Origin of the sequence: Gluconacetobacter takamatsuzukensis, from assembly GCF_014174275.1 — a bacterium.
Classification (GTDB): Bacteria; Pseudomonadota; Alphaproteobacteria; order Acetobacterales; family Acetobacteraceae; genus Gluconacetobacter; species Gluconacetobacter takamatsuzukensis.
This window is the reverse complement of sequence record NZ_JABEQK010000008.1, coordinates 1-56,768: the sequence shown is the minus strand read 5'-3', so window position 1 is coordinate 56,768 and position 56,768 is coordinate 1. Positions and strand designations below refer to the sequence as shown.

General features: G+C 68.1%; 51 protein-coding genes and 1 tRNA gene (1 of these 52 running past the window's edge). 23 read left to right on the top strand and 29 right to left on the bottom strand.

Going from position 1 to position 56,768, the window contains the following annotated elements:
- From HLH27_RS11315 to HLH27_RS11295, 5 genes are all read right to left on the bottom strand, one after another.
- Window positions 1-36 carry the 5' portion of a co-chaperone GroES gene (locus HLH27_RS11315; RefSeq protein WP_246375806.1) on the bottom strand. It extends 1,902 nt beyond the left edge of the window, so 36 of the gene's 1,938 nt are visible here — the first part of the coding sequence; the start codon lies at window positions 34-36; its stop codon lies beyond the left edge, outside the window.
- 2 nt (window positions 37-38) lie between these two features.
- Window positions 39-284, bottom strand: a complete 246-nt coding sequence (locus HLH27_RS11310) for a hypothetical protein (protein WP_182950145.1) — start codon at window positions 282-284, stop codon at window positions 39-41.
- Window position 285: 1 nt separating this feature from the next.
- A complete protein-coding gene (locus tag HLH27_RS11305; RefSeq protein ID WP_338029890.1) occupies window positions 286-1,755 on the bottom strand; it encodes a hypothetical protein in 1,470 nt (489 codons plus the stop codon).
- A 15-nt stretch (window positions 1,756-1,770) separates the two neighbouring features.
- Window positions 1,771-1,995: a hypothetical protein gene (locus HLH27_RS11300; protein ID WP_182950144.1), complete on the bottom strand. Its 225-nt coding sequence runs from the start codon at window positions 1,993-1,995 to the stop codon at window positions 1,771-1,773.
- Window positions 1,996-2,134: 139 nt separating this feature from the next.
- Window positions 2,135-2,659 carry a terminase small subunit gene (locus HLH27_RS11295; protein ID WP_182950143.1) on the bottom strand — a complete coding sequence of 175 codons (525 nt, stop codon included), beginning with the start codon at window positions 2,657-2,659 and terminating at the stop codon, window positions 2,135-2,137.
- A 268-nt stretch (window positions 2,660-2,927) separates the two neighbouring features.
- Between HLH27_RS11295 and HLH27_RS11290 the strand changes: the two genes are divergently transcribed.
- Both HLH27_RS11290 and HLH27_RS11285 read left to right on the top strand, forming a co-directional pair.
- Window positions 2,928-3,284, top strand: coding sequence for a GGDEF domain-containing protein (locus tag HLH27_RS11290; RefSeq protein WP_182950142.1), 357 nt, complete (start codon window positions 2,928-2,930; stop codon window positions 3,282-3,284).
- Window positions 3,285-3,720: 436 nt separating this feature from the next.
- The gene (locus tag HLH27_RS11285; RefSeq protein WP_182950141.1) at window positions 3,721-3,927 is read left to right on the top strand and encodes a cold-shock protein; all 207 of its coding nucleotides are present in this window, start codon (window positions 3,721-3,723) and stop codon (window positions 3,925-3,927) included.
- Window positions 3,928-4,054: 127 nt separating this feature from the next.
- Here HLH27_RS11285 and HLH27_RS11280 read toward each other — a convergent pair whose 3' ends face one another.
- Window positions 4,055-4,801, bottom strand: a complete 747-nt coding sequence (locus HLH27_RS11280; RefSeq protein WP_182950140.1) for a glucose 1-dehydrogenase — start codon at window positions 4,799-4,801, stop codon at window positions 4,055-4,057.
- A 142-nt stretch (window positions 4,802-4,943) separates the two neighbouring features.
- Here HLH27_RS11280 and HLH27_RS11275 point away from each other — a divergent pair, with 142 nt between their 5' ends.
- Together HLH27_RS11275 and HLH27_RS11270 are read left to right on the top strand one after the other, a co-directional pair.
- A complete protein-coding gene (locus HLH27_RS11275; RefSeq protein WP_246375805.1) occupies window positions 4,944-5,612 on the top strand; it encodes a TetR/AcrR family transcriptional regulator in 669 nt (222 codons plus the stop codon).
- A gap of 102 nt (window positions 5,613-5,714) precedes the next feature.
- Entirely contained in the window at window positions 5,715-6,350 is a 636-nt protein-coding gene (locus tag HLH27_RS11270; RefSeq protein WP_182950139.1) for a hypothetical protein, read from the top strand.
- A gap of 163 nt (window positions 6,351-6,513) precedes the next feature.
- Here HLH27_RS11270 and HLH27_RS11265 read toward each other — a convergent pair whose 3' ends face one another.
- The 6 genes from HLH27_RS11265 to HLH27_RS11240 form a co-directional block, all read right to left on the bottom strand.
- Complete coding sequence (locus HLH27_RS11265) at window positions 6,514-7,326, bottom strand: alpha/beta hydrolase (RefSeq protein WP_246375804.1); 813 nt, start codon at window positions 7,324-7,326, stop codon at window positions 6,514-6,516.
- Window positions 7,327-7,497: 171 nt separating this feature from the next.
- Window positions 7,498-8,052 carry a cupin domain-containing protein gene (locus tag HLH27_RS11260; RefSeq protein ID WP_246375803.1) on the bottom strand — a complete coding sequence of 185 codons (555 nt, stop codon included), beginning with the start codon at window positions 8,050-8,052 and terminating at the stop codon, window positions 7,498-7,500.
- Window positions 8,053-8,088: 36 nt separating this feature from the next.
- Window positions 8,089-8,529: a hypothetical protein gene (locus HLH27_RS11255; RefSeq protein WP_182950138.1), complete on the bottom strand. Its 441-nt coding sequence runs from the start codon at window positions 8,527-8,529 to the stop codon at window positions 8,089-8,091.
- A gap of 216 nt (window positions 8,530-8,745) precedes the next feature.
- A complete protein-coding gene (locus HLH27_RS11250; RefSeq protein WP_182950137.1) occupies window positions 8,746-11,271 on the bottom strand; it encodes a topoisomerase in 2,526 nt (841 codons plus the stop codon).
- Window positions 11,272-11,399: 128 nt separating this feature from the next.
- Window positions 11,400-11,672 carry a hypothetical protein gene (locus HLH27_RS11245; protein WP_182950136.1) on the bottom strand — a complete coding sequence of 91 codons (273 nt, stop codon included), beginning with the start codon at window positions 11,670-11,672 and terminating at the stop codon, window positions 11,400-11,402.
- Window positions 11,653-11,931 carry a hypothetical protein gene (locus HLH27_RS11240; protein ID WP_182950135.1) on the bottom strand — a complete coding sequence of 93 codons (279 nt, stop codon included), beginning with the start codon at window positions 11,929-11,931 and terminating at the stop codon, window positions 11,653-11,655. Before HLH27_RS11240 ends, HLH27_RS11245 begins: the two co-directional genes overlap by 20 nt.
- 86 nt (window positions 11,932-12,017) lie before the next feature.
- Here HLH27_RS11240 and HLH27_RS11235 point away from each other — a divergent pair, with 86 nt between their 5' ends.
- Window positions 12,018-12,800: a S24 family peptidase gene (locus HLH27_RS11235; RefSeq protein WP_246375802.1), complete on the top strand. Its 783-nt coding sequence runs from the start codon at window positions 12,018-12,020 to the stop codon at window positions 12,798-12,800.
- 136 nt (window positions 12,801-12,936) lie between these two features.
- The gene (locus tag HLH27_RS11230; protein ID WP_182950133.1) at window positions 12,937-13,110 is read left to right on the top strand and encodes a hypothetical protein; all 174 of its coding nucleotides are present in this window, start codon (window positions 12,937-12,939) and stop codon (window positions 13,108-13,110) included.
- A 108-nt stretch (window positions 13,111-13,218) separates the two neighbouring features.
- Here the strand turns inward: HLH27_RS11230 and xylB are convergent, their stop codons facing one another.
- From xylB to HLH27_RS11210, 4 genes are all read right to left on the bottom strand, one after another.
- Complete coding sequence (xylB, locus tag HLH27_RS11225; protein WP_182950132.1) at window positions 13,219-14,682, bottom strand: xylulokinase; 1,464 nt, start codon at window positions 14,680-14,682, stop codon at window positions 13,219-13,221.
- Window positions 14,683-14,760: 78 nt separating this feature from the next.
- On the bottom strand, window positions 14,761-14,898 hold the full coding sequence (locus HLH27_RS11220) for a hypothetical protein (RefSeq protein WP_182950131.1): 138 nt from the start codon (window positions 14,896-14,898) through the stop codon (window positions 14,761-14,763).
- A complete protein-coding gene (locus HLH27_RS11215; RefSeq protein ID WP_182950130.1) occupies window positions 14,898-15,449 on the bottom strand; it encodes a cytochrome b in 552 nt (183 codons plus the stop codon). The genes HLH27_RS11220 and HLH27_RS11215 overlap by 1 nt, the downstream gene beginning before the upstream one ends.
- 85 nt (window positions 15,450-15,534) lie before the next feature.
- The gene (locus HLH27_RS11210) at window positions 15,535-16,233 is read right to left on the bottom strand and encodes a GntR family transcriptional regulator (RefSeq protein ID WP_182950129.1); all 699 of its coding nucleotides are present in this window, start codon (window positions 16,231-16,233) and stop codon (window positions 15,535-15,537) included.
- 112 nt (window positions 16,234-16,345) lie between these two features.
- Here HLH27_RS11210 and putA point away from each other — a divergent pair, with 112 nt between their 5' ends.
- From putA to HLH27_RS11180, 6 genes are all read left to right on the top strand, one after another.
- The gene (putA, locus tag HLH27_RS11205; RefSeq protein ID WP_182950128.1) at window positions 16,346-20,089 is read left to right on the top strand and encodes a bifunctional proline dehydrogenase/L-glutamate gamma-semialdehyde dehydrogenase PutA; all 3,744 of its coding nucleotides are present in this window, start codon (window positions 16,346-16,348) and stop codon (window positions 20,087-20,089) included.
- 238 nt (window positions 20,090-20,327) lie between these two features.
- The gene (locus tag HLH27_RS11200) at window positions 20,328-20,546 is read left to right on the top strand and encodes a hypothetical protein (RefSeq protein ID WP_182950127.1); all 219 of its coding nucleotides are present in this window, start codon (window positions 20,328-20,330) and stop codon (window positions 20,544-20,546) included.
- A gap of 119 nt (window positions 20,547-20,665) precedes the next feature.
- Window positions 20,666-21,391, top strand: coding sequence for a response regulator (locus HLH27_RS11195; protein WP_220790391.1), 726 nt, complete (start codon window positions 20,666-20,668; stop codon window positions 21,389-21,391).
- Window positions 21,388-22,830, top strand: a complete 1,443-nt coding sequence (locus HLH27_RS11190; RefSeq protein ID WP_182950125.1) for a sensor histidine kinase — start codon at window positions 21,388-21,390, stop codon at window positions 22,828-22,830. Before HLH27_RS11195 ends, HLH27_RS11190 begins: the two co-directional genes overlap by 4 nt.
- Window positions 22,831-22,922: 92 nt before the next feature.
- Window positions 22,923-23,672 (top strand): DUF3313 family protein, encoded by a 750-nt coding sequence (locus HLH27_RS11185; RefSeq protein ID WP_246375801.1) that lies wholly within the window; start codon window positions 22,923-22,925, stop codon window positions 23,670-23,672.
- A gap of 279 nt (window positions 23,673-23,951) precedes the next feature.
- Window positions 23,952-25,553 (top strand): B12-binding domain-containing radical SAM protein, encoded by a 1,602-nt coding sequence (locus HLH27_RS11180; RefSeq protein WP_182950124.1) that lies wholly within the window; start codon window positions 23,952-23,954, stop codon window positions 25,551-25,553.
- A gap of 77 nt (window positions 25,554-25,630) precedes the next feature.
- Here the strand turns inward: HLH27_RS11180 and HLH27_RS11175 are convergent, their stop codons facing one another.
- Window positions 25,631-28,096 carry a TonB-dependent receptor gene (locus HLH27_RS11175; RefSeq protein ID WP_182950123.1) on the bottom strand — a complete coding sequence of 822 codons (2,466 nt, stop codon included), beginning with the start codon at window positions 28,094-28,096 and terminating at the stop codon, window positions 25,631-25,633.
- Window positions 28,097-28,222: 126 nt separating this feature from the next.
- Between HLH27_RS11175 and HLH27_RS11170 the strand changes: the two genes are divergently transcribed.
- Window positions 28,223-29,401 carry a sensor histidine kinase gene (locus HLH27_RS11170; protein WP_182950122.1) on the top strand — a complete coding sequence of 393 codons (1,179 nt, stop codon included), beginning with the start codon at window positions 28,223-28,225 and terminating at the stop codon, window positions 29,399-29,401.
- Entirely contained in the window at window positions 29,398-30,054 is a 657-nt protein-coding gene (locus tag HLH27_RS11165) for a response regulator transcription factor (protein WP_182950121.1), read from the top strand. The genes HLH27_RS11170 and HLH27_RS11165 overlap by 4 nt, the downstream gene beginning before the upstream one ends.
- On the opposite strand, the gene HLH27_RS11160 is transcribed toward HLH27_RS11165, so the two are convergent.
- The 3 genes from HLH27_RS11160 to HLH27_RS11150 form a co-directional block, all read right to left on the bottom strand.
- Complete coding sequence (locus HLH27_RS11160) at window positions 30,029-31,618, bottom strand: globin-coupled sensor protein (RefSeq protein WP_275943908.1); 1,590 nt, start codon at window positions 31,616-31,618, stop codon at window positions 30,029-30,031. The genes HLH27_RS11165 and HLH27_RS11160 overlap by 26 nt on opposite strands.
- Window positions 31,615-33,258, bottom strand: coding sequence for a putative bifunctional diguanylate cyclase/phosphodiesterase (locus HLH27_RS11155; RefSeq protein WP_246375800.1), 1,644 nt, complete (start codon window positions 33,256-33,258; stop codon window positions 31,615-31,617). The genes HLH27_RS11160 and HLH27_RS11155 overlap by 4 nt, the downstream gene beginning before the upstream one ends.
- A gap of 794 nt (window positions 33,259-34,052) precedes the next feature.
- A complete protein-coding gene (locus HLH27_RS11150) occupies window positions 34,053-35,129 on the bottom strand; it encodes a hypothetical protein (RefSeq protein WP_220790390.1) in 1,077 nt (358 codons plus the stop codon).
- Window positions 35,130-35,354: 225 nt separating this feature from the next.
- Between HLH27_RS11150 and HLH27_RS11145 the strand changes: the two genes are divergently transcribed.
- Window positions 35,355-37,862, top strand: a complete 2,508-nt coding sequence (locus tag HLH27_RS11145) for a phosphocholine-specific phospholipase C (RefSeq protein ID WP_182950118.1) — start codon at window positions 35,355-35,357, stop codon at window positions 37,860-37,862.
- A 100-nt stretch (window positions 37,863-37,962) separates the two neighbouring features.
- On the opposite strand, the gene wrbA is transcribed toward HLH27_RS11145, so the two are convergent.
- Window positions 37,963-38,559, bottom strand: coding sequence for an NAD(P)H:quinone oxidoreductase (gene wrbA, locus HLH27_RS11140; RefSeq protein ID WP_182950250.1), 597 nt, complete (start codon window positions 38,557-38,559; stop codon window positions 37,963-37,965).
- 116 nt (window positions 38,560-38,675) lie between these two features.
- A complete protein-coding gene (locus HLH27_RS11135) occupies window positions 38,676-40,079 on the bottom strand; it encodes an NRAMP family divalent metal transporter (protein ID WP_246375798.1) in 1,404 nt (467 codons plus the stop codon).
- Window positions 40,080-40,424: 345 nt separating this feature from the next.
- Here HLH27_RS11135 and HLH27_RS11130 point away from each other — a divergent pair, with 345 nt between their 5' ends.
- Window positions 40,425-41,765, top strand: coding sequence for a PQQ-dependent sugar dehydrogenase (locus HLH27_RS11130; RefSeq protein ID WP_182950117.1), 1,341 nt, complete (start codon window positions 40,425-40,427; stop codon window positions 41,763-41,765).
- 83 nt (window positions 41,766-41,848) lie between these two features.
- Here the strand turns inward: HLH27_RS11130 and HLH27_RS11125 are convergent, their stop codons facing one another.
- Window positions 41,849-42,460, bottom strand: a complete 612-nt coding sequence (locus HLH27_RS11125) for an NTP transferase domain-containing protein (protein ID WP_182950116.1) — start codon at window positions 42,458-42,460, stop codon at window positions 41,849-41,851.
- Window positions 42,461-42,552: 92 nt separating this feature from the next.
- On the opposite strand from HLH27_RS11125, the gene mobB reads away from it, so the two are divergent.
- Both mobB and cysG read left to right on the top strand, forming a co-directional pair.
- Window positions 42,553-43,128 (top strand): molybdopterin-guanine dinucleotide biosynthesis protein B, encoded by a 576-nt coding sequence (mobB, locus tag HLH27_RS11120; RefSeq protein ID WP_246375796.1) that lies wholly within the window; start codon window positions 42,553-42,555, stop codon window positions 43,126-43,128.
- Window positions 43,125-44,570 (top strand): siroheme synthase CysG, encoded by a 1,446-nt coding sequence (gene cysG, locus HLH27_RS11115; protein ID WP_182950115.1) that lies wholly within the window; start codon window positions 43,125-43,127, stop codon window positions 44,568-44,570. Before mobB ends, cysG begins: the two co-directional genes overlap by 4 nt.
- Window positions 44,571-44,839: 269 nt before the next feature.
- Here cysG and hpxZ read toward each other — a convergent pair whose 3' ends face one another.
- Window positions 44,840-45,226, bottom strand: a complete 387-nt coding sequence (gene hpxZ / locus HLH27_RS11110) for an oxalurate catabolism protein HpxZ (RefSeq protein ID WP_182950114.1) — start codon at window positions 45,224-45,226, stop codon at window positions 44,840-44,842.
- Window positions 45,227-45,370: 144 nt separating this feature from the next.
- On the opposite strand from hpxZ, the gene HLH27_RS11105 reads away from it, so the two are divergent.
- The gene (locus HLH27_RS11105; protein ID WP_182950113.1) at window positions 45,371-45,586 is read left to right on the top strand and encodes a hypothetical protein; all 216 of its coding nucleotides are present in this window, start codon (window positions 45,371-45,373) and stop codon (window positions 45,584-45,586) included.
- The gene (locus tag HLH27_RS11100; RefSeq protein ID WP_182950112.1) at window positions 45,583-46,236 is read left to right on the top strand and encodes a helix-turn-helix transcriptional regulator; all 654 of its coding nucleotides are present in this window, start codon (window positions 45,583-45,585) and stop codon (window positions 46,234-46,236) included. Before HLH27_RS11105 ends, HLH27_RS11100 begins: the two co-directional genes overlap by 4 nt.
- On the opposite strand, the gene HLH27_RS11095 is transcribed toward HLH27_RS11100, so the two are convergent.
- From HLH27_RS11095 to HLH27_RS11075, 5 genes are all read right to left on the bottom strand, one after another.
- Window positions 46,217-47,611: a sensor histidine kinase gene (locus HLH27_RS11095; protein WP_182950111.1), complete on the bottom strand. Its 1,395-nt coding sequence runs from the start codon at window positions 47,609-47,611 to the stop codon at window positions 46,217-46,219. The two genes, HLH27_RS11100 and HLH27_RS11095, sit on opposite strands and share 20 nt — an antisense overlap.
- On the bottom strand, window positions 47,608-48,276 hold the full coding sequence (locus tag HLH27_RS11090) for a response regulator (RefSeq protein WP_182950110.1): 669 nt from the start codon (window positions 48,274-48,276) through the stop codon (window positions 47,608-47,610). Before HLH27_RS11090 ends, HLH27_RS11095 begins: the two co-directional genes overlap by 4 nt.
- Before the next feature lie 98 nt (window positions 48,277-48,374).
- Window positions 48,375-51,443: an efflux RND transporter permease subunit gene (locus HLH27_RS11085; protein ID WP_182950109.1), complete on the bottom strand. Its 3,069-nt coding sequence runs from the start codon at window positions 51,441-51,443 to the stop codon at window positions 48,375-48,377.
- 1 nt (window position 51,444) lies between these two features.
- Complete coding sequence (locus HLH27_RS11080; protein WP_182950108.1) at window positions 51,445-52,611, bottom strand: efflux RND transporter periplasmic adaptor subunit; 1,167 nt, start codon at window positions 52,609-52,611, stop codon at window positions 51,445-51,447.
- Window positions 52,608-53,825 carry a TolC family protein gene (locus HLH27_RS11075; RefSeq protein WP_408870839.1) on the bottom strand — a complete coding sequence of 406 codons (1,218 nt, stop codon included), beginning with the start codon at window positions 53,823-53,825 and terminating at the stop codon, window positions 52,608-52,610. Before HLH27_RS11075 ends, HLH27_RS11080 begins: the two co-directional genes overlap by 4 nt.
- Window positions 53,826-54,044: 219 nt before the next feature.
- Between HLH27_RS11075 and lepA the strand changes: the two genes are divergently transcribed.
- The 3 genes from lepA to HLH27_RS11060 all read left to right on the top strand — a co-directional run bounded on the left by lepA (window position 54,045) and on the right by HLH27_RS11060 (window position 56,752).
- Complete coding sequence (gene lepA, locus HLH27_RS11070; RefSeq protein WP_182950106.1) at window positions 54,045-55,850, top strand: translation elongation factor 4; 1,806 nt, start codon at window positions 54,045-54,047, stop codon at window positions 55,848-55,850.
- A gap of 129 nt (window positions 55,851-55,979) precedes the next feature.
- Window positions 55,980-56,070, top strand: a tRNA-Ser gene (locus HLH27_RS11065).
- Window positions 56,071-56,161: 91 nt separating this feature from the next.
- Complete coding sequence (locus HLH27_RS11060; RefSeq protein WP_182950105.1) at window positions 56,162-56,752, top strand: DUF6538 domain-containing protein; 591 nt, start codon at window positions 56,162-56,164, stop codon at window positions 56,750-56,752.
- The last annotated feature ends 16 nt before the right edge of the window (window positions 56,753-56,768 follow it).

Below are 56,768 nucleotides of genomic sequence, written 5' to 3'. Positions count from 1 at the left end.
GTCCACAACCGGCCCGTCCATCTCCTCCCCATCCATGCTCAGCGTCCCTCCCCACCGGGCGAGAACTCGCCGCACACATGCTCGGGCACCACCGGCGGAAAGGTGGCAAAGGGCTGCGGCGCCAGTTGCCCCACGCGCGGCGCCCCCTGCGGCACCAGCACCACCGTCACCTGCGGCGGATAGCGCCGGCAGACCACATCGCTCCCCTCGACGCCATGGTGGCGGCACTGGCGGCAATCCCGCCGCCCCAGCCCCAGATGCGCCGGTATCACCAGTCCAGCCATGTCAGTACCCCGTAATGCTCGATCGCGTCCGCCCGTCATCGGGCAGGTCCCGCCAGATATCGTCCGCCTCCGCCCCGCCGGCCCCGCGCAGTTCCGGGCCGAACAGCCGCGTCGCCACGTATTGCAGCGCGTCCATCACATGCGACCACCGGTTCTTCTCCGGCCGGTCGGTATAGCGTTCGCCACTCACCTGCATGCGCCGATACTGGTATCCGCCCATCAGCGCCCGCCGCGTGGTGGTGCAGCGCGGATGCAGCACAAAGCCCGGCGCCGCCCCGTCCAGCAGCGTGCGCAACGGCCGCCGCACGCTCTCCAGGCGGATCGCCAGCGTCTGCATGCCCGGCTCGATGGCAATCCCCCGCGCATGCAGGATCTCGAAACAGGTCCGCTCGTCGGTCTGCGCCTTCTGCATCCCCGCCGGATCGCCGATATCGACAAACCGCGTATCGGGAAAATGCTGCGCCGCATGCCGCGCCACGATCTCGGCAAACCGCTCGATCCCCATGGCGTCCGACACCAGCTCGTCCACCACGATCCACTGGCCCGAGGGCAGCATCTGGGTAAAGACGCAGGCCGGCGTCAGCCCGAAATCCCACCCCCGATACACCGGCAGCGCCGGCACCGTCCGGCACTCCCGGCAATGGAACCCATCGTTATATTCGCCGAAGACCGGCCGCCCTTCCATGACGAACCCGTAATCCCCGTCGATATAAACCTTGTTCCACTCGTCGCTTTTCCCGACCGCCAGCCGCTGGTAGTAACCGGGCGGCAGATTGTCCAGGTTCTCGGCCTCCACCGCCCGCCCGCTGGGCTGGCGAAAGATCCGCGCGAATCCCTCCACGCTCATCCCCGGAATCACCTGCGCCAGCGCCGCCACCGCCTCCCGATGGTCCTTTTCCTCGAAGAACCGGTACCAGTCCGATTCCGCATCCGGCGGGTTGGTATCCATGATCACGCCCGACCACGTCGCCCCGCCGTCGCGCCGCGCCGGATACCGCCCCACGCGCCCCTGCACCGCCTCGATGATCGCCCACGGCACCTCGCGGGCCTCGTTCACCCACGCCCCGGTCAGCTCCAGCGACAGCAGGTTCCCCACCTGGTCCGGCCGGTCGAGCGCACGAAACAGCAGCTCGATCTCGGCCGGCTTCTCGTCCCCCTCCGCCACCATGCGGTTGATCACATAGGAATGCTCGGTCGGCTTCCACCGCCCGAACCGCGTCGGCGGAAACCACTGGTGCACGGTGCGGATGGTGGTGTCCTCAAGCTGGCGATACGAATTGCGGATCACCGCCCAGCGCGACCGCCGCACCCCATCCGCCCCCGGCGCCTGCCGCAACCCCCGCAGCACGATCTCCCAGACACAGCCGGAACTTTTCCCGGACCCGAACGGCCCCATCAATCCCCTGATGAAGGCATCCGATTCCATGAAGCGCCGGATGGTGGGCACCGACTCCCGATTATACCCCAGCACGCCGCACCGGCGCCCTCAGCGCCCCTTCCCCACGCGATGCGGGCCGTGGTCGGGCAGCGGCGCCACCCCCATTCGCCCGCCACGCGGGCGCGGCGCGGGGGCGGCCGCGCGCTCATGGTCCTTCAGGATACCGCCATCGGTTTTCCGGTTCTGGATACCGGCCAGCTTTTCCACGCCGAAATCCTGGGTCTCGCCGGGAATCGTCTCGCCCTCGGCCAGTTCCTTGTGCTGTCGCATCATCGTCTTTCCCCGATCTGTTCGCAGGGCCCTGCCCCGCACCCGGAAGGGGACACTCGTCCCCTTCACCCCTGTTGGAGCCTGACCGTAAATGCGCGCCGGCGGCACTCTCGCTCACCAGCCCACATGTCCGGTCAGGCGCCTAGCGGACGACGACCGTGTACAGGCCCGGTGGGTCCACCGGCTTGCCGTCTCGGCCCAGATGCTGCTTCACATCCTTCAGCAGGCCGAAATGCTTCGCCAGCAGGTCCAGGCTGGGCGTGCGCGGCGCCAGCCGCACCGTAAAATTCCCCGCCTTGTCCCACGACCAGCCCGTCACGGCCGCGCGCACCTCCTCCGGCAACGTCGCAATATCCTCCGGCCCGTTCAGCGGATGCGCGGCAATGGTGCCGACATCGTAGAACGCCAGCCGCGTCAGTTCCGCAATCACCCGGTCCTGGCTGAACTTCGTCCGCGCCTCCCGCGCCGCCTCCGCCTGCCGGATCGCCTCCATCACCCGCGCCGACCGCAGCAATTTCCACGCGTGCCGGCGCGCATACCCCACGCCATACCCCGCCCGCACCGCCGACTGCGTCGCGTTCAGGTCCACCAGATATTCCGCGACGAACCGCGCCTGCCGCACAGTCAACCCGCGCGTCGTCAGCGTCCCGTCCGCGCCCGCCGCCATCGCGCTCCTCCCCCTCACATGGCGCCAAGCATATCGCCCGATCCGGGGGCCCGGATATCCTTATTCCTGGCCGCCATCCGCCGTAGGGTTTGGTTTGTTTTTTGCGGAAACACGAAAAAACAGGATTTCCATCCCCTGCCCGCACTCCGTGCCCCGCTCCGCCCCCACGCAGGCGGCAAGGGTGCTTCCCGCCATGTCATCTTCCAGCCGGCGCGGCACCGGGCTAGCGTGAAGGCCACCACACACCACGCCCAGCACGGATCGCCCCATGCCGCCCGCGCCCCACACTCCGCACGATGCCCAACGCCTCGCCGCCGTCCAACGGGTCCGGCTGCTGGGCACCCCGGCCGAGGAACGGTTCGACCGCATCACCCGCCTGGCCCGCCGGATGTTCGACGTCCCGATGGCCGAGGCCCTGTCCGTCAGCGAACGCATCCGCCGGCATGTGGCCGACGCCCCCATCGGCTTCGACCAGCACCAGTTCCCGGTCACATGCAGCATCGGCCTCGCCCTGTCGACGCAATCCGACGACGTGGACACCCTCACCCGCCGCGCCGACCAGGCCCTGTACCGCGCCAAGCAGTCGGGCCGGAACCGCGTCGACCTCTCCCCCCGCCCCCACTAGCCTGACCGAAAATGCGGTCAGGCTCCGGGAGAACGCATCCAGCCGGTGGTTAGGTGGGAAAGTCGGGTCCCCGACCACCGGCCGCCTGTGATTGGCCCTGCCAGTTCCCACCCCATGACGGCCACAACCTCACCATTCCCACCCAACCCACCAGCTCCCGGATGGAGAATTTTTATCGCGAACGATTACGGTTTTTCACAATTTTTTCGGATAACGGCGCATATAATCAACGATATAGAAAATATTTCCATGTAATTACCCCCGCCGGGGCAACCATTTTTTAACTTGCTTCTTGAATTTATTCATGTGTAGATAGCGACGGTGGATGCTTTTATGAGGATCTCCGATGCGCGTTGCGTCGGCGCTGTCCCGTGACAAGTTACGATTGCGTACACGTTTTGTATGCACCACCGCACTAAAGTAAAGGAGCCTCGTTATGACAACAGGCACCGTAAAATGGTTCAACTCCACCAAAGGCTTCGGCTTCATCCAGCCTGAAGACGGCACTGCGGACGTGTTCGTCCACATCACCGCTCTCGAGCGCGCTGGCATGGCCACCCTCAACGAGGGCCAGAAGATTTCGTATGAAATCGAGGCTGGCCGCAACGGCAAGAAGTCCGCGGTCAATCTCAAGGCTGCGTGAAGGTTCCGCCAGCGGCACCCTCGGAAAACCGCCCTTCGGGGCGGTTTTTTTATGCCCGCCACCCGGCGGCACACCCCAGGCCGGCGGGGTCTTGGCCCGGCGCCACCGGCACCGGGCCGGCCTCGCGTCAGCGCAGCCCGCCGGAGGCGATCAGCGTTTCCCCGGTCAGCCACCCGGCATCGTCCGACGCCAGAAACACCGCCAGCGGCGCGATATCGCCGACCTGGCCCGCACGGCCCAGTGGCGTCTGCGCCACGATGGCCTGCTCCATCTCCGACCCGACGACATTCGCGGCCCGCGCGCCTTCGGTCTCGATCAGGCCCGGATTGATGGCATTCACCCGGATCTGCTTCGGCCCCAGCTCGCGCGCCAGCGACCCGGTAATGGCATCGACCGCCCCCTTGGTGCCGGTATAGACCGCCGAATTGGGCGGCGTCACGCGTGAGACGACGGAGCTGATATTGATGATGCTCCCCCCGGCCCCCAGATGCGCGACGGCCGCCTGCGTCGTCAGCAGCAGCCCCAGCACGTTGACGTTGAACTGCCGGTGGAAATGCTCCTCGGTGATCTCCTCGATCGGCGCGAATTCGTAGACGCCGGAATTGTTGACCAGAATATCCAGCCGGCCGAACTGCCCGATCGCGGCCGCGACCAGGGCCTGCGCGTCGTCCCTGCGCGAGACATCGCCATGCACGGCCACCGCCTTCCCTCCGGCCTCGGCAATGGCCGAGACCACCGCATCGGCCCCCGCCTTGCTCGACGCATAATTGACGATCACGGCCGCCCCTTCCGCCGCCAGCGCCCTGGCGATCCCGGCACCGATCCCCTTGGAGGCACCGGTAACGATCGCGACTTTTCCTGAAAGCTTGCTCATGGGTCCATGCCTCTGCTGGGCCGGGAAGCGCCTCTGCCCCTCATGCCCGGTTTGCGAAAACGGATGGTTAAAATGTGGAGCGACCACTCCAACATGAGGCATATTGAGAGACGCATCCCGGCATTCAAGGATTTATGGAGCGATGACTACAAAAATAATCGCCGCTTCCCCCTCGCCCGCCCCCACCCGGCGCGGCCGGGGCCGCCCGCAATCCTTCGACCGGGCGCAGGCCCTGTGCACGGCGATGCGCCTGTTCTGGGACCGCGGCTATGACGGCACCAGCTTCGACGACCTGACCGCCGCGATGGGCATCAGCGCGTCCAGCTTCTACAACGCCTTCGGCAGCAAGGAATCCCTGTATCAGGAGGCCATCGCCGCCTACCTCAAGCTGGTCGGCACCTGGTTCTCCACCATCCTCGACCAGCCGACCGACACCCGCACCGCCTTCGCGCACTTGCTGGCGACGGCCGCCACCGAATTCACCCGCACCGACCTGCCCACCGGCTGCATGATCGCCGCCGCCGCCACCCAATGCCCCCCCACCCAGGCCCGCCTGCGCGACCTGCTCGCCACCCAGCGCACCCAGTCCGAAACCGCCCTCGTCACCCGCCTCCGCCAAGGCCAGCAAGCCGGCGACCTCCCCCCCGAAACCGACATCGACTCCCTCGCCGCCTACTACAGCGCCCTCCTCCGCGGCATGGCCCTCCAGGCCCGCGACGGCGCCCCCCGCGAAAGACTGCAAGCCATCGCCCACATCGCCATGCACGCCTGGCCCACCCCGCCCCAGACCACGGCCCCAGCCACGCCCTGAAACGCACTCCCTCGCTCCGGAAAGGCCCGGCCCACAGGCGCACCATGCCGGCACCCGCCGGATGACGGCCAGTCGCAGACACGGCCAGACGCTCCGACATAAATGGAGGCCGCACGGCTTCCTATACACCGGCCTCGAAAGCCGGATCTCCACCGTAGCGGCCCGCTACGGCACGGGTTTTTATTCGGACACGACTATGGCCACGGAACAGCCGCCGCCCTCATCGCGGCCGCCGGCTTCGTCCTGGGCAACGGCCTCATCAGCCTCCCCCTGAGCCGGATCGGCTACAAACGCGCCGTAAAAAGCCGACGATACGGCTGGGCCCTGTTCGCCTATTGGTGCACGGTCGCCAGCATCGGCAACTTCCTCGACTACGTGCCGATCCGCACCTTCACACGCGATGGCGACATGGGCTCGATGCAGCGGGGCCTCGGCTGGTCACCCTGGATGATTCTCCTTGTGCTTGGCATTCCCACCGCCCTCGTACTGATCTGGCTCCTCGCACGAATCATGCCCGCCACCCTGCGGCAACTCTTCCCGAACAGCCTTCCACAACGCACCACAATCACAATTCTCACCCCGTGCGCAACCTTCGGCTTCTACGGCGCCGCCGGCCTGCTGGAAGGCGGCCCCATATCCCACCACCCGTCGGCAATCTCGGTTCTGATCATTCTCCCCCTGACGATCCTCGCCGAGACCGTACATCTCCATCGCTCCCACCGCCGGGGCCTATCCTGAATGTCAGTTGGGCCCAACCCCGCGCCGACAGAGCATCTTTGCAATCAGATCCCCAATTCTCGACCCATCCCGTAAATAGCCAGAGGGGCCGCTATCGCCTCAGTCCAGACATAGGGCGCTCCGACCCACATCCCGATAGCGGACATGACTGGTTCAAAGCCGATCAGCCGCCGTGCTCGCGGAGCCAACTCGCGATCGCGCCGACGACCTCGCTTTCGATGCCATAATAGCCATGTGGCGAGAGCGAGCCGCAGGCTTTCGCTGACCGTTCGAAGCCTCCCTTGACTGTGATCACGCGCGCGTCTGGCGAGCGCGTCATGGCTGCGACGATGCGAGGCGCGATCTCAGGAGGAGCCACGTCGCAAGCGTCATCGCGGTTGGCCACCACCAAAGCAGGAACCCGCACGGCCGACGGGTTGGCGTCGAAGACAGTCTCGGTGCTCAGCCGACCCGGCATGGAGACGGATTCGGTAAGCACTACGCCCGAGATCGCGTCCGGCCGGGCTCGGGCGGCGCCATTCATCGCCGCGATGGTTCCCTGACTCGTGCCGATCAGGAACACGGGCGCTTGGACGTGCCTATGGGCATATGCGACCAGATCTTCGACCAACTTGCCATAGGCCGGGGAACTGCGCGCGCCTCTCAAATTTGCCTGGGCGATGGTGTCACGGATCAGCACGGCATAGCCCCTCGCGACCCAATCCTCTCGTGTGCGCACGACGAAATTATCATCGTGGCGAAGGTCGCCGTCACGTTGCACACCGACCTTGCCGGTGCCGCCTGGCAGCATGATCAATGTCGCCCGCGGACGGGGCGGGGCGAGGTAAAGCATGCGCTGGCTCAGCCCTTTTTCAAGTGGAAGATCGAACACCCACTCGTTGCCCCCAGATCCCCGCCACGAAGACTGCTCAGCCGACGCGGGGGTGGTGAGTGCGATCATAGTTGTTACGGCGGCAAGGATAGCGGTTTTCAGCATGGTCGGAGATCTTCCAAAGACAGGAACGCTAATATGATCGGCGAGTCCTGAACGCTCACGATCTCCTCCGCTCACGCCTACAACCGGGCCATTCAACCCTTACGTTTGCAAGTTCCCAAAACGGACATTCAACTTTCCCCCGCAAGCCAGCCGTATCGCCACCCTCCCCCCTCACCCAAACCGACAAGGCCGATCCACAGTCGGCACCTCATCCGTCTGGACAACCATCAACTCCACCGGCCCATCCCCCACATTCCCCGCATCGTGCCCGATATGCCCCTGCGGGTCCTTCCGGCTCAACTGATCCTCCCCCAACGAGACCTCACCCGGCCCCATCACCACCTTGTGCCCGTCCATGGCGGTCACATACCAAGTCCCCCGCAACGGAATGATCCACTGCACCTTCGGGTCCGGATGCCAGGCGCCGTTCCAATGCGCCGGCTGCACGGTAAAGATCACCTGTGCAGGCCCACTCTTCAGCCGATCCTGCCATTGCGGTCCGGCGGGCGCCGACATGGTCTTCAGGTCGAAATCCCGCACCGGACATTTCGTCATGTGGCTGATGCCATCATGATCGGTCCAGTTATGCCAGTACCACATCGTGGGGCGCGGCGGAGGCGCATCCGCGGCACGCCCGCTCGCCACCGGCACAGCAACGCAGACAATAACGGCCGCCGCCAGCCCGGCGACCCGACTCCCCCAGCCGATCCGAAGGTCCCGTCCCATGCGCTTCACCCCCTCGTGCAATCGCCCGAGCGCGCCTCAATTCGTCCCGGTCGGCATCCCCGCCCGGACAGTCAGGACATTGGGCGTATCGTAATATCCCGGAATGCCCCGGCTTCCCTGCATGACGGCACGCTTCTGGTCGAAATAATCCTGTACCTTCCGGTCGAAGACGGCAAGCGCCCGCTCCCGGTCCATCTGCCCGCCATCCACCTCATACGCCAGATATTCTCGCGTATTGTTGATGTAGATGACATCATTGCTCTCGATATCGAGCTGCCGGGAAAGTTTCAGCAGAGCATTATTCGCGCAGATCACATTGGAATGATAATTCCCCACCCGCTCGGGATACAGCGCGTTGCATGCCTTCACATCGTCCAGATACGCCGCCACACGCGCCTGCCGGTCCCGTTCCGACACCCGATAGCTGTAGCAGCCGCCCAGTATCACGCACAGGAACAGCGCAGGCAGAATCTTCATCTTTCCGAAGCAAACGCTGCGCCTTATCTCCATACCCCGCCTCGTTACGCCGACCCGCCGATTGCGTCAGGGAAACGATATCCCTTCCCGCCCAGCGTCACCCTTTTCCCTTCCCCCGGCAAGATGCCGCAAACGACCGGCAGCCATCGCCCACAGGAACACCCCCCTCTGCCGGCAACAGCCCCAAACCAACGACACCGCGGGCACAAGCCCGCTTCAAACACGCTCCACCGCCCAGCGCTTCACCCCGCCATGCGCCATCCCGCATTCCACGATCCTCAGCCCGTCGATCACCCGCCCCCGCCGGGCGAGAAACCAGCGCCCCAACCGGCGGGAATTGACACGCCCCGCCGGCGTACCGGCAATCCGCAGCAACGCGTCACGCAACTCCGGATGCCGCATGCCGTCGCGATATCCGGCGGAATCCTGCCGCTCCAGCGCGGACAGATCCTCGATCTCCCGCACCGTCCGGCCGCAATGCCGCCCTACCCCCGCCGCGTCGGCCAGCAGGCCCAGCATCTCGCGCAACTCGCCCCGCTCGGGGTCGTCCTCGCGCGCCGCCTGCATGCTCAGGCACGGATCGGCCCGCCCCAGCCACACCAGCGCCGCTCGCACGGTCCGGCTCCACCCCTCGAACGAGGCCAGGGGCGGCAACTCCACCACCTCCCCACTGCCCATCCACGCCCGCAGAATCGTCAGGCACGCACTCACATAGGCACCGCGATCGGCCATGATGTCGGCCACCGGATCGCGGGCAAAGCGCCGCAGCTCCGGCTGCTCGATCCCGGCATCCAGCGTCGCCAGCAACGCCCGCCGCGTCATGTCCCCCCGCACGCGCAGCGCGTTGCCGGTGGCAAAGATCACCGCCCGGTTCTCGATCTCGACGCTGGAAGACGCCCCCAACTCGCGCAACCGCAGGATCGGCCGCTCGGTCGCCTGGCACAGCAGATCCCCGCCCAGCTCCTCGTTCACATTATCCAGCGACATGATCGGATAGCCCGCCAGCAACAGCCCGGTCAGGCGCTTCTCCATCTCCGCCACATCCTCGCCCGCACTGGTCACCGGGCAGACCCGCCCGGTCGCGATCACGCTGGCCAGATCGACCAGAAAACTCTTCCCCGACCCCGGCGCATTGGCCCGAAAGGCAAACAGCGGGCTCACCGGCATCATCCCCCGCACCACCGTGGTCAGGATCGCCGACAGCGCCACCGACCGGTCGGCCTCGGCGGCAAAGGGAAACTCCGCCAGCAACCCCTCCAGCAACGCCAGCGCCGCCTCGGCCGCCGCCCGCGTCGGCTCCGGCAGCGCCAGTTCCAGCGTCGGATCGTCGACATGATACAGCCGCGTCGCCGCGTCATAGCCCGGTGCCATCAGCACCGACCCGTCGGGCCGCAACGTCGGCGTGGTAATCACCCCCGCCAGCACGGGAAACGGCCACGTCCCCGCACGGCTCAGGATCACCTGCGCCGCCGCCGCCGGCGGATCGATCGCCTTCCACCCCTGGCTGCGCCGGTCGAAGCGCCGCCATTCCACCACCTGGCACAACAGGTCGGTCAGCGCCGGCACGCCGACATCCATCAGGCAGGCCGCCTGCGTCAGCCGCCCGTCGGCCGCCGCGACCTCCCGCCGCCCCGGCCGGGCCAGACGCGTACCGCGCTGATAGACCGGTGCATTGGCCGCCACCAGCGCCCGCTCGCCCGCACTGGCCACCAGGTCGATCTCCCCGCCACGCACCGCGATCGGCTCCAGCCCGGCCACCCGCCGCTCCACCACCGGCCCGCCGCGCATGCCCGCACGCTTCACGCTGGTGCCGCACAGCACCGGCCCCACCCGCTCGCACAGCCACGCCCGCGCGTCTGGCACGCGCAAATCCGCCGCATCGTCCCCCGGCTCCAGGTCGCCGACATCCACCAGCCGCACGGTCGCGGCAATCCCGCCCAGAATCGCGGCAATTTCCGCCGCCGCCTTGGCCCCCGGCGCATCATGGTCGGGCCAGAGAATCACATGCCGCCCCGCCAGCACGCTCCAGTCGGACCGCGCCACATGCCCGCTGCCCGCCGTCCAGGTCACGCACGCCATGCGCGGAAACAGGCACTGCGCGGCATCGGCCGCCTTCTCGCCCTCGCATACCAGCACGGTGCGCGCCCGCATCACCCGCTCCAGCCCATAGAGCGACCGGGGCAGGCCGGCATGGCGCGGATGCCACCCCGTCCGCTCGCCGCCCCCGGCGCGCAGCGTGCCCCAGGTCAGCGGCATGATCCGCTTGCGCGCATGCGCGGTGGCATCGCGCCGCACCACATAGCGCATCACCCGCCCGGCGGCATCGCGATAGGCATAGACATGGTCCCAGCCGTCCAGATCCGGCATCGGCGCACCCGGCGGCGGCACGCCGGGGCGCCAATCCTCCTCCTCGTCCGCCACGGCAATGCGGGCAGGCGCCCCCTCCGCCATCCCCAGCAACGCCCCCAGCTCCCGCGCCGCCCGCACCCGGTCGTCGCGCGCATGCAGCGCGGCATACAGGCTGATCGGGTCGCCCCCGCGCGGCCCATCGGCAAAATCGGCCCAGCGCCCGGTGCGCAGATTGATCGACAGCGACCGCCCCGGCGCATTGTCCAGCCCGCCCACCACCCATTCGTCGCCCCGCCGCCGGCCCGCCGGCAGCCAGCCCGCCACCAACGCCGGCCAGTTCGCCAGCGCGGCGGCATTGATGGCATCGAACGGAATTCCCGCAGGCTCGTTCATGATCTTTCCTTGTCTCGGCAGCAGGGTTCCCCCGCCATCGGCTGCCCGGCCACCGTCCCCACCGACCAAACCATGGCGAACGTCCCCCTGCACCCGGAAGGGAACGCTCGCCCCCGGCGGCCGGGGCATCAGCACTCCGCCCGGCAGGTGGGGCACAGGCGCAGGAACGGCGAGTCGACGCGAAACGCCGCGCGGCAGTTCAGGCACGACCGGTCGATCAGCGCCGGCGCCTCCCGCTTCATCCCCGCCCTCGGCGCCCGCCGGCGATAACTCAGCCGGTCGCGAATGGTCTGCACCCGCATCTCCAGCGCCTGCGCCACCTGTGTCACCCGCAACCCCTGCCCCAGCAGGGCATCCACCCGCGGGTCCAGCCGCGCCCAGTCATATTTCGATGGCCTCATCACGCCCCCCAGCCTCGGTCGGGCAGACCGGCCGGTTTCCCCCCGCCCGCGCACGGGCCGCGCGAATGCACGCCGCAACCCGCAACCGCGTGGCCCGCCGCACCTCCCGCCCCGCCCGCATCTCGTGGACGAAGCGCGGATCCTTCATCGCCAGCACCCCGAAAGCCGTGGCCGACAGGCCGCTCTCGACCAGGAACCGTTCGATGACCCCCAGCAGGGGATCGCGCCGATAGGAAAGGGAAACAGGATCAGTCCGCATGGATAGGCACAATAATAGGCACAATCCTGCCGTCAAGAGGGTATATCCTATTGGGAATTCCCTATTCCGCTCGGCATAATAGGTGCATGTCGGTCCTGACCCCCTCCCGTTACGCCCTGCTCAGGCTGATCGCCGACGCCGGCAGCAATCTGAAGGCGGAATCGCTCGCGCTGGGGCGCAACCACGCCTATCTCCAGCAATATATCCACAAGGGCACCCCCCAGCGCCTGCCCGAGGATGTGCGCGAGGCCCTGGCCCGCCGCTTCGCCGTCAGCGCCAACGTGTTCCGCGACGATACCGACCCGAACTGGGAACCGCTGGCCCCCGGCACCCTCCACGGCACCGACGCCGCCCCGCCGCGCCGGCCGCATCTCGCCGCCCCGCGCGCGCCCTTCGGCGCCGCACCGGTCGAGCGCGACCCGCCGCCGGCCGAAGGCCTGTTCCGCATTCCCGAATATAACGTGGCCCCGCAGGCCGGCCCCGGCGCCCTGCCCACCCACCTGGCGGTGGAAGACGGCCCCCAGCCGGTCGACCACTGGTTCCTGCCCCGCCGCTTCCTGGGCGCCTTCACCGACAGTCCCGAGGCCCTGGTGGTCCTGCGCGTCGCGGGCGACAGCATGGAACCCGACTACCAGGCCGGCGAACGGGTGCTGGTCGACACCGCGCACCGCACCCCGTCGCCGCCGGGCGTCTACGTGCTGTGGGACGGGTTCGGCCTGGTGCTGAAACGGCTGGAAATCGTCTACGGCACCACCGACCCGGCGATGGTCCAGATCATGAGCATCAACCCCGGCTACCCGACCTACACCCGCGCGATGGACGAGGTGCATATCAACGGCCGGGTGGTCGGAAAATGGGTCTGGAAATGATCCACCCGCCCGCCCCGGCGTTTCCGCCCCGGACCCGCCACGATTCCCTGCCAGATAGCAGGAGAGGCAGGGCTCGTTTCAAACGCTCCGACAGCAGGCGCCCGAAACGACCTCCCGGAAGCAAGGAGACCACACCATGACCACCATCCTCCGTTCCACCTGCGCGCTGCTCGCGGTCCTGACGCTGGCGGCCTGCGCCTACGAACGTCCCCCCTATCGCGGCTGGCATCGCGGCCACCATGACGGCCATGACGGCTGGTACGACGAACGCGGCGGCTGGCGCGGCGATTACTACCATCACGGCTACTGACCATACGTCTCCGGGCGGCCCCGCAAGGCCGCCCGAATCCCCCGCGTCACCCCGATCCGCAAGGCGGACCCGCCCGCCGTCCCGTCAGGCCTCCCGCGATACCCGTATTCAGGGCACCGCATTCAGGGCGGACAGGGCCGGATACAGCGCCCGATAGCGCGGCAGCAGCGCCGCATAGGCCGCCTGCAACCCGGCATCGGGCTCCACCGTCCCCACACGCTCCGGCGGCAGGCACACGCGGGCCACCTCTTCCCCGGTCACGGCCAGCCGCGCCAGCCGCGCGGCCCCGAACGCACCGCCCTGCTCGCCATGGGCCAGACGATGCAGGCGAATGCCCATCACGGCGGCCAGGATCTCCAGCCACGCCACACTGCGCGACCCGCCGCCGATCACATCGGCCTGCTCCAGCACCGACCCGGCCCCCGCCAGCCCGTCCAGCGCATCGCGCAGCGAAAAGGCGACCCCTTCCAGCACCGCCTGGGTCATCTGCGCGCGCGTCGTCCCGCGCTCCAGCCCGATAAACGCCCCCCGGATGGCGGCATCGTTATGCGGCGTCCGCTCGCCCGACAGATACGGCAGGAACAGCAGCCCCGACGGCCGCCCGATCGTCTCCGGCAGCTCCGCCAGCAACGCCGCCTCGCTCCGCCCGGCGACCGAGGCCCACCAGGCCAGCGAGGACGCCGCCGACAGCGTCACCCCCATCTGGTGCCACATCCCCGGCACGGCATGGCAGAACGCATGGATCGCCGCCCCCGGCCCGGGCCGGAACCGATCCGTCGTCGCCCACACCACGCCCGACGTACCCAGCGAGACAAAAGCGTCTCCCGGCCGCACCGCCCCCAGCCCGACCGCCCCGGCGGCATTGTCGCCCGCCCCGCCGGCCAGCACCGGCGGCACATCCATCCCCCACCGTTCCGCCAGCTCCCGGCGCAGCACCCCGGCCCGGTCCGTCCCCTCGCACAACGCCGGCATTGCCTCCAGCGACAGGCCGCACGCCGCCAGCGCCGCCTCCGACCAGCACCGCCGCCCCACATCCAGCCACAGTGTGCCGGAGGCGTCGGACATCTCCTCGATCATCTCGCCGGTCAGCCGATAGCGCAGCCACGCCTTGGGCAGCAGCACATGCCGCGTGGCGCGAAAGATCTCCGGCTCATGCCGCGCCACCCACAGCAGCTTGGGCGCGGTAAAACCGGGCATGGCCACATTGCCGGTCACGGCCCGGCTATCGGGAAAACGCTGCTCGAACACCGCGCATTCGGCACTGGCCCGCACATCGTTCCACAGGATGCAGGGCCGCAGCACCCGCCCGCCGCCATCCAGCAGCACGGCCCCATGCTGCTGCCCCGACAGGCCGATCCCCCGCACGGCGGCCACGGCACGCGGATGGCTGTCGCGCAGCGCATCGATGGCGGCCAGCAGCGCCGTCCACCACGCCTCCGGGTCCTGCTCGCTCCAGCCCGCATGGGGCGACTGGCTGGTCAGGGCTTCGGTCCGGGTCGCCAGCACGGCCTGCGCCTCATCGACCAGCACCGCCTTGATCCCCGACGTTCCCGCGTCAATGCCGATATACATCGCCCACTCCCTCAGAGCCCGCCTGCACATGCGCGCCGGCGGCGTGTCCTCCGCACATTTGCAGGCTGGCTCCCACTGTCACGGCATGCCATAGCCCGCGCCACCATCCAGATACGGGCCCGCCGCACGATGCCCATGTCCCCTGCCGTCCCGCACCCCGCAGGCCGCCAGCACCACCAGCAGGGCCAGAACCAGAGCCCGAGATCCCGTCCGCATCACCCAGCCCCCCACATCCGGCCGAACACCCCGTCCCGCACGATCCGCACGTGATACAGCACCGCCGCCACATGCAGGGCCACCAGGATCACGATCGCCCAGGCCAGCCAGCCATGCACGCTGCCGAACAGATGGTGCGTCGCCTGCGACATCGGCGGAAAGGGGGACGCGATCACGGCCCCGAACGCCGTCACCGGCCGCCCGCCAGACCAGCGGGCCAGATAACCCAGCCCGATCTCCGCCCCCAGCATCAGGTACAGCAGCACATGCACCGCCCCCGCCGCACGCCCGCTCGCCACATCGCGCGCGGGGAAGCGGATCGCCCGCCCACCGGTCACGCGCCAGGCAACACGCATCACGAACAGCGCCGCCAGCAGCACCCCCAGCGACAGATGCGCCGACACGACGGGCCCATGCAGCGCCTGCGGCACCCGGTGCATCAGCTCGCCCAGCCCGAACTGCGCCAGAACCAGCCACGCGCAGGCCCAGTGCAGCCACCGCGTCTCGACACTGTAGCGGACCGGCGCCACGACGCCGCCCATTCCGTCCATGCCCGACCCCTTCCCCGCAAGGCGCGTCCCATCGGGACGACGAGAAAATCCTTTTTGCGTCCTTTTCGTCAGAAAAAGAAGAACCTCATCCCTCGTCCCGATTCTTCCTCAGCACATCAAGGGAAATCCGCGCCGCATCCAGGATGTGCTGGCGCGTCAGCCCCCCGATCGCCGCCTCGTCGCGGTTGCGGCAGGCCTCCAGCAGCGCCAGATGCTCGGCATCCGTCACCGCCTTGCGGCCCGCGATTTCCAGATGCGCGCGGATATAGCGGTCGACGCGCCGATGCACGCCCTCGATCATCTCCAGCAGCCGGGGCCGCCCCGCCGCCTGGTAGATCGCACCGTGAAACGCCCAGTTCAGCGCCCCCGACCGCGCCATCCCCTCCGGCGCCTCGCTGGTCCCGGCCACGAAGGCCTCGTACGCATCCTCGATCCGCGCCATGTCGGTACGCGTCATCCGCCGCACCGCCTGCACCGCCGCCACTTCCTCCAGCGCCGCGCGGATCTCGGAAAAATCGATGATGTCCTCTTCCGACAGGCCGATCACCGTGGCACCGCGATTCTGCTGGAACAGCACCAGCCCCTCGACCTCAAGCTGCTTCAGCGCCTCGCGCACCGGAATGGTGCTGACGCCGAACCCGCTGGCCAGCTCCGATTGCGGCAGCGACTGCCCGTCGGCCAGCACCCCGTCCAGGATCGCCTCGCGCAGCGCATTGCCCACGCGCTCCGACGCCAGGCCCCGCGTTTCCTGCGACGCGCCCATGAAGATGCTCTCCGGCAGCATGGCTGTCCTCCCCGTTTCGCGACCCGACGGATCATATATTATCTTGCGTATCATATACGATATGATACGGGAACCATCTTCCACTCCTTCCCCCTCCGTCGGCAAGCGGCCCATGACATCCCAGCCCGTCCTCCCCTCCGCCTCCCTCCCGCCGACCGCCGCCCTGCGCGACGGGCTGCCGCCGCGCGACGCGGCCCGCGCGCGCATCGCGGCCACCCTGCGCAGGCCAGAGGCCGCGTGCATCGGCGCGCTGATCGACGCCGCCACCCTGCCGCCCGATCTGGCGGCCCAGGCCGACGCCACCGCCCGCCGCCTGGCCCGCGCCCTGCGCGACGGCCGCCGCCCCGGCGGGGTGGAGGCATTGGTGCAGGAATTCTCGCTGTCCTCGCGTGAGGGCGTGGCCCTGATGTGCCTGGCCGAGGCCCTGCTGCGCATCCCCGATACCGCGACCCGCGACGCGCTGATCCGCGACCGGATCGGCACCGGCGACTGGATGGCGCATGTCGGGCTGGGCCGCTCGCTGTTCGTCAACGCCGCCGCATGGGGCCTGGTCGTCACCGGCCGGCTGGTGACGCCGGAGCGCCAGCACGGGCTGGCCGGCGCCCTCACCCGCCTGGTCGCGCGCGGCGGCGAACCGCTGATCCGCCGCGCGGTCGACGTCGCGATGCGCATGATGGGCGAGCAGTTCGTCTGCGGCGAGACCATCGAATCCGCCCTGCGCGCCAGCCAGGCCCGCCACGATCGCGGCTTCCGCTATTCCTTCGACATGCTGGGCGAAGCCGCGCTGACCGAGGCCGACGCCGCCCGCTACTGCCGCGACTACGAAACCGCGATCCACGCCATCGGCCGCGCCGCCCAGGCCCAGGGCGGGCGCGACATCAACGACCATAACGGCCTGTCGATCAAGCTCTCGGCCATCCACCCGCGCTACGCCCGCGCCCAGCGCGCGCGCGTGATGGCCGAACTGCTGCCGGTGCTGGTCCGCCTGGCCCGGCTGGCCCGCAGCTACGATATCGGCCTGAACATCGACGCCGAGGAAAGCGAGCGGCTGGACCTGTCGCTGGACCTGCTGGAGGGCATGTGCCGCCACCCCGACCTGGCGGGCTGGAACGGCATCGGCTTCGTGGTGCAGGCCTACGGCAAGCGCGCGCCGGCAGTTCTGGACTGGATCGTCACCCTGGCCCGCGACACCGGGCGCCGCATCATGGTCCGGCTGGTCAAGGGCGCCTATTGGGACAGCGAGATCAAGAAGGCCCAGCTCGAAGGCCAGAGCGATTTCCCCGTCTACACCCGCAAATCCCATACCGATATCAGCTACATCGCCTGCGCGCGGCTGCTGCTGGGCGCGCCCGACGCGGTGTTCCCGCAATTCGCCACCCACAATGCCCGCACGGTCGCCACCATCCACGCCCTGGCCGGCCCCGATTTCCGCCACGGCCAGTACGAATTCCAGTGCCTGCACGGCATGGGCGAGGGCCTGTACGACCATGTCGTCGGCGCCACCAACCTCGACCGCCCATGCCGCATCTACGCCCCCGTGGGCTCGCACGAGACACTGCTGGCCTACTTGGTGCGCCGCCTGCTGGAAAACGGCGCCAATTCCTCCTTCGTCAACCAGATCGGCGACAGCACCATCCCGCTCGACGCGCTGGTGGCCGACCCGGTGCAGACGGCGCGCGACCTGGCGGCGCGCAGCGGGCTGCCGGTGGGCGCCCCCCACCCGGCCATCGCCCTGCCCTCCGCCCTGTTCGGCTCCGGCCGCCGCAATTCCGCCGGGCTGGACCTGGCCGACGAGCCGACGCTGGCCGCACTGGCCGACGCCATGGCAGCCGGCCCCCGCCAATGGACCGCCGCCCCCCTCCTGGCCGACGGCACCGCCGCCACCACCCCGGCGCGCCCGGTCCCCAACCCCGCCCGCCCCGACGACACACCCGGCACGGCACAGTTCGCCGACCCCGCCCAGGTCCCCCACGCCGTCGGGCTGGCCACGGCGGCGATGGCGGACTGGTCCGCCCGCCCCCCCGCCGCCCGCGCGGCGTGCCTGGAAGCCGCCGCCGACCTGCTGGAGGCCAACCAGGCCGAACTGATCGGCCTGGTGGTGCGCGAAGCCGGCAAATCCTACCCCAACGCGGTGGGCGAAATCCGCGAGGCCGTGGATTTCCTGCGCTATTACGCCATCACCATCCGGCGGGAATTCAACAACGCCACCCACACGCCGCTGGGCCCTGTCGTCTGCATCAGCCCGTGGAACTTCCCGCTGGCGATCTTCCTCGGCCAGGTCTCGGCGGCGCTGGCGGCCGGCAACACGGTGCTGGCCAAGCCGGCCGAGGAAACGCCGCTGGTCGCCGCCCGCGCGGTCGGGCTGCTGCATCGGGCCGGCATCCCGGCCGGCGCGCTGCAATTGCTGCCCGGCGGCGGCGATATCGGCGCGGCACTGGTCGCGGATGCGCGGATCGGCGCGGTCATGTTCACCGGCTCGACCGAGGTCGCGCGCCTCATCGCCCGCCAGCTCGCCGGCCGCGTGGGCACCAACGGCCAGCCGGTGCCGCTGATCGCGGAAACCGGCGGCCAGAACGCGATGATCGTCGATTCCTCGGCCCTGGCCGAACAGGTGGTCACCGACGTCATCGCCTCGGCCTTCGACAGCGCGGGCCAGCGCTGCTCCGCCCTGCGCGTGCTGTGCGTGCAGGACGATTGCGCCGAGCCCATGCTGGCGATGCTGCGCGGCGCGATGCAGGAACTGCGCGTGGGCGACCCGTCCCTGCTGGCCACCGATATCGGCCCGGTCATCACCGAGGACGCCCGCGCCGGCATTGCCGCGCATGTCGCGCGCATGCGCGCCACCGGCTGCCGCGTCTGGTCCCCCGCCACCCCGCATGCGGTACCGGGCGGCCACTTCCTGCCACCGACCCTGATCGAAATCGACGACATCGCCGCCATCGGGCGCGAAGTGTTCGGCCCCGTCCTGCACGTCCTGCGCTGGCGGCGCGAGGCTCTGGAACCCCTGCTCGACGCGATCAACGCCACCGGCTACGGCCTCACCTTCGGCCTGCACACCCGCATTGCCGAGGTCGTGGACCACGTCACCAGCCGCATCGCGGCAGGCAATCTCTACGTCAACCGCAACACGATCGGCGCGGTGGTCGGCGTCCAGCCCTTCGGCGGGCGCGGCCTGTCGGGCACCGGCCCCAAGGCCGGCGGCCCGCTGATCCTGCGCCGCCTGCTGGCCACCTGCCCCGCCTTCACCCCTCTGGCCCCCGCTGCGGCGGCGACCGACCGGCAGGATGCCCGCCCCGGCCACCTGCCCCAGGCCGCGCGCGACTGGCAGGCCTTCTCGGCGGGCGCCGGCCACCCGGACGGCGTGATCGGCCAGCCCCTGCACGGCCTGCGCGTGCCCATGCCCGGCCCGGTGGGCGAAACCAATCTCTGGTCGCTGGAAGCACGCGGCACCGTGCTGTGCCTGGCAGGGTCCGAGGCCGCGGCCCGCCGCGCCACCGGCATGGCCCTGGCCACCGGCAACCGCGTGGTCCTGCTGGACGGCGAGGCCACGGCCTGGACCGCCGACCTCCCCCCCGCCCTGCGCGCACACATCCACACGGTGCCCGACCCCGCCTCCCTGATCGGCCTGGCCGACCCGGCCCCGGCCACCATCCTGACCGAACCCGGCGCCCCCGGCCTGGCCGCCGCCTTGTGCGCGCTGGACGACCGTGCCGGCCGCCACGGCCCGGTGGTGACGGTCCATACCCTGACGGCAGAGGGCCCCCTGCCGGAATGGCTGCTGGAAGAACGGCTGGTCAGCACCAACACCACCGCCGCCGGCGGCAACGCGTCGCTGATGACGCTGGACGCGTCGTAAAGGGCCATCTGGCCGCCTCCACCGTGGCGGGAACGCCCCCCGCGTTCCCGTCCCGGCCCCGGCCCCGGCCGCCGCCGGAAACCGCCTCGCCGATCGGGCACCGATTCGAAAACCATGTTTCAGACACGACACATTCAGGACATATCGCAGAAAAGAAAACGGATTACACACGGCCCGGACCCCAAGGCACAGGATACGGGAAACCTGCCGAAAAGGGGGACAGGAAGGAGCAAGGACAATGGCCTCTCACCCCATCGGCATGACGCATATCCCGCCGTCGATCGACAGCGCACCGCGCAGCAAACCCTCGGCACCGAAGGCGCGGAAAGCCATGCAGGCTGTCATCCGATACCTTGTCGCCTTCGCCTTTTCCATTTTCCCGTGGATGTTCATCGCATCCTACATGGTCATCTCCATCTCGATCTCGCTGCTGTACGTCAACGCAGCGCACAGATAGGAAAGGCCCTTCCCGTGGAAGACGACCGCATGCAGCGGCAAGCCTTTTTGTGTCCGGCCAGACATAACGTTTCCTGCCCCGGACATCATCGGGCAAACCGCCCGTGATATACGGGACCGATGACCACCATGCCCAATCTTCTCGTTGTCGATGACGACAGGGATATCCTCGACCTTCTGACCGGGTTCCTGCAAAGGCACGGCTACCGGGTCTCGGTCGCCGAAGGCGGGCAGGACATGTTCGCCGCCCTCGAGGCCGAAGCCATCGACCTCGTCATCCTCGACATCATGCTCCGCAAGGAAGACGGGTTCAGCCTCTGCCGGAAACTGCGCAGCACCTCGAACATCCCCGTCATCATGCTCTCCGCCATGGCCGACCATACGGACCGGGTCGTCGGGCTGGAGATCGGGGCCGACGATTATCTGACCAAGCCCTTCGACCAGCGGGAACTCCTGGCACGGGTCAAGGCCGTCCTCAGGCGCGTCCGCGACAATCTCCCGGGGCCGGGGGAATCGACCCCGGCGCGTCCCATCCTGTGCTTCGGCACCTGGCGGCTGGATGTCACGCGCCGCGAACTGCGCTCGGCGAACCAGTCGCTGGTCCTGCTGTCGGGCGGCGAGTTCGAACTCCTGCTGGCCTTCGTCGAACATCCCCAGCATGTCCTGACCCGCGACCAGCTGATGGACCTCGCACGCGGCCCGTCGCACGCGGCCTACGACCGCAGCATCGACGTCCAGGTCAGCCGCCTGCGTCACAAGCTGGAGGACGATCCCAAGAACCCCGAGATCATCCGCACCGTCCGCAACGGCGGCTACATCTTCGCCTCCCCGGTGACCAGGGCATGAAGCGCTTCCTGTTCCTCGAGGATACGATCACGCGCAGGCTGGTCGTCACGGTCGCGCTGGCCGCGGGCGTCACCCTGCTCCTGCTCCAGCTTTTCTTCGCGTTCGGCGGAACGTGGGCCAAGCCCGATGTCCAGGCGACGGGCCTGGTGCAACAGGTCGCAACCGTCATCCGCCTGGTGGATGCCGCCACCCCCGCCGAGCGGGCACATCTTGCCGACGCGGCCAGCACCGACAGCATCCATTACGGCTGGTACGAGGCCGGCAGCACGGTGGCCGGCACCCTGGAACACGGGCAGTATCTGGACGCGCAGGTCCAGCAGAGCCGCGCCTTCCTCCAACCGTTCCTGACCCGCAAGCCGGACAGGATCGTCGTCTTCCAGGAAGACAATCCCGTCTCCCGGGCCCCCGGCCTGCCCTATGACCGGGTCCGCAATCCCGATGCCTATTTCGTCGGCGTGCGGCTGGCGGACGGAAGCTGGATCCTGGGCATCGCCCTCCAGAGATTCTGGGGGTTCGACCCGCTCCAACGCCTGCTTCTGCAGATCCCGATGCTCGCCCTCTGGGTCATCGCCGTGTCCCTGATCGCGTCCCGACAGCTCTCCCGCCCGATCGAACATCTGGCCGATTCCGTCCGCCGGCTCACCCACCAGCCGCCAAGCGGCACGATCGAGGAAGCCGGCCCGCGAGAAATCAGGCTGGTCGCACAGACCATCAACGGCATGCAGGCCCAGATCCAGCGTTTCATCGAATACCGGACGACCATGCTGGCGGCGATCTCGCACGACCTGCGCACGCCGCTGACACGCATCCGCCTGCGCGGCGAGTATATCGACGACAAATGGCAGCAGGCCAACCTGTTCCGCGATGTCGACGAAATGCAGGCCATGATCGATGGCGCCCTTTCGTTCTTTCGCGACGACGCGGCCAGCGAAGCCGCCACCATGTTCGACCTGCCCGGCCTGCTCCAGACCATCGCCTACGATTACAGCGACCAGGGCCACAGGGTGGACTATCACGGCCCGAACAAGAGCTGTTACGTCGGGCGCCTCTATGCGCTGAAACGGGTTTTCACGAATCTCGTCGAAAATTCCATCAAATACGGCACACCGCCCACGATCGACCTCGAACGGCAGGGCGACGGCAGCATGATCGTCTTCGTCCGCGATCGCGGCCCGGGCATTCCTCCGGACGCCCTGCCGCGCGTGTTCGATCCGTATTTCCGTGTCGACAAGTCCCGCAACCGGCAGACGGGCGGCGTCGGGCTGGGCCTGACCTCGGCACAGGCGATCATCCGCTCCCATGGCGGCGATATCGTGATGGAAAACCGCGCGGGCGGCGGGCTGGAAGTCCGCGTCCTGCTGCCGCCGCCGACACAAAGCGGTCGCAATATTTCCGAACCGGCACATATGGGACACACGCCGGAAAAACCCGCCCGCTAGCCTGCTCCCATCGAAACACGACCGTATCGAAACGTTTCCGCGCAGACGGCCATGCCGCGACGGAACCCTCCCTTCGGCAGCCGGAGCCAGACATGCGTCCCACATCCCCTCGCGAAGCGGGCACCCGCCGCCGCCACCCGGTTGCAACCTCCATGGCCGCCTGCATGGCGATCGCACCGCTGATGGGCTGCGCCGGGCAGAAACTGACGCGGACAGGCTTCATCCCGCCCGAAACCTATGCCCGCATGGCCCATACGAAAGACCACACCGACGACCTGATCTACGTCAATCCGGCCATGAACGTGGCACGATACCACACGGTCATGATCGAGCCGGTGATCTGGAAACCGGTGGCAAAGGCGCCGCAACTTCCTCCCAAAGCCGAAGCGCGCATGACGGCGGCCTTCCAGAAGGAACTGGGCGACGCGCTGGGCCATGATTTCCAGGTCGTGCCCGCCGGCGATTGCGGCCCCTGCACCGACGTCATCCGCGTGCGGGCGGCCATCACCAATATCCGGCGCAGCAAATGGTATTATAACGCCATCCCGGTCGTCGCCGGCTTCGCCGCCGGTGCCGCCGGCGGCGGCATGCCCCCGATCCCGCCGCCGGCACCCGGCGGCGCGAGCGAGGAACTGATCGCCTCCGACGCGGCAACGGGCGAACCGCTGATCAGCGTGGCGACATACAATAACGGCATGCCGTGGAATGCGCTGGGCCAATGGCTGCCCTATATGCACGCCCGGCGGGCGTTCCACCTCGCCTCCCTGCTGCTGGACGAGCAGTTCGAAAAAGAGAAGAAAAAGGAACAGGCCCCCCAGGCCGTCGCATCGTCGGCCAACTGAAACACAAGACGGCCATTTCCCGAAACCGGGCGGAGGCTAGGCGCGGTCTTCTTTTTCCTCTCTAATGCGCAGGCTCATGCGCAAGACGGCCGTTCACTGAAACGGTATCTCTCTGCCGTCACAGACCGCCCCCGACGACGCCGCAAAGGACGCTTGTACCCTCGCAAGCGTCCCCGACCGACGCCCCCATGAAAATGCGCCCCCCAACGCCGTCGAAGAGAACGACAGGTCGCCCTCCTTGATCGCGCCCAGCTGCCAAATCAAAAGGATCTCTCCGTGATGACCGACAGCTGCAAAGTGCTGATGATCTTTCCCCTCTTCAATGCAAGCTCGTTCTGGAATTACAAGGAGGCCTGCGACCTGTCCGGCGCGCGCTACCCCGCCGCCCCCCTCGGCCTGATCACCGTCGCCGCCCTGCTCCCCAAAAACTGGGAGATCCGGCTGGTCAACCGCAACACCGAGTCTCTGAACGACGCGGATCTCGACTGGGCCGACCTGGTAATGACCGGCGGCATGCTCCCCCAGAGAAACGACGCCCAGCATCTCATCGAAACCTGCCGCGCGCGCGGCAAGCCGGTAGTGGTCGGCGGCCCGGACATCACATCCAGCCCCTCGGCCTACAGCGCCGCGAATTTCCAGGTTCTCGGGGAAGCCGAGGAGATCATGGCCGATTTCATCGCGGCCTGGCGCGACGGTGCCACACAGGGCATCTTCGAGGCGCCGATGGGCAAGACCGACGTCACCGGCAGCCCCCTTCCCCGCTTCGACCTGCTCAAGCTGGACCAGTATCTGCATGTCGGCATCCAGTTCTCGCGCGGCTGTCCCTTCAGTTGCGAGTTCTGCGATATTATCGAGCTGTATGGTCGCGTCCCCCGCACCAAGACGAACGAACAGGTCCTAGCCGAACTCGATGCCCTGCACGCCCTGGGCTATCGCGGGCACGTGGATTTCGTCGACGACAACTTGATTGGCAACAAGAAGGCCCTCAAGAAATTCCTGCCGGACCTCAAGCGCTGGCAGGAAAAGAAGAAATTCCCGTTCGAATTTTCAACCGAGGCCTCGATCAACCTGGCCGACGACGCCGAATTGCTGCGCGGCCTGTCCGAGACCAATTTCTTCGCGATCTTCGTCGGGATCGAGAGTCCGGATACGGACACGCTGGTCATGACGCAGAAAAAGCAGAACACCCGGCGCAGCCTGCAGGAAAGCGTCGCCAAAATCTATGCGGCGGGAATCTTCGTCAATGCCGGCTTCATCGTCGGCTTCGACAGCGAAAAAAACAGCGTGGCCACCGGCATGATCGACTGTATCGAAGATACCGCGATCCCGGTCTGCATGGTCGGCCTGCTCTACGCCCTGCCGACGACACAGCTCACCCGCCGCCTGCTGGCCGAGGGGCGCCTCTTCGTCGATCGGGACCAGACGAATTCGGGGGATCAATGTACCGCCGGACTGAATTTCGAGACGATGCGACCGCGCCGCGACGTGTTGAGCGACTACCGGTCGGTGCTCGCGGCGATCTACGACCCGACCGCCTATTTCGGCCGCGTCCGACGGCTCGGCCGGATGCTCAAACGCGCGCGGGGCCACAGGATGGTGCGGGGCGATCTCCGCAGTTTTGTCCGGCTCCTCTTCCGCATCCACCGCGCCGGACCGGGAACGGGCAGGCAATTCTGGCGCATGCTGCTGGACTGCGCCCTGCATAACCCCACGGCCTTGCCCTATGTGGTCATGACAAGCGCGCTCTACCTGCATCTCGGTCCGTTCGCGCGACAGGTCATCGGCGAGATCGATCGCGAGATCGGGGATGTCGACCAGGGCCGCTGGCAGGCCCCTCCCTTCCAGCGACAGGCCGCCGAAGGGGTCCTCCTGCCTGCCTGACCAGCACCGGAGCGCCTGAAACGGGGAAGGGCGACCGGTTGCGACACCGGCCGCCCCTCCCCATCATCCACCAGGCTTCAGTAAGTCGCCGAAATGTTGAACAGGAACGCCCGCCCCGTCGAAGGCGTCACCCGATCGGTAAACAGGTTGGAATAGTTCAGGCGATTGGCCAGGTTGTAGCCGTTCATCTGCACCCGCCAGTGCTTGAGGAAGCTGTGCGAGATCATGGCATCCCATTCCACCGTCGAGGGCGCGCGCTCGGTATTGGCGGCATCCAGCCACACACCCTGCCGCCATGTCAGCCCGCCGCCGAAGGTCACGTTCCACGGCGTATTGGCGCCGGCGGTATAGGTGGTCCAGAACGTCGCGGAATTCTTCGGCGCATACTGGATGCGCTTGCCCACATCCGCCGGGGTCAGCGAGGCCACGGTCTTCGCGTCGTAATAGGCATAGGTCGCGATGACATTCCAGTTCTTCAGGATCTCGCCCGACGCACTCAGCTCGAACCCCTGGTTCCGCTGCTGGTCGCTCGACGACGTCACGTCCCCGGTCGAAGGATCCGTCAGCATCGAATTGCCCTTCTCCAGCCGGAACGCCGACACGGTAAAGCCCATGCGTCCGCGAAACGCGTTATATTTCGCGCCGACTTCGTAAAGGCTGCTGCGCTCGGGCTTGAACCCCTCGGTCGAACTCTTCAGCGGCTCGACGCTGTTGGTCACATACAGGCCCAGCGGCGTGGTCGATTGCGCCCAGTTGAAATAGAGCATCGTGTTGTCGTCGGGCGTGTACATCAGGTTGACGGTCGGATTGTACGTATCCTGATTCTGCCCGAAGGACTGGCCGGTCCCCGCCGGCCCCTCATTGGCCGAATAATGGCTGTCCCAATGATCCCAGCGAAAGCCCGCGCGCATCGAGAATTTCGGCGTGAACCAGATCTGGTCCGAGAAGAAGGCACCGACATCCGTCGCATCCCCGGTCTTGTGCAGCGCCTGCCCGACACCGCTGATATTCACCAGGTCGTAATCGTACTGGCCCACGCTGCCCAGCAGCAGGCCGGGCACATAATTGGTCGGGTTCACCAGGCTGGTCGTGTCGGCCTGCGTGCCGTTCTGGCCGTTATAGTTGTAGGCATAATTCGTGCGCCGGTCATAAACGTGCGACACGTCCCACCCGGCGATGATCTGGTGCCGCAGCGCGCCGGTATTGAATTTCGCGATGGTGGAAAAGACATTCTGCACCGACCAGTCATTCTGCTGATAGGGCTCGGGCCCGCCCACATGGCCGCGCCGCGCCACCATCGCCGTCGCCGGATCGGTGAAATAATCCGCGTTGCAGGTCGCACTGCACCCTTCCTGCGACGCCGAGTAATAGCGCTCGTACATCCCGCCGCGCAGATCGTCGTAGAACGAGATATGGCTGTTCAGCTCGTGCTTCAGATGCGCCGACAGCATGTCGACATTCGTGGCATCCTGGTCGTACTGCGTGCCGTACCAGTTGTTGCGGTTGACCCCGAACTCCGTCGCCGGCCGCGCGACCGACGTCCCCGGCTTGGTCAGCAGCGGCACGCCGTAATCGGGCACGCGATTGTCGGTCTGGTGGAAATATTCGATCGTCAGCGTCGTCGCCTTGCCCAGCCCGAACGCGATCGAGGGCGCGATCCCCCAGCGGTGGGAATAGACGCTGTCGCGGCCGACCTCGTCATTCTCGTTGCCCATGGCCGCGATCCGCACGGCGGTCGACTCGCCGATCTGCTGGTTCACATCCAGCGTGCCGCGATAATAATCGGCCGACCCGCCGCCGAACTGCCCGCTATAGCTGTTCCCCAGATGCGGCATCTTGGTCACCATGTTGATGGCGCCGCCCGTGGTCCCGTTGCCGAACACTTCCGAAGACGGGCCCTTGATCACCGTCACATGGTCGTAGTCGAAACTGTCGCGGCTATAGACGCCGAAATCGCGCAGCCCGTCCTCATAGATATCGTTCTGCGCCTGAAAGCCGCGGATCAGGAACTGGTCGCCGCTCATCCCGCCTTCCCCCTCGCCGACCGAGGCGGTGATGCCGGGCACGTTGCGCAGCGCCTCGTCCAGCGACTTCACGTTCTGCTGTTCCATCAGCAGCTTGGGCACGACGTTGACGGTCTGGGCCGTGTGCATCACATCCTGCGGCATGCGGCTCAGGCCGATATCCTCGTGCAGGATGTTCATGCGGCTGCCCACGACGGTCACATGCTCTTCCGCCGCGCCGTTATGGCCCACCTGCTCCAGCGACTGCCCGTCCAGCGGGCGCGCGGGCACCACCCCATCGGCACGCGGCGGCACGGCCGGCGGCACGGCTTCGGTCGCATGATGGCCGTCCACCGGCGCCTGCGTGGCGGATTGCGCACGGGCCTTGCGGCCGACATGCCGATGATGCTTCGCATTCGTCGCCGTCTCGCCATCGGTGGCGGCCTCGGCCGAACCGACATGCAGGCCGGAACACAGCAAGGCAAACCCCGCCATCAGCGGAGCGGGATGGACACGACGGCGAATCAGCGGACTGGACATTCTCTCGTTCTCGCAACCACGGTTAGGTGGTGCCTTAAAAACACAAATGAGAATTAGTCACAATTGCACAAGGCCGAGTATCATCATAGACTTAGGTCCAGGTTCCCAATCTCGCCCAGAAATGTTATGATACATCGTGACGTTCCATTTCACGCCGGCGCGACAAACACGCTCCAGCCGCCGGGTGCAGCGGGCCAGCCGCCCGCAGGCCCGGCCACGCGGCCGAAAGCCCGGCCCACCGCGCCGAAGAGGCTCCCCTCACGCTTCTGGCGCTGGCAGTGGGTCGCCGCATCCATCCTGTCGGCCTTCATCTTCACGATTACCCTGTTTCCCTCGCACGATGCGTTCGGCGTGCTCTACGTGCTGGTCGTCGTGCTGGTCGCCGATCGCTGCACCCCCCGCAGGCTGCGGATCGTGGGCGGCACATGCGTCGCGCTGGAATGCACATCCTTCGCAGTCATCCATTACAACGCGCCCTTCGACGGCCAGTACGCCCGGCTGGCCCTCAGCCTCATCGCCACCCTCGTCGTCACGATTCTCGCCATGCGCAACAGGCAGGCCGGCGATGCGCTGGCCGCACAGGCCCGGCTGCTGGCCCATGCCGACCGCATCACGACGCTCGGCCACCTCACCGTCTCGATCGCGCACGAGGTCAACCAGCCTCTCTCGGCCATCGCCACCTTCGCCCAGTCGGGGGGCCGGTGGCTCAGGCGCGACGCACCCGACATCCCCGAGGCCCTGGCCTGCCTGGAGCAGATCCGGACCAGCAGCGCCCGCGCCGCCGCCATCATCAGCCGCGTCCGCGACCTGACGCGCAAGGCCCCGGTCGCCCGCACCCGGCTCGACCTCCCCTCCCTCCTCGAAGACACGCTCCTGCTGCTGCGCGCCGAACTGGCCGCGCGCGCCATCGACGTGCGCAGGATCGTCCCGCCCCACCTACCCGCCATCGCCGGCGACCGGATCGCCATCCAGCAGATCCTCATGAACCTGCTGCTGAACGCCATCCAGGCACTGGAAACGACGACCGGCCACCGCCGGCTCATCAGCGTGCTCCTCGGCGAGGACGGCACGAAGGACCGGACGGTACGGATCGAAATCACGGATACCGGCCCGGGCTTTTCCCGCCTCGACCCCGATCACCTCTTCGAACCCTTCGTGACCACCAAAGGCTCCGGCATGGGCATGGGCCTGGCGATCTGCCGCAATATCGCGGCCGCCCATGGCGGGACGATCGAGGCCCGCAACGCCACCCCGCGCGGCGCCATCGTCACCGTGCGCCTGCCCGCCACGGCCCGCGCGGCATGACGGCACCCGCACAGCCCGCCGGCCATGTCGTCGTGATCGACGATGACGAGGGCATGCGCGCCTCGCTGGACAGCCTGCTGCGCTCGGCCGGCCACGCCGTCACCACCTATGCCGAGCCCGATGCCTTCCTGCGCGCGGGTCCCCCGGCCGGCCCATCCTGCCTGCTCCTCGATGTCCGGCTGGGCCGCATCGACGGGCTGGATGTCCAGGTCGCGCTCGCCGAATCCGGCCTCGACCTGCCCGTCATCATCATGACCGGCCATGGCGACATTCCCATGGCCGTCCGGGGCATGCGCGCGGGCGCGATCGATTTCCTGGCCAAGCCGCTGGACGACCAGGCCCTGCTGTCCGCCGTCTCCCGCGCCCTGGCCCACCACGCCCCCCCGCCGAATGATGACGAATGCACGGCAGACATCCGGCGCCGCTACGACACCCTGTCCGACCGCGAGCGTCAGGTCATGGCCCTGGTCGTGGCCGGATTGATGAACAAGCAGATCGCAGGCCATCTTTCCCTCAGCCTGCCGGCGATCAAGCTCCACCGCGCGCATGTCATGCGCAAGATGGGCGCGCAATCCCTGGCCGACCTGGTGCGCCTGGGCGAACGGCTGGCGGTGCGCGACCTGTCGATCAGCCGCTACCCCAATCCGGCATAGCGGATATCGGGCTCCGCCCGCCCGAGCGGAAATGCGCGCGGGTGGCGATCCCCCGGCTGGGCCGCGCACCGAGCCGGAATTCTGCAAGCTGCGCCTTCAGCCCGGCCGCCTGCCCGGCCATGGCCGTACTGGCGGCCGAGGTCCGCTCCGCCATGGCCGCGTTCTGGCGGGTTCCCCGGTCGATCCCGGCCACGGCGCCGTTGATGTCGTGCAGCGCCGCTTCCTGCTCCCGCGCCGCAACGGCGATATCCTTCAGATGGCCGCCGATCTCCTCGACCCCGGCGATGATGGCGCCGATGGCGCCATGCGCCTCCCCCATCACGGCCACCCCGGTCGCGACCTGCGCGCGCGACGTGCCGACCAGGCTCCTGACCTCGTGCGAGGCCTCGGCCGCCCGGCTCGCCAGGTCGCGGATCTCCTTCGCCAGGATCTTGAAACTGTTCCCCGCCTCGCCGGCGCGGGCCGCCTCGATCCCGGTATTCAGGGCCAGCAGGTGGGTACGGGTGGCAATGGCGTCCATCACGTCGGTAATCCGGCCGATCGCGTCCGACGCCGCCGCGATATCGTCCATCGACGCCCGCGCCTGCGCGATCATCCCGCCGAACCGCCCCGTCACCTCCTGGCATTGCGCGACGAAATCCTCGGCCTCGGCCACCCGCGCCGCCGTCCGGGCCACGGTCGCGCCGACCTGCTCGACGGTCGCGGCGGTCTGCTCCACCGATGCGGCCTGCCGCTCCGTGCGCCCCGCCAGGTCGTGGGCGGCATTGCTGATCTCGGCGGCGGCGCTGTCGATGACCCGGCTGGTGTCATGGACACTGCCCAGCGTGTCGCTCAGGGCGGCCATGGCGGCATTGAGGTCGTCGCGCAGCGTCAGATAGGCCGGCGGCAAATCGTCGCGCACCTGCCCCGACAGGTCGCGCTGGGCGATCCGGCCGATGACGGCACCGAAACTGCCCGCCACCAGCTCCTGCTCCTTCCTGATCGCATCGTCCCGGGCGGCCTGCCGCGCCTGCTCCGCCTCGTCCAGATAGACGGAAATCGTCAGGTCCATTTCCAGGAACACGGCCTTGCACAGGCTGCCGATCGTGTTCGCCAGCCGCGACGCCACCTGCGCCCGCCGCCCCGAAAGCCGCCCCTTCCCCGCCAGCGCATCGGCAACGATGGCATGCACCAGATGATCGATGACGATGGCATAGCTGCCGATATACCAGGCAGGCTCCAGCCCGATCCGGGCATGGACGGCCCCGATCGCATGGACCCGGGCGACATATTCCGCCCCCAGGTCGGCCGCCGCGATGCTTTTCCAGTGCGCCCGCTGCGCCCGCTTCGCCTGCTCGACCGCCGCCCCCGACCCGAACAGGCCCCGGATCTCCGGCGTCTTCCCGATCCGGTCGTAAAGCCGGTCCAGCGCCGCCGGCAATTCGCGCTCGATCACGGCCCCGACCCGGCGGATCGCCTGATGATCCGCCTCCCTCATCTCCATGAAGTCCAGGATGCGTTTCAGTCGCGCGATATCCTTTCCGTGACTCTGAAGAGGCTTCTTTTTTTCAGGCTGGATACTCATCGCACGACCATCCCGGGGTCCAGCCGCGACACACGCTCCACATCGTCCGCCCCCGGCACGGGCCGGCCGTACAGATAGCCCTGCACCTCGGCACACCCTTCCTTGCGGACCAGGGCAAGCTGCTCCTCGGTCTCGACCCCCTCAGCGACCGTCCGCACCCCCAGCCGCTTGCCCAGGTCGGCAATGGCCCGCACCACGGCGGCACATTCCGGCCGCACCAGCGCATCGCGGACGAACGAGCCGTCGATCTTGATCTTGTCGAACGGAAAGGCCCGCAGATGGGCCAGCGACGAATAGCCGGTGCCGAAATCGTCCAGCGAGATGCACACTCCCATCTGCCGCAGCGTCAGCAGGTCCTGGATGCCGCCCTGCTCGTCGCCCAGCAGCGCCGTCTCGGTCACCTCGATCTCCAGCCGGTCCGCCGACAGGCCGGAACAGGCAAGGGCGGCCGCCACCGCCGGCACCAGCGTCTCCCTGCCCAGCTGGATCGCCGAGATATTGACGGCGACATGCGCCCCGTCCTTCCACTGCGCGGCGCTGCGGCAGGCCTGGTGCAGGACGAATTCGTCCAGCTGGTCGATCAGCCCGCACTGCTCGGCCACCGGCACGAACTCGCCGGGCGAGATCCAGCCGCGCTGGGGATGATGCCAGCGGGCCAGCGCCTCGCGCGCCGTGACGCGCCCGGAATACAGGTCGATGATCGGCTGGTAGAACACGAACAGCTCCCGCCGGCTGCGCAAGGCGGCCTGCAGGCTGTTCTCCATGTGCGTCCGCTCCTGGACCCGCAGCTCCAGGTCGCGCGAAAAGAGCGTGGCGCCCCCTTTCCCGTCTTCCTTGGCCGCATACAGCGCCATGTCGGCCCGCGCCAGCAGGGTCTCGGGCTCCACCCCATGGTCCGGCGCCAGCGCAATGCCGACCGACGCCCCGATCTGGATCGTCTGGCCCTGGTCGATCTCGAAGGACCTGCCCAGCGTCTCCACGATCCGGTCGGCATGCCCTCCGGCCGAAAGCGCAGGGTCATGAGGCAGCAGGATGGCGAATTCATCGCCCCCCAGCCGCGTCAGCGTCATCGCCGGGTCGCCGCACAGGGCCCGCAGCCGGTCCGCGACCTGCCGCAGCAGCGCGTCGCCCACCTGGTGCCCCCGCGTATCGTTGACCAGCTTGAAACCGTCCAGGTCGATATAAAGCAGCCCGAAGCGCGCATCGGGCCTGCCCAGCCATTCCTCCAGCGTCCGGCGGAACATCAGCCGGTTGGGCAGCCCGGTCAGCGCGTCGTGATGCGCCAGATAGCCGATGCGCTTCTCCGCCTCGACCTCCTTCGTCACCAGCGCCCAGGTCAGCATGGGCGCGACATACCGCCCGTCCCGGTCGGTAATGGCCGATACCTTCAGGTCCAGCACCTCGTCGCCCAGCCGGATGCGCGCCTGGTGCGGCAGGTTGCCCGGGTCAGACAGCAGATGGCGCTGATAGGCCGGACAGCGATGAAAGACATCGATCGACGTGCCGATCAGCTCATCGGCCCGGATCGGCAGCAGATGCTCGATCCGGCGGATCAGCGCCCGGGACATGTTGTTGGCATAGTCGATCAGCAGCGTCTCCGGCTCCACGGTCATGACCGCCACCGGCATGTCGTCGATCATGCGCAGAAGAAATTCGCGCTCCTTAGTCCTGAACCTGTCATCCAACGGTCCGCGTCCCATGATCAATCTTCAAGGCCCGCAACCGGCCCACCCTCGCGGCTCACGCGCGGCCAATTCCACAATCGCCACCCGTATATCGAACAGACTATACTAGCGGGGACCAGCCCCACGAACAAATCTATCCAATTTTTGCGGGAATGTTACAAAACAAGCAAGATGAAAATAGTAATAAAATATTGATTATTTACTTGATCCAGATCATGGCCATTTCCGTTTCGACCATAAATACCCGCACGACCCGCGCCCGAAGAGCCCCCACAAACCGGCACGCCCGACACGCTTTTCCCCGAAGCAGAGCGGCTTTATGGACCGAGAACACCAGCCGGCATCCCCCCTCACCGTCCCAAAGCCTGCCTGGAAACACGCGCCGGATCGCCACCAGCGCGCGTCCCCCATCAGCCTCCAAAACCTGCCTGGAAATGTGGGCTGGCGAGCGAGAGCGCCGCAAAGCGGCGCGCCCGTCGTGCGTTTCCGAGCACCGAAGCGGAGCGGCCTGTATGGAAGTGAGCATCGGAGCACAGGAAACGCGCGACGGATCGCCACCAGCAGCCCGCATCCCCCGTCAGTCCCCCAAAACCTGCCTGGAAATGTGGGCTGGTGAGCGAGAGCGCCGCAAAGCGGTGCGCCCGTCGTGCGTTTCCGAGCACCGAAGCGGAGCGGCCTGTATGGCCGTGAGCATCGGAGCACAGGAAACGCGCGACGGATCGCCACCAGCGCGCATTTCCAGGCAGGTTTCAGCCGTTGGCGGGGATGGTTACTATGGTATTCGGCCCCTTGCTGGTCTTGGACAGTTCCAGCAGGATCTGCAGCATGGTGAAGGCCAGCTTGCTGTCGAAATCCTCGTCGGCGATCCAGTAGAATTTATGATTGTAGCTGGTCCAGGAAAACACCGCCCCCGGCTGCTCCTTCGTCACGTGAATGACGACGATCGGCCGCGTCACCCGCCCGACCAGCTTGATGGTCGGCCGCGTGCGGCCCGAGGTGATATCCTCCTCCGGCACGTCGATCTGGTAGGCGATCTGCCCCAGCACACCCAGCACGGTGCGCGTCAGCAGCTGGATCTGCCCCCGGCGCGGCCGCCCGCCGCCATAGACGACCTCCACCCGCTCGTCGTCCTGCGCCATGCCCAGCAGCCGGCGCGTATCGTGCACCACCCGCACCAGCGCCGGGTCATCGCTCGAGGCGATCGACAGGAAGACGCGGTCGGCCGTCCCGTCCTTGTCGGTGGCGGTGGGGCTGCGCTCCAGCTGGATGCCCAGCAGCCCCGCCAGCTGCAACAGCCGCAGGTCGTAGATCAGGTCGAAGAAGGCCGGCGACCCGCGCCCCACATCCCCGCCCAGCGACCCCGCATTGCTGATCAGGTTGACCGACTGCACGGCCAGCCGGAACAGCACGTCGATCGGCAGCCCGCCCATGGCCAGCGGCAGCAGGTTGCCCGGCGGCAGCGGGCGCAGGAAGCTCTGCGCATAGGCATCGCCGGTAATGGGCTGGAAGGTGAAGGTCGGGCTTTCCTGCACCTGCATGCCCGCGCCGCCATAGGGCCGGGTGGCCAGGGAATAGGTACCGATCCCCACGGACAGGTTGCGCTGCAACTGATAGCCCGAGATCAGCTGCGTGGTGTCCAGAAAGCCCGGCGTGTCGGCATAGCGCAGGCGCACCACGTTCAGCAGCGTCTGCTGCTTGCCCGAACTGGTCAGCGCGCGCGAATAATCGCTCTGGTCCCGGTCCAGCCGGGTGGGCCCGATTTCATAGCATCCTTGCAGAACGGAAAGGCATGGCAGCAGCAGGAGAAAACGGATGGTCCTGTTCATGATTCCATGGCTCTAGATCACCGTGCCGACATTTCCAATGCGCTGCCAGATCATTTTTCCTGACAAGTTGGCAATGTCGGGCCGGCGGCAGCGGGCCGCCGACCCGCCGTCCCCGCCCCGCTTTCGTGGAATTGTCACACCCAGGCCCGGGACCCATGCCATATGTGGGGGGCCTTCCACCGGCACCGCTTCCCTCTCCGCGGACACGCACAGGTCGAGCAGAGCATGACGACACGTCGGGATTTCCTGAAATACGCGCTCCTGTCCGGGGCAGCGGGCGCCACGGAAGCGCTGCCCGCCGCCATCCGGCGCGCCTTCGCCATCGCCCCCAATCCGGGCACGAGCTGGCGCGATGCGGAGCATGTGGTGATCCTGATGCAGGAAAACCGGTCGTTCGACCATATGTTCGGTACGCTGCAAGGCGTGCGCGGCTTCAACGACCCAAGGGCGATGCGCCTGGCCAACGGCAACCCCGTCATGGCCCAGTCCGGCACGTCGGGGTCCGGCACGTCGGGCCAGACCTGGCTGCCGTGGCGCCTGAACATCCGCGACACGCGCATCACCTGGATGGGCTCCATCCCCCATTCCCGCGACAGCCAGGTCGATGCGTGGAACGATGGCGGCCACGACCGCTGGATCGACGCGAAGACATCCCCTTACGAACACTACGCCCGCTACCCGCTGACCATGGGCTACTACACGCGCGAGGACCTGCCGTTCTACTACGCGCTGGCCGACGCGTTCACCATCTGCGACCAGCATTATTGCGGCGCGATGACCAGCACGACCCCCAACCGCCTGCTGTTCTGGACCGGCACTCTCCGCGACCTGCAAGCGGCCGATTCCCGGGTCTACATGCGCAACGAGGAAATCATGGAAGGCGGCCTGACCTGGACCACCTTCCCCGAACGGCTGGAAAAGGCCGGCATTTCCTGGAAATTCTACCAGAACGAGCTCACCCAGACCGGCGGCATGACGGGGCGCGAGCGCGCATGGCTGTCCAATTTCGGCAGCAACGTCCTGGAATGTTTCGATCGCTACTGCGTCTCGGCCAATCCCGGCTTCGGCGCGTGGATCGATGCCCGGATGGGCGACTACACCGCCCATATCGACGGGCTGATGAAGCAGGACCCCTCGGCCGCGCGCGACGAACAGCTCGCGGCGACCCGCACGCTGCTGGATATCCTGATCCGCCGCCGGGCCGCGGCCGGCCGCACGCCCGACATGCTCCAGCCCGAAGAACGCGCCCTGTTCGAAAAGGCATTCGTCACCAACAGCGGCGACCCGGACTACAGGGCGCTGGAAACCCTCGCCTTCCCCAACGGGGACAGGACCCTGCACATGGACGCCCCCCGGGGCGATATCCTGCACCGGTTCCGGCAGGACGTACGCACGGGCACCCTGCCGGCCGTCTCGTGGCTGGCCGCACCCGAGCATTTCTCCGACCACCCCACCTCCCCCTGGTACGGCGCGTGGTACGTGTCGGAAATCATGGATATCCTGACCGAAAATCCGGATGTGTGGAAAAAGACCATCTTCCTCATCACCTACGATGAAAATGACGGCTATTTCGATCATTGCTGTTCCTACGCGGCGCCCGACCCCTACCGGCCGGAAACGGGCCGCTCCTCGGCGTCGATCGGCCCGGACGGGCTGGAACATACCTCCGCGCGCGACGAGCGCGACCGGGGCGTTCCCGCCCGCATGGCCCGCGGCGGCCCGATCGGGCTCGGCTTCCGCGTCCCGCTGATCGTGGCCTCCCCGTGGAGCCGCGGCGGCTGGGTCAATTCCGAACTGTGCGAGCACACATCGACCCTGCAATTCCTGGAAGCCTTCGCCCGGGAAAAGTTCGGCAAGACGATCACCGAAACCAACATCTCCCCCTGGCGCCGCGCCATCAGCGGCGACCTCACGTCCTGCTTCCGCCCCTATGACGGCACGGTGCCGAGCCTCCCGCACCTCGACCGCGACACCCATCTCCACGCCATCGAGGCCGCGCGGGACCAGCCCCTGCCCGGCGGCTTTCACGCGCTGGGCGCCGCCGAGCTCGCCGCCCTGCGCGCCGACCCGGCCACATTGCGCGCGACGGTGCGGCAGGAACCCGGCACCCGCCCCTCCTGCGCCCTGCCCTACGAACCCTATTGCGACGGCGGCCTGACGCCGGACGGCGAACAGCTCGCCCTGCGCCTGCGCGCCGGCCGGGCGCTACATGGCGCCCGCGCGGCGGGCCTTCCCTTCAATATCTATTGCCACGGCATGGTGCCGGACCCACCCCGGCGGCAGACCACCATGCAGGCCGGAACCTACGCGGTGGCGGCCGGCGACACGCTGGACACGGCCTTCGACCTGGCGCATTTCGCGGGCAGGCTCTACGAGGTCACGGTCCACGCCCCCAACGGCTTCTACCGCCGCTTCCGGGGGCGACAGGGCGGCCTGCGCCTGCAGGCGGAATGCCGCTACCTGCACGCCCCGGGCAAGGACCTGGTCCTGCGCGTCACCAACACGACCCCGCGCACGGTCACGGTCGCCTGCGCCCTCGCCAACCAGCGCACCCGGCAGACGCTGCGCCTGCCCCCCGGCCGCGCCGCCGAGGCCGCCTTCAACCTGGCGGCGGACGCAATGTGGTACGACCTCACCCTCACCAGCCCCGCCGAGCCCGAACTGGCCTACCAGTTCGCCGGCCGCGTCGAAACCGGGCGTCCCGGAATCACCGACCCCACCATGGGCATCTAACCGCCTGACCGGAAATGCGCGCCGCCGACGATCCGACGTGCAGAAAATGCGCGTCGGATCGCCGGCAGGGTGACTTTGCAAACAGCCTCTAAGCCGCCGTTCAGGCCAGCTTCTTCGCCAGCCCGGCCACATGCTGGCCGAGGAAGCGCGCGCCATCCAGCTCATTGGCGCTGACGGCGCGCGACCCGTCGCCACCGGCCAGCGTGGTCGCGCCATAGGGCGCCCCGCCCGAAACCTGGTCCAGCACAAGCTGCCCCTGGAAGCTGTAGGGCAGGCCGCTGATGACCATGCCATGATGGATCAGGTTGGACAGCAGCGAATACAGCGTCGTCTCCTGCCCGCCATGCTGGCTGGCGGTGGAGGTAAAGGCCGCGCCCACCTTGCCGATCAGCGCGCCCTTCAGCCACAGCCCGCCCGTCTGGTCCCAGAAGGCCGCCATCTGCGACGGCAGCCGCCCGAAGCGCGTCGGCGCGCCGATGACGATGGCATCGTACTGCGCCAGGTCGTCGGGGGTCGCCACCGGCGCCGCCTGGTCCAGCTTGAAATGATGCGCTTTCGCGATATCTTCCGGCACCGTCTCCGGCACGCGCTTGATATCGGCCTCGATCCCGGCGGCCCGGGCCCCCTCGGCCACGGCCTGCGCCATCGTCTCGACATGCCCATAGGTGGAATAATAGAGAACCAGCAGCTTCGTCATCATGACCTCTTCCCGGCGCAGGGCCGTTTCCTCGGGACGAACAATACGTCCCGGACCATACGGCCCACCCCGCCCCCCGGCACCCCCCAAAGACGGAAACCCAAGGTTTCCATCTTTTAGGGCCTGACCCGGAACAGCGCGCCGAACATCGCCAGCACCACGCCCCCCATCAGCACGGTCGCGATCCATCCCAGCCATCTCAGCGGGCCGCGAATGGCAAACCGCCCCATCACGTCCCGGCGCGCCGCCACCACCATCATCACGACCATGACCGGCACCGCCGCCACCCCGTTCAGCACCGCGCTCCAGAACAGCGCCCGGATCGGATCGACGGGCGCGAAATTGATGATCATGCCGATCAGGGTGGCGATCACCAGCGTCGCATAGAAGGCCTGCGCCTCCTTGGGCCGCCGCTCCAGCCCCGTCGGCCACTGCCGCGCCTCCCCCACGGCATAGGCCGCCGACCCCGCCAGCACCGGCACCGCCAGCAGGCCGGTGCCCACGATGCCCACGGTAAACACCAGCGAGGCGAACGCCCCCGCGATCGGCCGCAGCGCCTCGGCAGCCTGCGCCGAGGTCTGGATGTCGGTCACGCCCCGGGCATTCAGCGTCGCGGCCGTCGTCACCAGGATGGCAAGGGCGACCAGGTTCGAAAATCCCATGCCCACCAGCGTATCGATCTCGATCCGACGCAACGCCCGCCGCCCCTGCGAGGGCGCATCGACCAGGTCGGTGCGATGCGGATAGACACCCAGGTCCTCCACCTCCTCCGATGCCTGCCAGAAGAACAGATAGGGGCTGATCGTGGTCCCGAAAATCGCCACCAGCGCCGTCAGATAACCCGATGTCGGCGCATGGGCGGGCCAGACCAGATGGTATGCCAGCGCGCGCCAGTCCACATCCACGCAGGCCAGCGCGGCGAAATAGGCAAACAGCGCCAGCGTCAGCCATTTCAGCGCCGCCACATAGCGCGTATATTGCAGGAAAAGCTGCATCGAGATCGAAATCGCCGAAAACAGCAGCACATACAGCACCCGCGGCGCCGGCAGCAGCAGCCCCAGCGCATCGGCCATCGCGCCCAGATCGGCCCCAAGATTGATGATGTTCGCCACCAGCAGCAGCAGCACGACCCCGGTCAGCAGCCAGGCGGGGCAATGCAGCCGGATCACCCCGGCCAGCCCATGCCCCGTCGTCCGCCCGATCCGCGCGCTGATCATCTGCACCGCCACCATCAGCGGATAGGTGACCAGCAGCGTCCACGACAGGCCATAGGCAAACTGCGCCCCGACCTGTGAATAGGTCGCGATCCCGCTGGGGTCGTCATCCGACGCACCGGTAATCAGCCCCGGCCCCAGAACGCGAAACAGCCGCGGCCGGCTCGGCCCGACCACCGGGCTGGGCAGTTCCGGATCATCCGCCCCACGCGACCCGGCCGGCACAGGCTCCTCGTCCCCACCCCGCCCAGCCGCCGCCCCGCCTTCCCCCCGCCGCCGGGGCGCCCGCCGCGCTCTCATCCCCATGCGCGATCCGCGCGCGCCCGGTGGCCACGCGCGCGCATATCCATTTCCAATCCATCATGTCCACGCCATGATTTTTCCGGCATTTCCACGCCATTTCCCTCCAGCGGGCGCCCGGACCGCCACCACGCCATGACCAGCAACGTCCATCCCCCGCACCGGTTCGTCCATCCGCTCACGAACATGCCCGCGCCACCACCGAATCTTTCAACCGCACCCCCTCCCGACCGTGGAAAAACAGGACAGGGTGGTTGCGCTCCCACGGGAAATGGCATGATGATCGCCCCCTTTCCATCGTCGCCGGCTCCGGGCCCCGTCCCGGAGCCACAGACCACGAGGCCGCCTTCAATGACACGTTCCCGTTTCAGGCTTCTTCTGGCAGGCACCGGCGTCCTGGCGCTCCTGGCGGCCACCGGCTACCGCGCGATCGTCTCGCCCGAGGAAGCCCGGCAGACGGTCGAGGCCGGAACCGGCCCCAATCCGGTCCTGCTGCCGCCCAACAAGACCTTCATGCCCACGGTCAACATCGCCACCCCCATCGGCTGGCAGGGCACGCAGGCACCCGTCGCCGCATCCGGCCTGGCCGTGCATCCGTTCGCAACCGGGCTCGACCACCCGCGCTGGCTGTACAAACTGCCCAACGGCGATATCCTGGTCGCGGAATCCAACTCCCCCGGCACCGACATCAGGACACTGAAAAACCGCATCGCCGGCCTGATCATGGGCAAGGTCGGCGCGGGCGAGAAAAGCCCCGACCGCATCATCCTGCTGCGCGACACCGACGGCGACGGCGTGGCCGACCAGCGCAGCGTGTTCCTCGACCATCTCTATTCGCCCTTCGGCATGGCGCTGGTGGGCGATACGCTCTACGTGGCCAATGCCAACGCGCTGGTCCGCTTCCCTTACCACGAGGGCGAAACCCATATCGACGCGCCGGGCGAAAAGGCCGTGGACCTGCCCGCCGGCTACAACCATCACTGGACCAAGAACATCCTGGCCAGCCCGGACGGCAGCACCCTCTACGTCACCATCGGCTCCAACAGCAACGTCGCCGACAACGGCATGGAGGTCGAGGAAGGCCGCGCGCGGATCGACAGGTTCGACATCGCCAGCGGCAAGCTCACCCCCTTCGCCACCGGCCTGCGCAACCCCAACGGGCTGGGGTGGGAACCCGCGACCGGCGCCCTGTGGACGGTGGTGAACGAGCGGGACGAAATCGGCAGCGACCTCGTGCCCGACTATATCACGTCGGTAAAGCAGGGCGCCTTCTACGGCTGGCCCTACAGCTATTACGGCCAGCATGTCGATGTCCGCGTCCAGCCCCAGCGCCCCGACCTGGTCGCCAGCGCCATCGCCCCCGATTACGCGCTGGGCCCGCACACCGCCTCGCTGGGCCTCGCCTTCTCGCACGACAGCAGCCTGCCCGAGGCCTGGCGCGACGGCCTGTTCGTCGCCCAGCACGGATCATGGAACCGCAAGCCCAAGAGCGGCTATCGCGTCATCTACATCCCCTTCACCGACGGCCACCCCGCCGGCCCGCCCCGCGAAGTCCTGACCGGCTTCCTGACGGCGGACCAGGAGCATGTCCACGGCCGCCCGGTCGGGCTGGCACTCGACAAATCCGGGGCCCTGCTGGTCGCGGACGATGTCGGCAATACGGTATGGCGCGTCACCGGGGCGGCTCAATAACCTTCTTTTGTGATCCGTTCAGGGCCATCGCGTGTCCCCAGCACAAAACTCCTGAACGAATCAAAGTTTTTTGGTTCTTTCTTTCAAAAAAGAACCCCATCCTCCCCCTCGGCAATCCGCCGCGCCACCTCCAGATCCTCCGGCGTATTGACGTTCAGGAACGGATCGAACGGCGCATCCGCAAACACCACCTCCCGCACCCCGATCGTCTCGGCAAAGGCCCGCACGCCGAAGGCCGCACGCGGCGCATCGGGCCCGATCGCCCGCAGCCGCTCCCGCAGCGCCGCGCGCGCCGCCACCGGCCACAACGCCACCAGATGATGCCGCCGCCCGCCGGACACCGCCACCGCAGCAGCCGGCGCCAGCATCGCCGCCAGCCCGCGCGGCACGAAGGGCGTATCCCCCGGCACGGTCAGCACCTCCGCCCGTCCCAGCCCGGCCGCCCAGTCCATGGCCGCCAGCACCCCGGCCAGCGGCCCCGCCCCCTCGATCTCGTCCGGCAGCACCGGCAGCCCATAGGCGGCAAAGCGCCCGGCATCGCCCCGCGCGTTGATGGCCAGCGGCCTGCCCTCCCCCGCCAGCCGCTCCAGCAGCCGGGCCAGCAGGGTCGCGCGCCCCGCCGTCAGCAGCGGCTTGTCCCCCCCGCCCATGCGGGTCGCCGCCCCACCCGCCAGAACCACGCACGCGCACGCCATCCCCGCCCCTCCCTTGTCGCCGGACCATCCGGCCCCGACCTTGCCATCATCGGGGATTGAAGGCACCTCTACCCTCGGGGCAAACACGCGGAATGCAGGCGCAACAGGACAAGACGATGCGGCAGGCCGCCATCATGGGCATTACCGGGCGCAGCGGCGCGGGCAAGACGACGCTGATGGTCCGCCTGCTGGAAACGCTGGCCGCCAGGGGCCTGCGCGTGTCCACCATCAAGCACGCCCATCATGGTTTCGACATGGACCGCCCCGGCAAGGATTCCCACCGCCACCGCACGGCCGGCGCGCATGAGGTCCTGGTGGCCTCCGACACACGCTGGGCCCTGCTGCACGAACAGCAGCCCGCACCCCCACCCACCCTGCCCGACCTGATCGCCCGCATGGCCCCGGCAGACCTGATCCTGGTCGAAGGCTTCCGCGCCGCCCTGCCGGTCGCGATCGAGGTCTACCGTCCCGCACTGGGCAAGGACCCGCTCTGGCCCGCCACCCCCCATATCACGGCCGTCGCCACCGACGCCCCGGCACTTCCCCTGCCACCCGGCACCGCAAGGCTGGACCTGAACGACACCGACGCCATCGCCCGTTTCGTGCTGGCCCACGCCCGCCCCTGCCCGCCCATCCCGGAACGCCAGGCCACGGAAAACACGCCATGACCGCATCCGACGAACCCGGCTGGTTCCCCATCGCCCTGCGCCTGCGCGATGCACGGGTGCTGGTGGTCGGCGGCGGCGGAATCGCCCTGAACAAGATCCGCCTGCTGCTGGCCCACACGGCACGGGTCGAGGTCCTGGCCCCCCGGCTCGACGACGCGCTGGCCACCCTGCGCGACACGGGCGCCATCCACCACATCGCGGCCGAAGCCGATCCGGACCGGCTCGACGCCCTCCTGCCCGGCTGCCGCCTAGTCTACGCCGCGACCGACGACCGCACCGTCAACCGCGCCGTCGCGGCCCGGGCCGATGCGCTGAACATCCCGGTCTGCGCGGTAGACGACCCCACACCCTCCAGCTTCATCACGCCGGCACAGATCCATCGCGGCCCGGTACGGATCGCCATCTCCACCGGCGGCGCCGCCCCGGTGCTGGCCCGCCGCCTGCGCGAACGTATCGAGGCAGCCATGCCCGCCGGGCTGGACGGGCTGGCCCGCTTCCTGCGCGACAACCGCACCCACGTCGTCACGCGCTGCCCCGACATCGACCGCCGCCGCCGCGTGTGGGAGGCCTTTCTCGACGGCAGGGGCGGAGAAGCCGCCCAGCGCGGCGATACCCAAACCGCAAGACAGGTACTGGACCATCTGCTGGACGGCACCCCCGTCACGGGCGAGGTCTGGCTGGTCGGCGCCGGCCCCGGCGACCCCGACCTGCTGACCCTGCGCGCCCTGCACCTGATGCAGAACGCCGATTCCGTGCTCTACGACCAGCTCCTGCCGCCCGAACTGCTGGACCGCGTGCGCCGCGACGCCACCCGGGTCTTCGTCGGCAAGCAGCGCGACCGCCACACCATGCCGCAACCCGACATCAACGCCGAACTCATCCGCCGCGCCAGCGCCGGCGAGCGCGTCCTGCGCCTCAAGGGCGGCGACCCCTTCATCTTCGGTCGCGGCGGCGAGGAAATCGAAGCCCTGGTCGAAGCCGGCATCCCCTTCCAGGTCGTGCCCGGCATCACGGCGGCCAGCGGCTGCGCGGCCTATGCCGGCATTCCCCTGACCCACCGCGATTGCGCGCAATCCTGCCTGTTCGTCACCGGCCACGCCCGCAAGGACGGCACGCTGGACCTGCCATGGGAACGCATGGCCGGCGCGGGCCAGACGATCGCCATCTACATGGGCGTCAGCGCCCTGCCCGACCTGTGCGCGATGCTGGTCCGCCACGGCCTGCCCCCCGACTGGCCCGCCGCCATCATCGAACGCGGCACCCGCCCCGACCAGCGCGTGCTGACCGGCACGCTCGACACCCTGCCCACCCTGGCCCACACAAACGGCATAGGCAGCCCGGCCCTGATCCTGGTGGGCGAGGTCGTGCACCACCGGGTGGTGTCTCCCTCGGGGGAGAAAGGCTCTTCTTTTTCTGAAGAAAAAGAAGCAAAAAGACTTTGATCCGTTCGGGGCCATCACGCGCCCCAGAAAAAAACTCCTGAACGAATCAAAAGTTTTTTGGTTCTTTTTTCCAAAAAAGAACAGAAACGCTCACCCGCCGAAACCCGAAACCTGTCTGTCAATACGGTCTGGCGAGCGAGAGCGGCCCACCGGGCCGCGCCCGTCGTGTGTTTCCGAGCACCGAAGCGGAGCGGCCTTGATGGCCGTGAGCATCGAAGCACAGGAAACGCGCGTCGGATCGCCGCCAGACCGCATTGACAAACAGGTTTTCAGGACATGTCTGCCATTAATGAGACATGGGCGCAGGTAATCTTCCAGCCCTCGTCGGTGCGGATCCACGTCTGGCTCTGCCGCCCGATCCGCGTGGCTCCTTCGCGCAGGAATTCCAGATTGACGGTCGCCAGATCGGTCCCGAACGTCGTCACCACCCGCCGCAACACCCGCCGCTGCGGCGACCCGCCAACGCGGCCCTTGCGAAAGGCCGCGATCTCGGCAAACCCGTACAGCACCTCGCCCACCCCGTAGCGGACGGTCTCCGGCGCATCGCGAAACAGCGCGTCCAGCACGTCCAGCTCATTGGCCATCAAGGCCGCCTCATACCGGTCGGACATCGCCGTCACCTCGGCCACGATGGCGGGGTCGTCGATCAGCAGCATGTGGGCCCTCCTGCATTCCGCGGGAAAGTCTATCGCGACACATCACGGGGGCAACCACAAACGGAACACCCCCGATACGCGGACCGGCACAGGCCCGCACCATCACGGTTGCAAGCCGCGCGCGAAACGCCGATCCTCCGCCGCATGTGGACCGAACCCTATCTGGAAACATGCTGCCGGTCGGCCCTGCACCGGCTGATGCTCAGCGGCACGGCCGGGCGCCCGGCGGGGATGAAGGACCAGCCATGCCTGGAACGGCTGGAACGGATGGGCCTTGCCGCCCGGGATACCGGCGGCCGCTACCACCCCACGCCGCAGGGCGCGGCCCGGCATGAATCGGAAATCCTCTCCCCCTCATGATGCGGCATGACGATCTGTGGCGCGCGCTGGACGTGCTGGCCGCCGAACGCGGCCTCACCCCCTCCGGCCTGGCCCGCGCGGCGGGGCTGGACCCGACCAGCTTCAACCCCTCCAAGCGCGCCACGGCGGCCGGCCGCCCCCGCTGGCCCGGTACCGAAAGCCTGTCGCGAGTGCTGGACATCACGGGCATGAGCCTGGAGGCCTTCGCCCGGCTGGCGGGCGGCCAGAACCCGCTGGCCCCCACGCCCCATGCCGGCCGGCCGCGCCTGCGCCTGTCCGCCTTCTCGCATCTCGACCAGCCGGGCATGTTCGACGGCGCGGGCCTGCCCAGCGGCCGCCTGTGGGACCAGTGGGAAATGCCCGGCACCACCGAGGCCGATCTCTACGCGGTCACGCTGGATACCGACCTGTTCGAGCCGGTATTCCGCGCCGGGACCATCCTGATGGTCTCGCCCGGCACCCCGGCCCGCCGGCGCGACCGGGTGCTGGTCCTGCGGCCGGAGGGCGCCCTGTGCGCGGTGGTGGTCGACCCGCGGGCCGGCATCGGCACCGGCCCCCTGCTGGCGATGATCGGCGCCAGCGCGGGCGGCGGCGCGTTCGAAACCGACCCCGCCGACCATGTGCACCGCATCATGATGGCCTTCCTGTAGCCCCCACCCCGGCCAGCGCGGGCACGGGCGCCGGCACCGCCTCGCACGCCGCCAGCACCACGCGGGCGCGAAACCCCCGCGCCCACCCCGGCACGGGCGAGGCAATCTCCAGCCGCGCCCCCATCTGCCCGGCAATGCTGGCGGCAATGGCCAGCCCCAGCCCGCTGCCGTCGGCCGCACTCCCCCCGCGCACGAAGGGCTCGGTCAGGCCGGGCAGGATCGCTTCTGCCACCGGCGCGCAATCATTCACGATATCCACCACCCCACCCTGCGACAGCGTCACCGCGATCACGGCATCGGGCACGCCGTGATGGGCCGCGTTCTCGATCAGGTTGCGGAACAGGATGCCCGCAGCATCGATATCCCCGCGCGCGAACAGCGCCTCCATCCCGTCGCAATCCACGGTGACGACGGGAAAGGCCGGCGGCATGTCGGCAAATTCCTCCGCAAGGATCTGCAACACCGCGATCAGGTCGAACCGGTCGTCCCCCATCGCGGCCCCCGACGACGCGCGCGACAATTGCAGCAGCTTTTCCGTCATCCGCCCCAGCCGGCGGATCTGCCCGATCATGGCGGCGACACGACCCGGCGCCTCCGGCTCGTGCAACTGTTCGCGCAGCATCTGGGCCTGCGCCAGCAGCGCGCCGATCGGGTTGCGCAATTCATGCGCCGCATTGGCCGCAAAGGCCCGCTCGGTCGAAAGCGCCTTCTTCAGCCGGTCCAGCAGCAGGTTCACCGCCATGTGGATCGCCGACAGTTCCTCGGGCAGGTCCAGCGCCGGAACGGGCGCCAGGTTGCCGCCGCCCCGCACGCGGATTTCCGCCTGCAACGCGGTCAGCGGCCGCAGGGCCCGCCGCACCACCCAGCGCACCAGCAGCCACACGGCGGGCAGGAACACGATCATCGGCAGGATCGAGATCAGCGTCGCCCGCCGCACCGCCTCGCGCCGATGAAAGGTCGGCTCGCCCACAAGGATGTAGTGCCCGCCATCCGAAGCCTTGACGACATAGACCCGAAAGCGCGGCCGATCGTAAAATCCCCCGCGCAGCACAGGCACGAAAGTTTCGGCCGGCGCGTTCTGCGAGCGCAGGAGCAACTGCCCGTCCGGCGTCGCGATCTGATAGGCCAGCGTGCGCGGCCCCACCTCCGGCAGCAGCGCGACCGTCCCCCCGGCAGGGTGCACGGCATGGGCGGCGATGACGAATTCCAGCCGCTCGGCCACTTCCTGCAACGAATTGTCCAGCCGCTCCGTCACCTCGTAGCGCGTAAACCCCGCCACCAGCACGCTCAGCAGCGCCAGGCAGCCCAGCACCACCACCAGCACCCCGGCCATGATGCGGGTGGCCAGGCTCCATCGTCCGCCGCCGCGCCTCATGCACCCTCCCCGCGCGCCAGCCGGTAGCCGCGCCCGCGCACGGTCTGTACCAGCCCCGCCCCCACCTTCTTGCGCACGCGGCTGATAAAGACCTCGATCGCATTGCTCTCGATTTCCTCGCCCAGCCCGTAAAGCGCATCCTCGATCTGCTCGCGGGAGCAGATCGCCCCGGCCCGGCGGGCCAGCAGGGCAATCACCGCCCATTCGCGCGCCGTCAGGTCCACATCCTGCCCCCGGCGGGACAGGCTGTGCCGGCCGAGATCGATCTCCACCTCGCCCAGCGTCAGCCGGTTGCTGGCCAGCGCCCCATACCGGCGCGAAACGGCGTCCAGACGCGCCAGCAATTCGTCGAAATCATAGGGTTTGACGATGTAATCGTCCGCACCGTCCGACAGGCCGGCAATCCGGTCGCTGATCTGGTCCTGCGCGGTGGCGATCATCACCGCCATCGCCGACCCGCCCCGCCGGATCTCCCGCAGCAGGTCGCGCCCGCTGCCATCGGGCAATCCCAGGTCCAGCAGCAGAAAATCATAGGCAATGGCCGCCAGCGCCGCGCGCGCATCGGCCAGCGTGGTCAGCCAGTCGACGGCATGCCCGGCCCGCCGCAGCCGCTCCTGCACCGCCGACCCCAACGGCCTCTCATCCTCGACAACCAGGATCCGCACGGCATCCCCTATGCACTATCAGGCTCCCCCCCACCCAACGACCGGGTTTCCAAAGGGCGAGCGCCCTTTGGCGGGGCCCGGGGCAGGGCCCCGAAAGCCTACCCTTTTTTCCGCTCCCGCATCACCCGCGCATAAAGCGAAGGCAACACCAGCAACGTCAGCACGGTAGACGATACCAGCCCCCCGATCACCACGGTCGCCAGGGGCCGCTCGACCTCCGCCCCCGCGCTGGTCGAAAACGCCATGGGAAAGAAGCCCAGGCTCGCCACCAGCGCGGTCGCGATCACCGGCCGAAACCGCTGCTCCGCCGCCTCGAAGGCCGCGCGCGCCACTTCCATCCCGGTGCGGCGCAGATGCTGGATGTAACTGACCAGCACCACCCCGTTCAGGATCGCGACCCCGAACAGCGCGATAAACCCGATCCCGGCCGAAATGCTGAACGGCAGCCCGCGCACCGCCAGCGCCAGAATCCCCCCCGTGGCGGCCATGGGCAGGTTGACGAACACCAGCGCGGCAGGGGCCACCGACCCCAGCGCCAGCACCAGCAGCCCGAAGATCAGCGCCAGCGCGATCGGCACCACGATCTCCAGCCGCGCCATGGCCGATTGCAGGTTGCGGAACTGCCCCTCCCAGCTCATCCGATAGCCGGGCGGCAGCCGCACCCGCGCCGCCACCGCCCGCTGCGCCGCCGCGACGTAGGAACTCAGGTCCCGCCCCCGCACATTGGCCTGCACGACCAGCCGGCGCTGGATACGGTCGCGGCTGATGCGCGGCGGCCCGTCGACCACCGACACACGCGCCACCTGCGACAGCGGCACCAGCCCGCCCCCATCGGCCCGGCGGACGCGCAGCCCGGCAATCTGCTCCACCGAGGCCACCTGGTCGGGCACGAAGCGGATCTGCGTGTTCACCACCGCATCGTCCATGATCACGGGCCGCCCGATATGCCCCCCCACCGCCTCGACCGTGTCCAGGATGTCCGCCATCGTCACGTCCAGCCGCGCCGCGCGCTCCCGGTCGATATCGACATGAACGAACGGCACGGTCCCGTCGCCCTGCGGCGCCACGTCGGCCGCCCCCGGCACGCTGCCCAGCGCCGCCGCCACCTGGTCGCCCAGCCGCGACAGCGTGGCCAGGTCGGGCCCGTAGATCGACACCGCGATCTGGCTGCGCACCCCCGACAGCAAATCGTCCATGCGCATCTGCACCGGCTGGCTCCACGAGAACCGGGCATCGGGCAGGCGGTCGCGCAACGCCCGGTCGAAGGCCTCGACCAGCCCCTCCTGCGTGCGCGCGGTGCGCCAGTTCGACGGGTCCTTCAGGAACACGAACGTATCGGTCTCGTTCACGCCCATCGGGTCGGTCGGAATGGCCGAGGTCCCGGTATTGCTCACGACGGTCGCAATGTCGGGGAACCCCATCAGGATGCGTTCCTCCTTCCCGACCGACTCCAGCACCGTGGGCAGCGCGGCACTGGGCAGGCGCGTCGCCGTCACCACCAGCGCCCCCTCGCCCAGTTGCGGGATGAACTCGCCCCCCAGCCGCATGGCCAGCACGACGGAGACCAGGAACACCGCGATCGTGGCGCCGAACAGCGGGCCGGGATGGGTCTCCCCCCAGCGCACGGCCGGCCCGTATCGGCGCCGCAGCGCCGCCACCAGCCGCGTGTCGCCATGCGCCCGGCTGCCGCGCAGCGCCAGCGCCCCGATCACCGGCACGCACACCACGCAATAGGCCAGCGAGGCCAGCAGCGCCATGATGACGGTCTGCGCCATGGGGCGGAACATCTTCCCCTCGATCCCCTGCAAGGTCAGGATCGGCAGATAGACCATCACGATCACCAGGATGGCGAAGGTGACGGGCCGCAGCACCTGCGTGGTCGCCGACACGATCTGCGCCCGCAGGTCGGCCGCGGGCTCGGTCTCGCGCATCGCCAGCAGATGCTCCACCACCACCAGCGAACTGTCGACGATCATGCCGAAATCGATCGCCCCGAGGCTGAGCAGGTTGGCCGAAATGCCGAACTGCCGCATCCCCGTCATGGCACAGACCAGCGCGAAGGGAATGACCGAGGCAATCACCAGCGACGCCCGCCAGTCCCCGATCACCACCACCAGCACGCCGACCACCAGCACCGCCCCCATCAGCAGGTTGTCGCGCACGGTGGCGATGGTGCGGTTGGTCAGGTCCGACCGGCTGTAATACGGGTCCAGCGTCACGCCCGGCGGCAGGGTGCGCGCAATGCCCGGCAGCGCCGCGCGAATGGCGGCCAGCGTGGCGTCCGAGCTGGCACCCTGCCGCATCATCACCACGCCGTTGACGATCTCGCCCCGCCCGTCGCGCGTCACCGCCCCCAGCCGGGTGCGCGGCCCCATCGACACCGCGCCGACATCGCGCAGGCGGATCGCCGTGCCGTCGGCATTGCTGCGCACCGCCAGCGCGCCGAAATCGTCCAGGTTACGGACCAGCCCGCGCCCGACCACGATCTGCTGCTCGGCATGATGCTCGATCCACCCGCCGCCCGACGCCGCATTGTTGCCGTCCACGGCGCGATAGACATCGCCCACCGAAACGCCCAGCGCATTCAGCCGCGCCTGGTCCAGCGCCACCTGAAAGGTCTGCTCGGCCCCGCCATTGACGTTCACGTCCACCACGCCGGGCACCAGCTTCAATTGCGGCACCACGCTCCAGGTCATCAGCCGGTTCAGCTCCATCGGCGAGCGATGGGCGCCCAGGATCTCGATCTGCATGATCTCGCCCATGCCGGTCGCCAGCGGGCCCATGTTGATCGACAGGCCCGGCACCGCGATCAGCGCCCGCGCCTGCTGGATGCGCTCGTTGACCCGGGTGCGATCCAGGTCGATGTCGGTCTCGTCGTCGAACTGCACATAGACGACCGACACCCCGGACCGCGAGACCGAGCGCAGGTCGTTCATCCCCGGGATCCCGGCCATGCTGGCCTCGACGGGGAAGGTGATCAGCCGCTCGACCTCCTCGGTCGCCAGCCCGGGTGCGACGACCGAAACCAGCACCTGACGGGGCGAGATATCGGGCACCGCCTCCACGGGCAGCCCCACCACCGCCGCCATCCCGGCGAGCATGAGCGCGAGCACGGCCCCCAGGACGACGAATCGGTTCGCCTGGAGCAGCAGCAGAAAGGCCCGCATGTCAGTCGTCCCCGCCCATCCCGGCCAGCAGCAGGATCGATTTCAGGGCGAAACTGCCATGCGCGGCCACGATCTCCCCGGCCGACAGGCCCGCGAGAATGACCGCGCTCTCCCCGCTGTCGATCCCGACCGTCACCGGCACGGGCCGATACCCGTCGGCCCCCTGGCGCACGAACACCATGTCGCGCCCCGCGATCTGCTGCACCGCCTCCGACGGCACCACGATCCCGCTCTTCCTGTCGGCGGTCTCCAGCGCCACGTCCAGCATCATGCCCGGCCGCAGCGCCCCGTCCGGATTGGGCACGGCGCTGATCACGCGCACCAGCCCGGTGGCGGCCGAGGCCGCGCCGCTGATGCTGTCGATGCGGCTCTCGATCCGCCGCCCGTCCAGCAGCGCGGTCTGCCGCCCGCCCACCACCAGCCGCGCGGCATCCTGCGGCGCGATGTCCGACACGATCCAGACCGACGACAGGTCGATCAGCGTCGCGGCCACCTGCCCGGCCTCGATATCGCCGCCAGTCGACACGCCCAGATCCTGCACCATGCCGTCGATGGGGGCGAGCAGCGACGAGGTCTCGTCCCCGCCGGTGGTCGTGCGCTCGCTGACCGAATTGAACTCTTCCTCGAAGCGATGGGTCATGGTGCCCACATCCGCCTGCCGGGCGGCCACGGTGCTGCGCGCCTCCTGCAACACGGCCAGCCGGCGCCGCACTTCCCCCTGCGAGACGGTGCTGCCCGACAGGTCCCGCGCCCGCCGCCACGCCGCCTCGGCCTCCGCCTCCGCCGCCAGCGCGCCCGCCAGCGCGGCATGCATCTGCACCGATTGCAGCCGCGCGACATGCAGCGAGTGGTCCAGGTAATCGACCAGCACGCTGTCGCGCGCCACATGCTGCCCGGCCATCACATGCACCCGCAGCACCTTGCCCGCGCCGACGGGCCGCACGCGCACGATCCGCGTCTCGTCGGCCGTCACGCTGGCCAGCACCGGCAATGTCCGCGACAGGGCACCCAGCCGGGCCACGCAGTCGGTCACACCCTCCGCCCGCCGCGCTTCCGCCCCGATCGTCACCGGCGCCGGCGCCCCCTCCGCCTCGGCCCGCACGGGCGACGACAGGCCGGGGCCGATCAGGGCGGCAGCCAGCACCGGCCCGGCCCACACGCGCCTCATGGCGTGATCCCGGTGGCGATGGCGGCGCGCAGGATGGCGGCATGCCAGCCGATTTCGGCCGAATTCAGCGCCAGGATGGCGTTATAGGCGCCCAGCCGCGCCCGCAATGCCTCGATCAGAGCCGTCTCCCCCACCTGCCAGGACCGTTCCATCTCATCGGCGCGCCGGTTCAGCGCGGCGGCCGAGGTCCGCGCGCTCTCCAGCGTCGTCCGCGCCGCATCCAGCCGGGCACGCACCTGCGCCAGTTCCACCCGCACCATGCGCCGCGCCTGCACTTCCTGGCTGCCGGCCGCCGCCAGCCGGTTGCGGGCCTCGGACATCATCGGCACGTTGCGCGCCTCGCTGGGCAGGGGCACCGAAACCTGCACCCCCACGCGGCTGTCCCACGGGCTGCCATACTGGCCCTCATGGATCGCGCCGACCCCGATTTCCGGATTGGGCATGAACGACGCCTTGGCCAGCCGCACCGATTCCTGCGCGGCGGCCACATCGCGATGGGCGGCCCGCACGCGCGGGTCGTTATCCTCCACCACCTGCGGCGTATCCAGGCGCGTCCGCGCCAGGAAACGCGCATCGTAAGACAGGATGTCGGGCAGCCCCGGCCGGCCCAGCAGCACCGCCAGCGCCGCGCCGGTGGTCTCCACCTGCTCGCGCGCCAGCCCGGCCTCGGTCCGCGCGGCGGCCAGTTCGGCCATCGCCGCCTGCCGGTCGGCAGCGGTCGATTCCCCCACGCGCTGCGCCCGGTCGATCGCACTGCCCAGCCGCTGCATCGCCTGCACCAGCGACAGCGCCACGGCCAGCCGGCGCTGGGCGATCACCTGCGCCGACGCCGCCTCCAGCACCCGCACGGCCACGGCCATGTGCGCGACATTCAGCTTTTCCTGGATGGTGGCCGATTCCGCCTGCGCCACCCGCCGCGTCGCGGTCCCCTGCCCCGGCAGCCACAGCGGCACCGATACGGTACCCTCATACGTGGTGTAGCCGAGATTCGAGCCGATCAGATGGTCGTCGAAATATTGCGCCGACACCACGGGCCCGCCGGGAAACCACGATTTCGCGGCATCCGCCCGCGCATCGGCCGACTGGCGGTTGGTCGTCAGCTCCGCCCGGGTCGGATCGACCGCCCAGGCGGCGCTGACCGCCTCGTGAAACGACAGGTCGGCCGCCCGCGCCATGCCGCCGGGCAGGCCCAGGCCGAGGATCATGGCCAGCATGGTACAAAGGGCCGGCTTTTCGGCACCGTGCCGACGCGACAAGGCCCCTGGCATCCATCCATCCCTACGCTCCGGATGGCCCGATGCCACCCCTGCCGAAAGCGCGCTCTAGCACACCAAGCTGACAGGACCCTGAACGCCGGGCCGGGCACCGGACCCATGGGAGAATTTGCGCGAGCCCCGCTGACTTTCGCGGGGTTTTGGCCTATGTCTGCGCCCATGACCGACACACCGCTCTCGCTGATCCGCAATTTCTCGATCATCGCGCATATCGACCACGGCAAGTCGACGCTGGCCGACCGGCTGATTCAGGCCTGCGGCGCGCTGACGGCGCGCGAAATGACCAACCAGGTCCTCGACAACATGGAGCTGGAGCGCGAGCGCGGCATCACCATCAAGGCGCAGACGGTACGCCTGACCTACCCGGCCAAGGACGGCAAGACCTACGTCCTGAACCTCATGGACACGCCGGGCCATGTCGATTTCGCCTACGAGGTCAGCCGCTCGCTGGCGGCCTGCGAGGGCTCGCTGCTGGTCGTCGACGCCTCGCAGGGCGTGGAGGCGCAGACGCTGGCCAATGTCTACCAGGCCATCGACGCCCATCACGAGATCGTGCCGGTCCTGAACAAGGTGGACCTCCCCGCCGCCGAGCCCGAGCGCGTCCGCGCGCAGATCGAGGAAGTGATCGGCATCCCAGCCGACGACGCGGTCCAGATCTCGGCCAAGACGGGCCTGAACATCGAAGGCGTGCTGGAAGCACTGGTCACGCGCCTTCCCCCCCCGGTCGGCGACGACACCAGGCCGTTGCAGGCCCTGCTGGTCGATAGCTGGTACGACCCGTATCTGGGCGTGATCATCCTGGTCCGCGTCAAGGAAGGCCGGCTGAAGCGCGGCATGCGCATCCGCATGATGTCCAACGGCGCGGTCTACAATGTCGACCAGGTGGGCGTGTTCGCCCCGCGCATGGTCCCGGTCGAGGATCTGGGCCCGGGCGAGATGGGCTACATCAACGCGGCGATCAAGACGGTGGCCGACTGCAATGTGGGCGACACGCTGACCGACGACCGCCGCCCGGCCGAAACCGCGCTGGAGGGCTTCAAGCCGTCGATCCCGGTGGTCTGGTGCGGCCTGTATCCCGTCGACGCCGACGATTTCGAGAAACTGCGCGACAGCCTGTCCAAGCTGCGGCTCAACGATGCCTCGTTCCATTACGAGGCCGAGACCTCCGCCGCGCTGGGCTTCGGCTTCCGCTGCGGCTTCCTGGGCCTGCTGCACCTGGAAATCATCCAGGAGCGGCTGAGCCGCGAATTCAACCTGGACCTGATCGCGACCGCCCCCTCGGTGGTCTACCGCCTCTACCGCACGAACGGCGAGATGGAGGAACTGCACAACCCCGCCGACATGCCCGACGGCTCGGTGATCGAGCGGATCGAGGAACCCTGGATCGTCGCCACCATCATGGTGCCCGACGAATATCTGGGTGCGGTGCTGACCCTGTGCAGCGAGCGGCGCGGCATCCAGAAGGACCTCACCTATGTCGGCAACCGGGCGATGGCGGTCTACCGCCTGCCGCTGAACGAGGTGGTGTTCGATTTCTACGACCGCCTGAAATCGGTCTCGCGCGGCTATGCCAGCTTCGACTACCAGATGGACGGCTACGAAGAGAGCGACCTGGTCCGGATCTCGATCCTGGTCAATCTGGAACCGGTGGACGCCCTGTCCTTCATCGCCCACCGCTCGGCGGCCGAAAGCCGCGGCCGCTCGATCTGCGCCAAGCTGAAGGAACTGATCCCCCGCCAGCTCTTCAAGATCGCGATCCAGGCCGCAATCGGCAGCCGCGTGATCGCGCGCGAGACGATCGGCGCCATGTCCAAGGACGTCACGGCCAAATGCTATGGCGGCGACATCTCGCGCAAGCGCAAGCTTCTGGAGAAGCAGAAAGAGGGCAAGAAGCGCATGCGCCAGTTCGGCAAGGTCGAAATCCCCCAGAGCGCCTTCCTGGCCGCCCTCAAGATGGACCACTGACCCCCCAGGCACCCCGCGCGCAGCCCCCGCGCGCACCCCACCTTTACCCCCTTGCGCCGGCCGGAATTATTGCTATGTTCCCGCCCCATACCGACGGGCCTGCCACACCGGCAGCCCCGCCAGTGCGCCGGAGAGATGGCCGAGCGGCTTAAGGCGCACGCTTGGAAAGCGTGTGTGCGTTAATAGCGTACCGTGGGTTCGAATCCCACTCTCTCCGCCACCTAACTCATTGAAAACATTACTGAAATTGTCAGTTCACAGGTCCGTGAGCGAATTTTCTACAAAGCCCTTCTCCAAAATGGAGAAGAGGAATGCTGGCACTGGTCGGCAGTCACTACCACTACCGTCGCGCTGTCCCCGCTCGGCTCCGCGAGGCCATCGGCCAGCGTGAAGTCTGGTTGGCCCTGAAAACGACATCGCGGCGTCGTGCGAGGAATATTGCCGGCGTGTTACATGGCGAGACTGAACGTCTCTTCCATGCAGCCGGAGCCGGACAATTGCCTGAAAAATTTGACCTGCGCGGATATCTGCGCCGGATGGTCGATATTCATCCCAGTGACTTTGAGAACCGCCGCGAGCACCTGTCGGCCAACATAGGCGTTGGCCGTGATTTCCTGACATCAGGCAATCAATCCGTCATCAGGTCGTTCCTGTCTAACGTCGATGAACGCGATGCAATCATGCGTTCGGAGATTGAGTCACTGCGGCATGAACTGGGTGTCGCCAGAGCGTCAGGCAATCGAGAACACGAACGAGAACTCGTCGGTCTGCTGGACCGAGCATTGGCGTTGAGCGAGACACTGGCGGTGGTCTGCCTTGAGAAAACTGGTCCGATTCTGAAGAGAGCCCTATGGGGCATATGGATTGGAGGATTACATGGGACGTCAGCGTTTTACGCCTGAGCAGATCATCGCGAAA

Excerpts from the sequence above, each read along its gene's own strand:
- HLH27_RS11175 (WP_182950123.1), bottom strand. The coding sequence starts at position 28,096 with ATGTCCAGTCCGCTGATTCGCCGTCGTGTCCATCCCGCTCCGCTGATG.
- HLH27_RS11170 (WP_182950122.1), top strand. The coding sequence starts at position 28,223 with ATGATACATCGTGACGTTCCATTTCACGCCGGCGCGACAAACACGCTC.
- HLH27_RS11085 (WP_182950109.1), bottom strand. The coding sequence starts at position 51,443 with ATGCGGGCCTTTCTGCTGCTGCTCCAGGCGAACCGATTCGTCGTCCTG.
- HLH27_RS11270 (WP_182950139.1), top strand. The coding sequence starts at position 5,715 with ATGGAGGCCGCACGGCTTCCTATACACCGGCCTCGAAAGCCGGATCTC.
- HLH27_RS11310 (WP_182950145.1), bottom strand. The coding sequence starts at position 284 with ATGGCTGGACTGGTGATACCGGCGCATCTGGGGCTGGGGCGGCGGGAT.
- HLH27_RS11165 (WP_182950121.1), top strand. The coding sequence starts at position 29,398 with ATGACGGCACCCGCACAGCCCGCCGGCCATGTCGTCGTGATCGACGAT.
- HLH27_RS11265 (WP_246375804.1), bottom strand. The coding sequence starts at position 7,326 with ATGCTGAAAACCGCTATCCTTGCCGCCGTAACAACTATGATCGCACTC.
- HLH27_RS11095 (WP_182950111.1), bottom strand. The coding sequence starts at position 47,611 with ATGAGGCGCGGCGGCGGACGATGGAGCCTGGCCACCCGCATCATGGCC.
- hpxZ (WP_182950114.1), bottom strand. The coding sequence starts at position 45,226 with ATGCTGCTGATCGACGACCCCGCCATCGTGGCCGAGGTGACGGCGATG.
- HLH27_RS11135 (WP_246375798.1), bottom strand. The coding sequence starts at position 40,079 with ATGGGGATGAGAGCGCGGCGGGCGCCCCGGCGGCGGGGGGAAGGCGGG.
- HLH27_RS11080 (WP_182950108.1), bottom strand. The coding sequence starts at position 52,611 with ATGAGGCGCGTGTGGGCCGGGCCGGTGCTGGCTGCCGCCCTGATCGGC.
- wrbA (WP_182950250.1), bottom strand. The coding sequence starts at position 38,559 with ATGACGAAGCTGCTGGTTCTCTATTATTCCACCTATGGGCATGTCGAG.
- cysG (WP_182950115.1), top strand. The coding sequence starts at position 43,125 with ATGACCGCATCCGACGAACCCGGCTGGTTCCCCATCGCCCTGCGCCTG.
- HLH27_RS11150 (WP_220790390.1), bottom strand. The coding sequence starts at position 35,129 with ATGAACAGGACCATCCGTTTTCTCCTGCTGCTGCCATGCCTTTCCGTT.
- mobB (WP_246375796.1), top strand. The coding sequence starts at position 42,553 with ATGCAGGCGCAACAGGACAAGACGATGCGGCAGGCCGCCATCATGGGC.
- HLH27_RS11260 (WP_246375803.1), bottom strand. The coding sequence starts at position 8,052 with ATGGGACGGGACCTTCGGATCGGCTGGGGGAGTCGGGTCGCCGGGCTG.
- HLH27_RS11075 (WP_408870839.1), bottom strand. The coding sequence starts at position 53,825 with ATGCTGGCCATGATCCTCGGCCTGGGCCTGCCCGGCGGCATGGCGCGG.
- HLH27_RS11300 (WP_182950144.1), bottom strand. The coding sequence starts at position 1,995 with ATGATGCGACAGCACAAGGAACTGGCCGAGGGCGAGACGATTCCCGGC.
- HLH27_RS11245 (WP_182950136.1), bottom strand. The coding sequence starts at position 11,672 with ATGAGGCCATCGAAATATGACTGGGCGCGGCTGGACCCGCGGGTGGAT.
- HLH27_RS11105 (WP_182950113.1), top strand. The coding sequence starts at position 45,371 with ATGTGGACCGAACCCTATCTGGAAACATGCTGCCGGTCGGCCCTGCAC.
- HLH27_RS11280 (WP_182950140.1), bottom strand. The coding sequence starts at position 4,801 with ATGAGCAAGCTTTCAGGAAAAGTCGCGATCGTTACCGGTGCCTCCAAG.
- xylB (WP_182950132.1), bottom strand. The coding sequence starts at position 14,682 with ATGTATATCGGCATTGACGCGGGAACGTCGGGGATCAAGGCGGTGCTG.
- HLH27_RS11060 (WP_182950105.1), top strand. The coding sequence starts at position 56,162 with ATGCTGGCACTGGTCGGCAGTCACTACCACTACCGTCGCGCTGTCCCC.
- HLH27_RS11230 (WP_182950133.1), top strand. The coding sequence starts at position 12,937 with ATGACCACCATCCTCCGTTCCACCTGCGCGCTGCTCGCGGTCCTGACG.
- HLH27_RS11275 (WP_246375805.1), top strand. The coding sequence starts at position 4,944 with ATGACTACAAAAATAATCGCCGCTTCCCCCTCGCCCGCCCCCACCCGG.
- HLH27_RS11210 (WP_182950129.1), bottom strand. The coding sequence starts at position 16,233 with ATGCTGCCGGAGAGCATCTTCATGGGCGCGTCGCAGGAAACGCGGGGC.
- HLH27_RS11130 (WP_182950117.1), top strand. The coding sequence starts at position 40,425 with ATGACACGTTCCCGTTTCAGGCTTCTTCTGGCAGGCACCGGCGTCCTG.
- HLH27_RS11155 (WP_246375800.1), bottom strand. The coding sequence starts at position 33,258 with ATGATCGACGACATGCCGGTGGCGGTCATGACCGTGGAGCCGGAGACG.
- HLH27_RS11295 (WP_182950143.1), bottom strand. The coding sequence starts at position 2,659 with ATGGCGGCGGGCGCGGACGGGACGCTGACGACGCGCGGGTTGACTGTG.
- HLH27_RS11190 (WP_182950125.1), top strand. The coding sequence starts at position 21,388 with ATGAAGCGCTTCCTGTTCCTCGAGGATACGATCACGCGCAGGCTGGTC.
- HLH27_RS11235 (WP_246375802.1), top strand. The coding sequence starts at position 12,018 with ATGTCGGTCCTGACCCCCTCCCGTTACGCCCTGCTCAGGCTGATCGCC.
- lepA (WP_182950106.1), top strand. The coding sequence starts at position 54,045 with ATGACCGACACACCGCTCTCGCTGATCCGCAATTTCTCGATCATCGCG.
- HLH27_RS11215 (WP_182950130.1), bottom strand. The coding sequence starts at position 15,449 with ATGGACGGAATGGGCGGCGTCGTGGCGCCGGTCCGCTACAGTGTCGAG.
- HLH27_RS11240 (WP_182950135.1), bottom strand. The coding sequence starts at position 11,931 with ATGCGGACTGATCCTGTTTCCCTTTCCTATCGGCGCGATCCCCTGCTG.
- HLH27_RS11255 (WP_182950138.1), bottom strand. The coding sequence starts at position 8,529 with ATGAAGATTCTGCCTGCGCTGTTCCTGTGCGTGATACTGGGCGGCTGC.
- HLH27_RS11250 (WP_182950137.1), bottom strand. The coding sequence starts at position 11,271 with ATGAACGAGCCTGCGGGAATTCCGTTCGATGCCATCAATGCCGCCGCG.
- HLH27_RS11125 (WP_182950116.1), bottom strand. The coding sequence starts at position 42,460 with ATGGCGTGCGCGTGCGTGGTTCTGGCGGGTGGGGCGGCGACCCGCATG.
- HLH27_RS11185 (WP_246375801.1), top strand. The coding sequence starts at position 22,923 with ATGCGTCCCACATCCCCTCGCGAAGCGGGCACCCGCCGCCGCCACCCG.
- HLH27_RS11195 (WP_220790391.1), top strand. The coding sequence starts at position 20,666 with ATGACCACCATGCCCAATCTTCTCGTTGTCGATGACGACAGGGATATC.
- HLH27_RS11180 (WP_182950124.1), top strand. The coding sequence starts at position 23,952 with ATGACCGACAGCTGCAAAGTGCTGATGATCTTTCCCCTCTTCAATGCA.
- putA (WP_182950128.1), top strand. The coding sequence starts at position 16,346 with ATGACATCCCAGCCCGTCCTCCCCTCCGCCTCCCTCCCGCCGACCGCC.
- HLH27_RS11160 (WP_275943908.1), bottom strand. The coding sequence starts at position 31,618 with ATGAGTATCCAGCCTGAAAAAAAGAAGCCTCTTCAGAGTCACGGAAAG.
- HLH27_RS11145 (WP_182950118.1), top strand. The coding sequence starts at position 35,355 with ATGACGACACGTCGGGATTTCCTGAAATACGCGCTCCTGTCCGGGGCA.
- HLH27_RS11100 (WP_182950112.1), top strand. The coding sequence starts at position 45,583 with ATGATGCGGCATGACGATCTGTGGCGCGCGCTGGACGTGCTGGCCGCC.
- HLH27_RS11285 (WP_182950141.1), top strand. The coding sequence starts at position 3,721 with ATGACAACAGGCACCGTAAAATGGTTCAACTCCACCAAAGGCTTCGGC.
- HLH27_RS11220 (WP_182950131.1), bottom strand. The coding sequence starts at position 14,898 with ATGCGGACGGGATCTCGGGCTCTGGTTCTGGCCCTGCTGGTGGTGCTG.
- HLH27_RS11290 (WP_182950142.1), top strand. The coding sequence starts at position 2,928 with ATGCCGCCCGCGCCCCACACTCCGCACGATGCCCAACGCCTCGCCGCC.
- HLH27_RS11200 (WP_182950127.1), top strand. The coding sequence starts at position 20,328 with ATGGCCTCTCACCCCATCGGCATGACGCATATCCCGCCGTCGATCGAC.